The 57,671-nt window shown below is 34.7% G+C and carries 59 protein-coding genes and 5 tRNA genes (2 of these 64 cut by a window edge); 35 read left to right on the forward strand and 29 right to left on the reverse strand.

What is annotated here, in order from left to right; translation table 11 throughout:
• Positions 1-457: the 3' portion of a creatininase family protein gene (locus tag VBZ51_RS16075; protein WP_215996171.1), read on the forward strand. The gene continues 308 nt to the left of window position 1, outside the view; only the last 457 of its 765 coding nucleotides appear in the window; its start codon lies off the left edge, out of view; its stop codon occupies positions 455-457.
• Here the strand turns inward: VBZ51_RS16075 and VBZ51_RS16080 are convergent.
• From VBZ51_RS16080 to rsfS, 7 genes are all read right to left on the reverse strand, one after another.
• The gene (locus VBZ51_RS16080) at positions 451-924 is read right to left on the reverse strand and encodes a doxx family protein (RefSeq protein WP_210706610.1); all 474 of its coding nucleotides are present in this window, start codon (positions 922-924) and stop codon (positions 451-453) included. The genes VBZ51_RS16075 and VBZ51_RS16080 overlap by 7 nt on opposite strands.
• Before the next feature lie 78 nt (positions 925-1,002).
• Entirely contained in the window at positions 1,003-1,269 is a 267-nt protein-coding gene (locus tag VBZ51_RS16085; protein ID WP_058105958.1) for an acyl-CoA-binding protein, read from the reverse strand.
• A complete protein-coding gene (locus tag VBZ51_RS16090) occupies positions 1,244-1,927 on the reverse strand; it encodes a phosphatidylserine decarboxylase family protein (RefSeq protein WP_058105959.1) in 684 nt (227 codons plus the stop codon). The genes VBZ51_RS16085 and VBZ51_RS16090 overlap by 26 nt, the downstream gene beginning before the upstream one ends.
• Entirely contained in the window at positions 1,917-2,720 is an 804-nt protein-coding gene (locus tag VBZ51_RS16095) for a phosphatidate cytidylyltransferase (RefSeq protein WP_058105960.1), read from the reverse strand. The genes VBZ51_RS16090 and VBZ51_RS16095 overlap by 11 nt, the downstream gene beginning before the upstream one ends.
• A gap of 1 nt (position 2,721) precedes the next feature.
• Positions 2,722-3,333, reverse strand: coding sequence for an LUD domain-containing protein (locus VBZ51_RS16100; protein ID WP_058105961.1), 612 nt, complete (start codon positions 3,331-3,333; stop codon positions 2,722-2,724).
• A gap of 41 nt (positions 3,334-3,374) precedes the next feature.
• Positions 3,375-5,378 carry an ATP-dependent zinc metalloprotease FtsH gene (gene ftsH / locus VBZ51_RS16105; protein WP_348359825.1) on the reverse strand — a complete coding sequence of 668 codons (2,004 nt, stop codon included), beginning with the start codon at positions 5,376-5,378 and terminating at the stop codon, positions 3,375-3,377.
• Between the two features lie 9 nt (positions 5,379-5,387).
• Entirely contained in the window at positions 5,388-5,765 is a 378-nt protein-coding gene (gene rsfS / locus VBZ51_RS16110; RefSeq protein ID WP_058105963.1) for a ribosome silencing factor, read from the reverse strand.
• 93 nt (positions 5,766-5,858) lie between these two features.
• Between rsfS and VBZ51_RS16115 the strand changes: the two genes are divergently transcribed.
• The gene (locus tag VBZ51_RS16115) at positions 5,859-6,590 is read left to right on the forward strand and encodes a biotin--[acetyl-CoA-carboxylase] ligase (RefSeq protein WP_416577586.1); all 732 of its coding nucleotides are present in this window, start codon (positions 5,859-5,861) and stop codon (positions 6,588-6,590) included.
• Here the strand turns inward: VBZ51_RS16115 and VBZ51_RS16120 are convergent.
• Together VBZ51_RS16120 and pyrE are read right to left on the reverse strand one after the other, a co-directional pair.
• A complete protein-coding gene (locus tag VBZ51_RS16120) occupies positions 6,587-6,979 on the reverse strand; it encodes a hypothetical protein (RefSeq protein ID WP_058105965.1) in 393 nt (130 codons plus the stop codon). The genes VBZ51_RS16115 and VBZ51_RS16120 overlap by 4 nt on opposite strands.
• A 3-nt stretch (positions 6,980-6,982) precedes the next feature.
• Complete coding sequence (gene pyrE / locus VBZ51_RS16125) at positions 6,983-7,627, reverse strand: orotate phosphoribosyltransferase (protein WP_058105966.1); 645 nt, start codon at positions 7,625-7,627, stop codon at positions 6,983-6,985.
• A 7-nt stretch (positions 7,628-7,634) separates the two neighbouring features.
• Here pyrE and VBZ51_RS16130 point away from each other — a divergent pair, with 7 nt between their 5' ends.
• Positions 7,635-8,225 (forward strand): NUDIX hydrolase, encoded by a 591-nt coding sequence (locus VBZ51_RS16130; RefSeq protein ID WP_058106014.1) that lies wholly within the window; start codon positions 7,635-7,637, stop codon positions 8,223-8,225.
• A gap of 2 nt (positions 8,226-8,227) precedes the next feature.
• Here the strand turns inward: VBZ51_RS16130 and VBZ51_RS16135 are convergent, their stop codons facing one another.
• The 6 genes from VBZ51_RS16135 to VBZ51_RS16160 all read right to left on the reverse strand — a co-directional run bounded on the left by VBZ51_RS16135 (position 8,228) and on the right by VBZ51_RS16160 (position 15,825).
• The gene (locus tag VBZ51_RS16135; RefSeq protein WP_416577587.1) at positions 8,228-9,970 is read right to left on the reverse strand and encodes a M14 family metallopeptidase; all 1,743 of its coding nucleotides are present in this window, start codon (positions 9,968-9,970) and stop codon (positions 8,228-8,230) included.
• 66 nt (positions 9,971-10,036) lie between these two features.
• Complete coding sequence (locus VBZ51_RS16140; protein ID WP_074669774.1) at positions 10,037-10,441, reverse strand: response regulator; 405 nt, start codon at positions 10,439-10,441, stop codon at positions 10,037-10,039.
• Positions 10,428-12,281: a PAS domain S-box protein gene (locus tag VBZ51_RS16145; protein WP_416577588.1), complete on the reverse strand. Its 1,854-nt coding sequence runs from the start codon at positions 12,279-12,281 to the stop codon at positions 10,428-10,430. Before VBZ51_RS16145 ends, VBZ51_RS16140 begins: the two co-directional genes overlap by 14 nt.
• Positions 12,282-12,395: 114 nt before the next feature.
• The gene (locus tag VBZ51_RS16150; protein WP_416577589.1) at positions 12,396-14,243 is read right to left on the reverse strand and encodes an ATP-binding protein; all 1,848 of its coding nucleotides are present in this window, start codon (positions 14,241-14,243) and stop codon (positions 12,396-12,398) included.
• Positions 14,244-14,366: 123 nt separating this feature from the next.
• Complete coding sequence (gene coaD / locus VBZ51_RS16155; protein ID WP_416577590.1) at positions 14,367-14,819, reverse strand: pantetheine-phosphate adenylyltransferase; 453 nt, start codon at positions 14,817-14,819, stop codon at positions 14,367-14,369.
• 31 nt (positions 14,820-14,850) lie between these two features.
• Entirely contained in the window at positions 14,851-15,825 is a 975-nt protein-coding gene (locus VBZ51_RS16160) for a D-alanine--D-alanine ligase (protein ID WP_058105972.1), read from the reverse strand.
• A 176-nt stretch (positions 15,826-16,001) separates the two neighbouring features.
• On the opposite strand from VBZ51_RS16160, the gene VBZ51_RS16165 reads away from it, so the two are divergent.
• The 4 genes from VBZ51_RS16165 to VBZ51_RS16180 all read left to right on the forward strand — a co-directional run bounded on the left by VBZ51_RS16165 (position 16,002) and on the right by VBZ51_RS16180 (position 18,887).
• The gene (locus VBZ51_RS16165) at positions 16,002-16,592 is read left to right on the forward strand and encodes a PASTA domain-containing protein (protein ID WP_058105973.1); all 591 of its coding nucleotides are present in this window, start codon (positions 16,002-16,004) and stop codon (positions 16,590-16,592) included.
• Positions 16,593-17,624, forward strand: a complete 1,032-nt coding sequence (locus VBZ51_RS16170) for an RluA family pseudouridine synthase (RefSeq protein WP_058105974.1) — start codon at positions 16,593-16,595, stop codon at positions 17,622-17,624.
• 90 nt (positions 17,625-17,714) lie between these two features.
• Positions 17,715-18,476: a peroxide stress protein YaaA gene (yaaA, locus tag VBZ51_RS16175; protein ID WP_416577591.1), complete on the forward strand. Its 762-nt coding sequence runs from the start codon at positions 17,715-17,717 to the stop codon at positions 18,474-18,476.
• 45 nt (positions 18,477-18,521) lie between these two features.
• Positions 18,522-18,887, forward strand: a complete 366-nt coding sequence (locus VBZ51_RS16180) for a hypothetical protein (RefSeq protein ID WP_058105976.1) — start codon at positions 18,522-18,524, stop codon at positions 18,885-18,887.
• Positions 18,888-18,889: 2 nt separating this feature from the next.
• On the opposite strand, the gene VBZ51_RS16185 is transcribed toward VBZ51_RS16180, so the two are convergent.
• Complete coding sequence (locus VBZ51_RS16185) at positions 18,890-19,018, reverse strand: 30S ribosomal protein THX (protein ID WP_071340068.1); 129 nt, start codon at positions 19,016-19,018, stop codon at positions 18,890-18,892.
• A gap of 77 nt (positions 19,019-19,095) precedes the next feature.
• On the opposite strand from VBZ51_RS16185, the gene VBZ51_RS16190 reads away from it, so the two are divergent.
• The gene (locus VBZ51_RS16190; RefSeq protein ID WP_074669769.1) at positions 19,096-19,764 is read left to right on the forward strand and encodes a uracil-DNA glycosylase family protein; all 669 of its coding nucleotides are present in this window, start codon (positions 19,096-19,098) and stop codon (positions 19,762-19,764) included.
• Between the two features lie 296 nt (positions 19,765-20,060).
• Entirely contained in the window at positions 20,061-22,607 is a 2,547-nt protein-coding gene (locus VBZ51_RS16195) for a phosphoenolpyruvate carboxylase (RefSeq protein WP_058105978.1), read from the forward strand.
• Between the two features lie 80 nt (positions 22,608-22,687).
• On the opposite strand, the gene VBZ51_RS16200 is transcribed toward VBZ51_RS16195, so the two are convergent.
• The 12 genes from VBZ51_RS16200 to VBZ51_RS16255 form a co-directional block, all read right to left on the reverse strand.
• Entirely contained in the window at positions 22,688-22,831 is a 144-nt protein-coding gene (locus VBZ51_RS16200; RefSeq protein ID WP_416577592.1) for a hypothetical protein, read from the reverse strand.
• A gap of 97 nt (positions 22,832-22,928) precedes the next feature.
• Entirely contained in the window at positions 22,929-24,428 is a 1,500-nt protein-coding gene (locus tag VBZ51_RS16205; RefSeq protein ID WP_416577593.1) for a M20/M25/M40 family metallo-hydrolase, read from the reverse strand.
• A 255-nt stretch (positions 24,429-24,683) separates the two neighbouring features.
• Positions 24,684-25,448 carry a tryptophan synthase subunit alpha gene (trpA, locus tag VBZ51_RS16210; RefSeq protein WP_416577594.1) on the reverse strand — a complete coding sequence of 255 codons (765 nt, stop codon included), beginning with the start codon at positions 25,446-25,448 and terminating at the stop codon, positions 24,684-24,686.
• A 7-nt stretch (positions 25,449-25,455) separates the two neighbouring features.
• Complete coding sequence (trpB, locus tag VBZ51_RS16215; protein WP_416577595.1) at positions 25,456-26,640, reverse strand: tryptophan synthase subunit beta; 1,185 nt, start codon at positions 26,638-26,640, stop codon at positions 25,456-25,458.
• Positions 26,637-27,263: a phosphoribosylanthranilate isomerase gene (locus tag VBZ51_RS16220; RefSeq protein WP_416577596.1), complete on the reverse strand. Its 627-nt coding sequence runs from the start codon at positions 27,261-27,263 to the stop codon at positions 26,637-26,639. The genes trpB and VBZ51_RS16220 overlap by 4 nt, the downstream gene beginning before the upstream one ends.
• On the reverse strand, positions 27,260-28,051 hold the full coding sequence (gene trpC / locus VBZ51_RS16225; protein WP_416577597.1) for an indole-3-glycerol phosphate synthase TrpC: 792 nt from the start codon (positions 28,049-28,051) through the stop codon (positions 27,260-27,262). Before trpC ends, VBZ51_RS16220 begins: the two co-directional genes overlap by 4 nt.
• Positions 28,052-28,101: 50 nt before the next feature.
• A complete protein-coding gene (gene trpD, locus VBZ51_RS16230; protein WP_074669762.1) occupies positions 28,102-29,097 on the reverse strand; it encodes an anthranilate phosphoribosyltransferase in 996 nt (331 codons plus the stop codon).
• Positions 29,098-29,149: 52 nt separating this feature from the next.
• Positions 29,150-29,713, reverse strand: a complete 564-nt coding sequence (locus VBZ51_RS16235; RefSeq protein ID WP_416577598.1) for an anthranilate synthase component II — start codon at positions 29,711-29,713, stop codon at positions 29,150-29,152.
• Between the two features lies 1 nt (position 29,714).
• Positions 29,715-31,112 (reverse strand): anthranilate synthase component I family protein, encoded by a 1,398-nt coding sequence (locus VBZ51_RS16240; RefSeq protein WP_348100098.1) that lies wholly within the window; start codon positions 31,110-31,112, stop codon positions 29,715-29,717.
• Positions 31,113-31,374: 262 nt separating this feature from the next.
• On the reverse strand, positions 31,375-31,956 hold the full coding sequence (locus VBZ51_RS16245; protein ID WP_172822514.1) for a YceI family protein: 582 nt from the start codon (positions 31,954-31,956) through the stop codon (positions 31,375-31,377).
• Between the two features lie 29 nt (positions 31,957-31,985).
• Positions 31,986-32,618, reverse strand: a complete 633-nt coding sequence (locus tag VBZ51_RS16250; protein WP_416577599.1) for an NAD(P)H-dependent oxidoreductase — start codon at positions 32,616-32,618, stop codon at positions 31,986-31,988.
• A gap of 8 nt (positions 32,619-32,626) precedes the next feature.
• The gene (locus tag VBZ51_RS16255) at positions 32,627-33,073 is read right to left on the reverse strand and encodes a MarR family winged helix-turn-helix transcriptional regulator (protein WP_058105990.1); all 447 of its coding nucleotides are present in this window, start codon (positions 33,071-33,073) and stop codon (positions 32,627-32,629) included.
• 139 nt (positions 33,074-33,212) lie between these two features.
• Here VBZ51_RS16255 and VBZ51_RS16260 point away from each other — a divergent pair, with 139 nt between their 5' ends.
• The 25 genes from VBZ51_RS16260 to VBZ51_RS16380 all read left to right on the forward strand — a co-directional run bounded on the left by VBZ51_RS16260 (position 33,213) and on the right by VBZ51_RS16380 (position 55,141).
• Entirely contained in the window at positions 33,213-33,521 is a 309-nt protein-coding gene (locus VBZ51_RS16260) for a rhodanese-like domain-containing protein (protein WP_058105991.1), read from the forward strand.
• A gap of 56 nt (positions 33,522-33,577) precedes the next feature.
• Positions 33,578-34,855: a DUF2851 family protein gene (locus tag VBZ51_RS16265; RefSeq protein WP_416577600.1), complete on the forward strand. Its 1,278-nt coding sequence runs from the start codon at positions 33,578-33,580 to the stop codon at positions 34,853-34,855.
• A gap of 11 nt (positions 34,856-34,866) precedes the next feature.
• Positions 34,867-35,094 carry a PspC domain-containing protein gene (locus tag VBZ51_RS16270; RefSeq protein ID WP_058105992.1) on the forward strand — a complete coding sequence of 76 codons (228 nt, stop codon included), beginning with the start codon at positions 34,867-34,869 and terminating at the stop codon, positions 35,092-35,094.
• Between the two features lie 3 nt (positions 35,095-35,097).
• On the forward strand, positions 35,098-36,105 hold the full coding sequence (locus VBZ51_RS16275) for a potassium channel family protein (RefSeq protein WP_058105993.1): 1,008 nt from the start codon (positions 35,098-35,100) through the stop codon (positions 36,103-36,105).
• 88 nt (positions 36,106-36,193) lie between these two features.
• Positions 36,194-37,804: an alanine/glycine:cation symporter family protein gene (locus VBZ51_RS16280; protein WP_210706587.1), complete on the forward strand. Its 1,611-nt coding sequence runs from the start codon at positions 36,194-36,196 to the stop codon at positions 37,802-37,804.
• A 137-nt stretch (positions 37,805-37,941) separates the two neighbouring features.
• Entirely contained in the window at positions 37,942-38,694 is a 753-nt protein-coding gene (locus VBZ51_RS16285) for a ComEA family DNA-binding protein (protein ID WP_416577601.1), read from the forward strand.
• A 10-nt stretch (positions 38,695-38,704) separates the two neighbouring features.
• Positions 38,705-39,874: an acyl-CoA dehydrogenase family protein gene (locus VBZ51_RS16290; protein ID WP_416577602.1), complete on the forward strand. Its 1,170-nt coding sequence runs from the start codon at positions 38,705-38,707 to the stop codon at positions 39,872-39,874.
• A 101-nt stretch (positions 39,875-39,975) separates the two neighbouring features.
• Positions 39,976-40,170, forward strand: a complete 195-nt coding sequence (gene rpsU / locus VBZ51_RS16295) for a 30S ribosomal protein S21 (RefSeq protein ID WP_058105996.1) — start codon at positions 39,976-39,978, stop codon at positions 40,168-40,170.
• Between the two features lie 89 nt (positions 40,171-40,259).
• Entirely contained in the window at positions 40,260-41,153 is an 894-nt protein-coding gene (locus tag VBZ51_RS16300) for a tyrosine-type recombinase/integrase (RefSeq protein WP_416577603.1), read from the forward strand.
• Between the two features lie 45 nt (positions 41,154-41,198).
• Complete coding sequence (gene hpf, locus VBZ51_RS16305) at positions 41,199-41,501, forward strand: ribosome hibernation-promoting factor, HPF/YfiA family (protein ID WP_058105998.1); 303 nt, start codon at positions 41,199-41,201, stop codon at positions 41,499-41,501.
• Positions 41,502-41,604: 103 nt separating this feature from the next.
• Positions 41,605-41,678: transfer RNA gene (locus VBZ51_RS16310), tRNA-Thr, on the forward strand.
• 27 nt (positions 41,679-41,705) lie between these two features.
• Positions 41,706-41,787 (forward strand) — tRNA-Tyr (locus VBZ51_RS16315).
• Between the two features lie 48 nt (positions 41,788-41,835).
• Positions 41,836-41,908 (forward strand) — tRNA-Gly (locus tag VBZ51_RS16320).
• Between the two features lie 71 nt (positions 41,909-41,979).
• Positions 41,980-42,051 (forward strand) — tRNA-Thr (locus VBZ51_RS16325).
• A gap of 55 nt (positions 42,052-42,106) precedes the next feature.
• On the forward strand, positions 42,107-43,294 hold the full coding sequence (gene tuf / locus VBZ51_RS16330) for an elongation factor Tu (protein ID WP_058105999.1): 1,188 nt from the start codon (positions 42,107-42,109) through the stop codon (positions 43,292-43,294).
• Between the two features lie 97 nt (positions 43,295-43,391).
• A tRNA-Trp gene (locus VBZ51_RS16335) sits at positions 43,392-43,464 on the forward strand.
• A 56-nt stretch (positions 43,465-43,520) separates the two neighbouring features.
• Positions 43,521-43,709, forward strand: coding sequence for a preprotein translocase subunit SecE (gene secE / locus VBZ51_RS16340; protein WP_058106000.1), 189 nt, complete (start codon positions 43,521-43,523; stop codon positions 43,707-43,709).
• A 7-nt stretch (positions 43,710-43,716) separates the two neighbouring features.
• Positions 43,717-44,268 (forward strand): transcription termination/antitermination protein NusG, encoded by a 552-nt coding sequence (nusG, locus tag VBZ51_RS16345; RefSeq protein ID WP_058106001.1) that lies wholly within the window; start codon positions 43,717-43,719, stop codon positions 44,266-44,268.
• 79 nt (positions 44,269-44,347) lie between these two features.
• The gene (gene rplK, locus VBZ51_RS16350; protein ID WP_058106002.1) at positions 44,348-44,785 is read left to right on the forward strand and encodes a 50S ribosomal protein L11; all 438 of its coding nucleotides are present in this window, start codon (positions 44,348-44,350) and stop codon (positions 44,783-44,785) included.
• Positions 44,786-44,803: 18 nt separating this feature from the next.
• Positions 44,804-45,493, forward strand: coding sequence for a 50S ribosomal protein L1 (gene rplA / locus VBZ51_RS16355; protein ID WP_416577604.1), 690 nt, complete (start codon positions 44,804-44,806; stop codon positions 45,491-45,493).
• Between the two features lie 25 nt (positions 45,494-45,518).
• Entirely contained in the window at positions 45,519-46,034 is a 516-nt protein-coding gene (rplJ, locus tag VBZ51_RS16360) for a 50S ribosomal protein L10 (RefSeq protein ID WP_058106004.1), read from the forward strand.
• Positions 46,035-46,085: 51 nt separating this feature from the next.
• Positions 46,086-46,463: a 50S ribosomal protein L7/L12 gene (rplL, locus tag VBZ51_RS16365; protein ID WP_058106005.1), complete on the forward strand. Its 378-nt coding sequence runs from the start codon at positions 46,086-46,088 to the stop codon at positions 46,461-46,463.
• 134 nt (positions 46,464-46,597) lie between these two features.
• Entirely contained in the window at positions 46,598-50,407 is a 3,810-nt protein-coding gene (rpoB, locus tag VBZ51_RS16370) for a DNA-directed RNA polymerase subunit beta (protein ID WP_058106006.1), read from the forward strand.
• A gap of 62 nt (positions 50,408-50,469) precedes the next feature.
• Positions 50,470-54,768, forward strand: a complete 4,299-nt coding sequence (gene rpoC / locus VBZ51_RS16375; protein WP_416577605.1) for a DNA-directed RNA polymerase subunit beta' — start codon at positions 50,470-50,472, stop codon at positions 54,766-54,768.
• 58 nt (positions 54,769-54,826) lie between these two features.
• Positions 54,827-55,141, forward strand: a complete 315-nt coding sequence (locus VBZ51_RS16380) for a DUF3467 domain-containing protein (protein WP_058106008.1) — start codon at positions 54,827-54,829, stop codon at positions 55,139-55,141.
• A gap of 30 nt (positions 55,142-55,171) precedes the next feature.
• Here the strand turns inward: VBZ51_RS16380 and VBZ51_RS16385 are convergent, their stop codons facing one another.
• Positions 55,172-56,761, reverse strand: coding sequence for a peptide chain release factor 3 (locus tag VBZ51_RS16385; protein WP_058106009.1), 1,590 nt, complete (start codon positions 56,759-56,761; stop codon positions 55,172-55,174).
• 496 nt (positions 56,762-57,257) lie between these two features.
• Here VBZ51_RS16385 and VBZ51_RS16390 point away from each other — a divergent pair.
• Positions 57,258-57,671, forward strand: part of the annotated coding region (locus VBZ51_RS16390; RefSeq protein WP_416577606.1) for an Ig-like domain-containing protein (this coding region is incomplete at its 3' end). Its footprint extends 2,182 nt past the window's final position; 414 of its 2,596 annotated nt are in view.

Below are 57,671 nucleotides of genomic sequence, written 5' to 3' on the forward strand. Positions count from 1 at the left end.
AGATAGACAGGGAATTAGAAAACTATTATTATTTAATGGGCATGGTGGTAATAACTTTAAACCAATTGTTAGGGAGCTGGGTTTAATGTTTCCAAAGATGTTCATCAGCTTCTGCTTTTTTCCACCAATGTTAGATAAATCTAAATATTTCAAGGAAAAAGGTGATCATGCAGATGAGATGGAGACTAGCCTAATGCTTTATTTAAGACCAGAACTGGTATTGGCGAAAGAATCATGGGGTAGTGGTAGTGCTAAAAAATTTAAGATCAAAGCTTATAATGAGGGTTGGGCTTGGGCAGAACGCCAATGGTCTAAAGTTAGTAGTGACACAGGGATAGGTAATCCAGAGTATGCAACTGCTGAAAAAGGGCAACGTTTTTTTAATGATGTATGTGAAAAATTAGAAGATCTTATCTGTTCTCTTTGTGATGCGGATTTAGAAGATTTATATCATTGATTTTTAATGGCAATCAATTGTTCTGACGATGGTTCCGTACTGGCAGTTTTTTCAAGATTGTTGTTTAAATCTATTTTTAAGGATAAAAGGGCACTCAAAATGATTATATTCTTAACTATATATTGCCCTGCCAAGGTAAAAACCAATTCACCTTTGCCAAAAATTTCTTCTGGTAATAAAAATAAAGGAGTAAACGTAAAAAGTATGTGAACTATAGCTATACTGATAAAAATCCTGGGTTTCCAGTTTGCAATGAGAAAGACGCCTATTAAGGTTTCAACAACTGCTAATACAATTAAGCTTAAGGAGGAAGGCAAAATTCCAAAAGTCAAAATTCCGATTGTATTGGTGGCTAAATCTTCGGCCGGACTTAGATTGGGTATAAATTTTATAAAGCCAAAAAATAGATAAACAAGTCCTATGGAGATTCTGAGAATGTTGAGTTTTAATTTTTCTAGTTGTTTCATTTGGCACGGGTCATATGTTTAAATAAATTTTAAACTCTACTGCAACAACTATAAATTTAAATTAAATTTTACAAAAGGTCATTGTCCTGCCTTCAATTCTTTCGTAGCCAATTCAATATAAGCTTGCATAGCCTTTTTTTTGCTCATATTCTTGGCTTGAAAAAGGGCGTTTGCCTTAAATGCATTTATCAAGGGAGTTTTACTGCCTGGGTTTTCAAAATTAGCATTCGCTATTTTGTAATAGGCATAAAGTTTTAAAAGAACATCTGCAGGTATAGGTTCAGTATAGTTATTTACCAAATCAACCGTCTTCTCAAATTCAGTATGTAAGTTCGTCTTTTTCATTTGGGTCAATAAAAGTAGCAATACACGTGCCGGCGCCTTTAACTTTTTGGTTAAGTTTTACATTAATTTGGCAGTCTAGTGGTAAAAACAAATCTACTCTTGAGCCAAACTTGATAAAACCGGCATCGTCACCTTGCTGCACACTTTCACCTTCTTCAGCATAATTTACAATTCGTCTGGCCAATGCACCCGCAATTTGTCGGTAAAGAATTTCTCCGAATTTGGGTGTTTTAATGACTACCGTTGTTCTTTCGTTTTCTTCGCTTGATTTTGGGTGCCATGCTACTAGGTACTTACCTGGGTGATATTTTGAGAAAGTAATACTACCGCTTGCAGGGTATCTGGTAACATGTACGTTAACGGGAGACATGAAGATAGATACTTGTCTTCTCTTATCCTTAAAATATTCTTTCTCTTCTACTTCTTCAATAACTACAACCTTGCCATCTACAGGAGACAAAATTTCATTAAAATCTTTTTTGGCCAGTCTTTTAGGGTTTCTAAAAAACTGTAGTATGATTATCAAGATAATTAAGCCAAGTATTTGTACCGTTAGCTTCAGCCATGCTATATCAATAAAGAAATGGGCCAATAGTATACTAACCCCAACAAGTAAAAAAGAAAACAATATTATTTTTTGTCCCTCTCTATGAAACATAACTAAAAATATTTAAAGTTAAATATGCAAACGGTGCTGCAAAAACCAAACTATCCAAACGATCAAGCATACCACCATGACCTGGTAATATGGCTCCACTATCCTTAACGCCAGCTGTTCGTTTGAATTTAGATTCTATTAAATCTCCTAAACTACCCGCAACAACTATAACAGTAGCAAGTATCATCCATTGAATAGGACTAATTAGCTCCTCAAAAGTTGCCATAAGATAAGCTGCTGCCAGTGCAAATATAAAACCTCCTAAAGTACCTTCAATAGTTTTTTTAGGAGAAACTGATGGAAAAAGTTTAGTACGCCCAATACTTTTGCCAACTAAATATGCAAATGAATCATTTACCCATATCAATATAAAAATGCCCATGATCAATAATTTGGCAAATGCATCATTTTTATAAGGTATCATAGTAAGAAAAATACATCCTCCACCAATGTAAAACAATCCTACTATAAATTTTAATGGAGTGTTGAGTACTAAAGGTTTTTTTGTAAAAAGGTTGATCAATAGAAATATATCTACTACTATAGTAATTAGCATAAGTATATTAATAACCTGCTGGTCTTTTACCAAATATATAAATGCCCACCAAAGCGCTAAGTATGCTGCAAATATGTGATATCCTTTAAGACGAACCAATTTTTTATACTCGTAAAGACATGCTAGTCCAAAGGTCATAAATAGAAAATCGAACGCATCGGAGCTTAAAAATACTGCTGACAGCAATAAAATGATATATACAGCCCCAGTTAATGACCTTCGTAAAATTTCTTTCATACTATAAATCTTCCAGTAGTAAAAGATAAAGATTTTTAGTACTACTACCATACGTTAGAAAATCATCTGAATTTTCTGCGGTAGCTTTAAAGTGTTTTAAAGTGGTTATGTTGGCCGGTATTTTTTGGCCATACTTCTTTTTTATGGTCTTAAGACCTTCTCCAATAGATTCTACCAATTGACTTGTAGTCGCAAAAACAACTACGTTACTTGGTAGTTCATTAACCTTTTTTTCCAGTAATTGGTTAGAGCAAACTAAAATACTACCATTTTGCGCAATTAAATGTTCGCAGGTAGTAAAGAATACTTCGCTTTGTCTAGCATTGTCGGTAAAGGTAATAGGTTCTTTAGAAAATTTTTGGGCTAGCCTTTCATTGAGAACAAAGAAAGGCTCATTCTCCCAATTATTTTCAGTAACTATGTTCTGTATGGCTCGTGAAACCTCATTGTCAGAATCGCAATAGATAAATTTACCTCCATTCTGTTTAAAATGAATAGTAAATTTTTCATCAACAGGTATATTTAAATCGGGCATATGGTCACCACGCGTTTCTGCTGTTTCTTTCGAAACTTTCTTCTTGCCGCCACCAAATAAAATATCTAAAAACCCCATTTATACTATTGAACTAATTGCTTATCTAAAGTACTGCAATTTTACTTATTTTCAGTAATTTCTTTCTGCTCTGTAGAATTATTATCCTCTTCTTCTTTAAGTTTCTTTTCGTTTTCTAACGCTAAAATATCTTTTTCAAAATTTCGCTTACCAAAGATTTTTTCCAAATCTTCCTTAAAGATAACCTCTTTCTCCAACAATCGTTCTGCTAAAGTGGTTAGTTTATCTTTATTGTCCGTTAAAACTTTAATGGCACGTTGATACTGTTCTTCAATAATTTTTGAAATTTCGGCATCTATTTTACGAGCGGTGTCTTCGCTGTATGGTTTTGAGAATCCATAAGAATCTTGACCTGATGAATCATAATAAGTAATGTTTCCTATTTCATCATTAAGTCCGTAAATAGTAACCATTGCCCTAGCTTGTTTGGTTACTTTCTCCAGGTCACTCAAAGCGCCTGTGGAAATTTTGTTGAAAATCACCTTTTCAGCAGCTCTACCGCCCATAGTTGCACACATTTCATCAAGCATTTGTTCAGGCCTAACGATCAAGCGCTCTTCAGGTAAATACCAAGCTGCTCCTAAAGATTGTCCTCTTGGTACAATAGTAACTTTTACCAACGGTGCAGCGTGTTCTAGCATCCAACTTGTGGTTGCGTGACCAGCTTCGTGGTAAGCAATGGTTTCTTTTTCACCAGGTGTTATAATCTTATTTTTCTTTTCAAGGCCACCAACAATTCTATCTACAGCGTCTAGGAAATCTTGTTTGGTTACCGCTTTCTTTTCATTACGAGCAGCTATTAAAGCAGCTTCATTACATACATTGGCGATATCAGCACCTGAGAAACCAGGTGTTTGTCTTGCCAAGAAATCTAAATCTAAAGTCTCGGCAGTTTTAATAGGTCTTAAATGAACTTCAAAAATTTCCTTACGCTCACGAATATCCGGTAGGTCAACATAAATCTGTCTATCAAATCTACCGGCACGCATTAATGCTTTATCCAAAACATCTGCACGGTTGGTAGCAGCAAGTACTATTACATTGGTGTTAGTGCCAAAACCATCCATTTCGGTCAATAACTGGTTCAATGTATTTTCACGTTCATCATTAGATCCCGTGAAGTTATTTTTTCCTCTGGCTCTACCTATAGCATCAATTTCATCAATAAATATAATTGCTGGAGATTTGTCTTTAGCTTGCTTAAACAGGTCACGTACTCTAGATGCACCTACACCTACGAACATTTCAACGAAATCTGAACCGGATAAAGAGAAGAAAGGTACCTTAGCTTCACCTGCAACGGCTTTGGCCAAAAGTGTTTTACCTGTTCCTGGAGGTCCTACAAGTAATGCACCTTTTGGTATTTTACCACCTAATGATGTATACTTATCCGGATTTCTTAAGAATTCTACAATCTCTTCAACTTCTTCTTTTGCACCTTCTAAACCGGCAACGTCTTTAAAAGAAGTTCTTGTATCTGTCTTTTCGTCAAACAACTTCGCTTTAGATTTTCCGATATTGAAGATCTGTCCACCGGCACCGCCTCCGCCTCCGCCAGACATTCTACGCATTAGATAGATCCAAATACCAATAATCAATACAAATGGTAATAAGGATAAAAGGAAATCTAAAATGGCTGTAGATTCTTTTCCAAATTCAATAATGGTATCTAAGTTGTTCTCTTTTTTGATTTCAGTTATTTCATTTTGAAATATTTGAAGATCACCATAGTCTAATGTATACTGAGGTACATTGCCAGATGATGGAAGAAAAGACTTCTCGTTTACATCTTTATGTACTTCTTTTGCGATAGCCTCATCGGTTAAAAAAACCTTAGCTTGATTGGTATTGGTGATGATCAATATCTTTTTTACATCACCATTTCTCAAATACTGCTGTAATTCTGAAGTAGTCGTTTTTTGTGTGCTAGCTAGGTCATCACTATTGAACAGTTGAAATCCAATAAGTAATACTGCTACCAATCCGTAAATCCACCAAGAACTAAATTTTGGTTTTTTCGGATTTGTTTTGTTTTCTTTTGCCATTTTAATTTTTTATTGATTAACGCTACTTTCTATGGTCGTGAATTTTGCATCACCCCATAAACCTTCTATGTCATAAAATTCTCGAACTTGCTTTTGGAATACGTGGACTACTACGTTTACATAGTCCATCAATACCCATTCGGCATTGTCCTCGCCTTCTACGTGCCAGGGTTTATCTTGAATCGCTTTACTTACTGTTTTTTGGATAGAACCTACGATCGCATTTACATGCGTATTGGACGTACCGTTACAAACTATGAAGTAATCACAAACGGTGTTTTCAATTTCTCTTAAATCTAATAGATTTACATTTTGTCCTTTTACTTCGTCAACTCCTTGTATAATTAATGCAATTAACTCATCTGCGCTAGTTTTATTTTCCTGCATTCAAAAATTTTAATTTTTACAAAGTTATTATTTTTTTGTTCTTTTAGGTCTAGTTTTTAACAATACATTAAAGATTCACAATAAGAACTGTAAATGCAAATAATCAAACTTGATGCCACGCAATCTACAAATACCTATTTAAAAGATTTGTCATTTAAAAGGGAGTTAGATGATTTTACTGTCGTAACTACCAAAAATCAAACTTCAGGTAGGGGGCAGTTAAATGCGAAATGGGAATCTGAGCCTGGTAAGAATCTAGCATTCAGTATATTGAAAAAGAATTTGGATATTCCTATTCAACGAGTTTTTCTTGTAAGTGTTTGTGTTTCATTGGCTATAATAGAGAGCTTAAAAGATTTTGATATACCTGATTTAAGTATTAAATGGCCAAACGACATTCTGTCAGGTAATTACAAAATCGGCGGTATTTTGATCGAAAATATCATAACTGGTTCTAAAATAAAGCGGAGTATAATAGGTTTTGGTTTAAATGTAAACCAAAAATCATTTAAAAGCGCACCACATGCCTCTTCATTAAATGCGATAACGGGTACTGATTTTGATCTTGATGAAATTTTTTATTCTCTGATAGAACATTTACATCAAAACATGATCAAACCTTTGCAATTAATGGAAAGTGAATTGTATGCACAGTATCATGCCCATTTATTTAAAAAAAGGCAAATGAGTACGTTCAAGATTCACGATGACATACAAATTACAGGTACAATTGAAAAAGTTTCTATTGACGGTAAATTGGTAGTGAAACTAGTAAATGGTGATTTTCAAGAATTTGGCTTAAAAGAAATACAGTTACTGTATTAGATTTTTGACAAATTTGTTGACAGCGTATTTATAAAATTCGTGATTGGTGATTTGATCATCATGGCCATCATGGCATTAAATTCACCTTTAAAGCTTAAAATAACTTCACTTTGCTGACCATCAACTTCTTTGATGTCTGCCGTTAAGGTGAATGGTAGTTTATCACTGGCCGCACCTAAAATTATTTGTTCAAAAGGAGTTTGCTCTTTTTTTTCCAATACAATTTCGGGCATGCCTTTTAAGGCAAAAAGAAATCTATTTTCATTAAGTACTTCGAACTTATCAATGTTTTCTGGCATTAACTGTCTAAAATTAGATAGTTCGTTTAAAAAGTTAAAAGTATCTTCTTTGCTTTTTGCTACTTGTGCCTTAGGCGTTTCTATAAACATATATTATTTATTTGTCCATTTAGAAGGGTCTTTCCTCCATTCCATTAAAGTTGCTAATTGCTCTTCTTTTACATAACCAGTGTCAGAAGCTTGTTCAATTAAATGAGCGTAATTGCTTAACGTGTGCAACTCTGTATTTTCTTCTTTAAAATTAGAATCGGCAGTTTCAAAACCATAGGTAAAAATAGCCAACATACCTTTAACTTTGGCATCTATAGCTTTTAGTGCCTTTACGGCATTTAGGCTGCTTTTACCGGTACTGATCAAATCTTCGATCACAACCACCGTTTGGTGTGCTTCTAAATGACCTTCTATTTGATTTTGACGCCCGTGCGATTTAGGCTCAGGACGTACATATACGAATGGTAGGTTAAGTTTGTCCGCTACCAAAGCACCAATGCCAATTGCCCCGGTGGCAACCCCAACAATACAATCTGGCTTGCCATATAATTGTTCAACTTGCTTAGCCATTTCATCACGAATATAGTTTCGGATGATAGGGTAAGAAAGTAAAATCCTATTGTCGCAATATATAGGAGATTTCCAACCCGAAGCCCATGTAAAAGGATTTTCGGGTTTCAATTTTATTGCATTAATTTGCAAGAGAAGCTCTGCCGTTTTTTTTGCAGTGTTTTTGTCTAAAACCATGACGCAAATGTATAAAGTTTTTGTTAATGAATTGCCTTTGATTTTAACAAATAAACTCTCCGATACCACAAAGGGTGAGTATTTTTTGTTAAATAAGGAGTCTATTGAGGAGGCTATAAGTTCATTGAGGAAGGGGAAGTTGGAGGAAGCGTTCATATACCACCCAAACCACGATGAAATTTTAAAAAAGTTTACGCAAGAAATACCACTGGTTATTGCAGGAGGTGGTGTTGTGTACAATAAGGAAAGAAAAGTTCTTTTCATTTATAGAAACGATAAGTGGGATCTGCCAAAAGGAAAACTTGATAAAGGCGAAACAATTGAAGAGTGTGCCATACGTGAAGTAGAGGAAGAAACAGGGGTCAAAGGCCTCCGATTGGATAATTACTTGCGCACTACATATCATGTTTTTAGGCGTAACGGTATTACCAAACTCAAACAAGTATTTTGGTACGAAATGAGTACCGATTATGAGGGTAAATTAAAACCTGAAAAAAAAGAAGGCATTTTTAAAGTTAGATGGAAAGGTCCTGAAAAAATTAAAAAAGCCTTGGAGAATTCTTATGTGAACATAAGAATTCTATTTGAAGAAGATTAAATTCAGTTAGTTATTCTATAGATTGGATATTGCATGTAAGCCTCTTCATAATGTTTACTATGTTTAAATAACCATTTTAGTTGTAGGTACCAGTTGTTCTTAAAATCTAAATCTTCTATCTTCTTATTTTCAAATTCAGATTTTAGTATGGTATCATTTTTTAGCATCTCTAAAGCGGTGTCTTCAAAAACATAAGGAGAAAATCCTTCTTTTTGTTGTAGAATAGTATCAAAAAAGTTCCAGTTAAAAAATGAATCTACGGCACTAGGCTCCAACGTTTCAATAATATACCTAAGACCGGGTTGATCTACTGGTATTACAATATCGCCAGCTTTGAATTCTTTAGTAATATTGGTCACGTTTACAGAAGTATTATAATGAGGATAATGACCTTCGTAAGGTGATGTATACGTACTGTAATCGTCAATTTGATATGATTCGACCAATATCGTGGAATCTTGTTTTAATTCAGTGTACGAAATTTTATTCAAGTCTAATCTTTTAATAACATTGTGCCACTGCTTTCCTAGTACGTATGCTTTTGGTATGCGTATGGAGTCAGATGCCTTAAAATAATCTTGATAAGTTATTTCAGTTTCTATAGGTACTTCTCGGTTATATTTTAGTCTGTTAAAACCAGTAATTTCACTAGTTAATGTATCGGCCTTAAACCCTTTAAATATAAAATTTGAAGCTTTAGTGGTATCTACTTGCCATTGAGTAGGGTAGTAATCATTCTGCTGAAAAGCGTTTTTTGCAGCATTTCTCATTTCTTTTATTTTGCTGCCATCTTTTTCTGCAATGGCAATCATGTTCAACATGAGTTGGTATGTTCCCGCTACACGTTGATCGTAGGGTTTTAGCATATGTGTCTCTACCATCATACCTACGGTATTCCATAGCGTGGTGTACCCCGTAGAGTACCTAGGGTTATCCAGAAATTGCTGAAATCCATTTTCTGGCGGTGAGTTAAATACATTTACATAGGGCGTAATATCCCACCCGTTGTTCAATAAAGAGTCTTGTAGTTGGGGCATTAGATCATCATGAACATATTTACCCAATTTTCCTCCTAATTTATTGTGCTGGGTAAATAAATGGGTAAGGGTGTATTGATAGTCCGCACCGTTGCTAACATGGTTATCTATAAAAACATCTGGATCAATTAGTTGAAAAATCTTGGTAAAGGTTTCTGTGTTTTTGGTATCCGTTTTTATAAAATCCCTATTAAGGTCATAGTTCTTGGCATTACCTCTAAAACCATATTCAACCGGGCCATTTTGGTTGGCACGTGTGGTACTGTTCCTATTAAGGGCGCCACCAACATTATAAACAGGTATGGTAGCAATAATGGTTTCTTTAGGCGTTTTAATTTCATTGCTTGCCAAATCTCTAAAAAGTAACATGGTAGCATCTATACCATCACTCTCCCCAGGATGAATACCGTTATTAATCAATAACATGGTATTGTTCATCGCTAATTTTTTGAAATCGAAATCACCTTTGCTACTAAATGTTACCACATGTAGCGGCTTGCCACTATCAGTAGTGCCAATGGTCTGTATGTTTATAGTTGAAAATTCTTTGGCAAGTTTTATGTAAAAATCTATTACCTGTTCATAGGTTGCCGTTTCGGTTTTATTGGAAGTTTCAAACGGTGTAGGAAAATCTGTTTTGGTATCTTCAATTTTATTCTCGCAAGAAATCAATGAAAAAAATAATAATAGAGGTAGGATCGCTTTCATGAACAATCAATTAAATTGGTTTAAAGGCCATTAATTGATTGTAAAAATAAGGATTACTTTATTGGTTTATGCAACTTGGGTAATTTCTACAATTTTATTTCTATCAATGGGTTTTTGGTTAAAAGTTATGAGATGATGACTTTTACCTTTAAAATATTCCCATTGTTGTTGGTCACGAGGGTCAATTGAAGAGGTGACAATATTAATTCTAATTTTATCGGTAATGGGAAGATTGATGAAAGCTTCTAAAAACTCCCATCCATCCATAATAGGCATATTGATATCTAAAAATATAATTTGCGGAATTTGTTGTTCATTATTAAAAAAATTGATCATAGCGTCTATGGCAATTTTGCCATTTGCATATGATGCAATCGTATTACAATCTACGCTAGAAGAGATTAATTTTCGCAAACCAAAAACGGTAATTGCGTCGTCATCTATAATAGTGATATCACTAATTTTTTTCATTAAAGAAAATTTTAAATTCTGTTCCTTCTCCTTCTACACTACTAACTTCAACTTTACCGTTCATAGCGTCAATTTGGTTTTTGGTTAGGTATAGTCCTATACCTCTGGCATCTTTATGGTCATGAAAGGTTTTATACATACCAAAGAGTTTTTTGCCATATTTCTCCAAATTTATTCCTAAACCATTGTCTTTTATGGTCAATATTGAATAATTATCTTTTTTCTCTGCACTTAATTCAACCTTGGCTTTTCTTTCTGGGTGTTTATATTTTACCGCATTAGAAATAAAGTTGGTTAAAATGCTATCTAAATATGCCGGTACTGAACTTACCGTGAAATCTTCTGGTATGTTATTTTCAATAATGGCATTATTATTTAAAATAAGTGAAGATAAACCTTGCTTAGCATCTGTTATCTTTTCATTTAAATAAAGTTCTTTAATTTCTATATTGGTGTTTGTATTTATTGAAACTACTTCATTTAAATTGTCTAAGGTTTCAAGTAAGCTATTAGAGGCCTTGGTCAACATTTCTACGATCTTTGTCTTTTCATCTTCATCTTTTTCATTTTCTAAAAAGTTCAGCAGCATTGAAAAATTTGCCGAGTGAGAACGTAAATTATGTGAGACTATATGTGCAAAGTTCAGTAGTTTTTTGTTTTGTACCGAGGCAATGTTTATAATGTTTCTTAACTCTTTTTCCTTTTCTTTAAGTTTTGTAATGTCTAAACTAATGCCAACAATGCCATAAGCTATCCCTTTACTGTTTAATAATGGAATTTTAGAACTAAGAAAAGATGTAGACTTGCCGTCTAAAGTTGTTTTTTTTGTTTCCTTGCCAATAATTGGTTCAAGGGTATTCATTACTTTTAAATCCTCTTCTCGTATTTTTTCTGCAGCTTTTAAGGGGTATAGGTCAAAATCATTTTTGCCAATAATTTCTTTAGGGTCTTTTACGCCTAGGTATTCGCATTCCGCTTTATTGATCAATACCTTTCTGGATTCCGTATCTTTAATGTATACGTTAACAGGTAAATTGTCAATTAGCGTTCTTAACAGTTTTTCATTATCTATAGTTTTAATGTTTGCTTCAACCTGCTCATGTATATCTTGAAAAGTACCTATAAGACCAACCATTTCACCTTTATTATAAATAGGTTTCCCCCCGGCCATTACCCATTTTTCTTTTCCGGCAGCTGTTATGATCTGCAATTTTAAATTACTCCAAGCCTTCCCTTTATTTTGTGCTTCGTACAAAGCCATTGATATGGTATTTCTACTATGTCCCTCTTTGTAATAAAATAAGGCATTTTCAATGTTCGGAGAAAAATTTTGCGGTACCTCGTGTATGGCTTTGGTAGTTTCGCACCAAATAAGTTGGTTTTCGGCAATGTTATACTCCCATCTACCAATTTTGCTAATTTCTGCTTGTTGTTGAAGAAATAGTTCTTTCTTGTTCAATTCAAGCTCATTGTTTACTGCATCGGTAATGTTACTTAATTGAATGATGGCCCCAACGATATTTTCATCAACATCATACCAAGGCGCATTGCTCCACTCGAACCAAAGCTCTTGTCCGTCGCAATCAGTGGCTTTATGAATGCCCATTGGCTGAGGATTACCGTTAAAACAATTTTCTATTACCATTTTCCATTTATGGCTTAAATCGGGAAAAACGTCAAATAAGCTATCAGATTTACAGCACTCATTATTTTTATTAAAAAGACTCGTCCATTTGTCAGAAGTCTGAACAATATTAAAATTAGTATCAATGAAGGCTGTTGGTGCCGGCAATTGTCTAATTAAGTACGAGGCATTTGATGTTAGGGGAACTTTTATCATACCGATGAAATTTCTTACGAATTTAACGGGAATGACATATTTAACTATATAATTGTTGTGAATGCTGCCATTTACGTTGTAAAAGATTTAAAAAACTACTTTTTAATTATATTTTTACTTTTTGTTAAAATGAAACCTAAAAATAGAACCTTGCCCAGGTGTGCTTTCTACAGTGATTTTACCGTTCATGGCTTCCATTTGGTTTTTTGTGATGTAAAGACCAATACCTCTAGATTCTTTGTTTCTATGAAAGGTCTTATAAAAACCAAAAAGTTGGTCTCCATACTTTTCCAAATCTATCCCCAATCCGTTATCCTCAACGCTTAAAGTGGTATAGTTTTTATCTTCCTGTACGCTTAAAATTATGATAGGTTTTTTTTCTTCACACCTATATTTAATAGAATTGGTAATGCAGTTGGTCAAAATACTATTTAAATAGGCGGGTAATGCCTTAATGGTCGTATCATCTGAAATTTCATTAATGATTTTGCCGTTGGTCTGTTTAAGTAACCCAGCTACATTTTGCTCTACAACAAAAACACTTTCGTTAAGGTTTAGTGATTTTTTTTCATTGTTTACATTTGATTTTACCGCTACAATTTCCCTAAGACCTTTAATTGTTTCAGATAAATTGTCAGATGCGTTAAAAAGCATGGTCATATACTTATTTCGCTGGGTTAGGCCTTTCTCGTCATTAAGAAAGTTTAATAGCAACGAAAAGTTAGTGGCATGTGTTTTAAGGTTGTGAGAAACCATGTGGGCAAAATTAAGAAGTTGGTCATTTTTTTCTCTTGATGCCGAAATGGTATTCTTTAATTTTTTTTCTAATTTGGTTTGTGTGGTAATATTTTCTACAGTGCAGAGAATACTCTTTTTATTGTTTTTACCCACCACTAAATTACCTGTAACCTTTAAATTTAAATGATGTTTTAGTTTATTGGTGAAGGTGAATTTAACAGGCTTAAATGCGCCATTTTCTTCTAATTGATCTGCTAAACTTTCTAATTTTCCGGTGACTGAAGAATTAACGAATTTTTTAAAGCTCTTGTTTAAGAAAGTGGGCTTCTCAAATCCAGATAATTTTAAAAATTGATGATTGACATTTATAAATCTCCCAGTTTCAAAATCAACAATGGCAAGACCTTGAGGAATTTTTTCAAATAATGGGTATTCATTAAGTTCGTCTTCTAATTTTGAAAGTTGAACATCTATTTGATTTTCTTTATCAACCTCTTGAATGGTTCCTATGACTCTAATGCATTTACCATCTTTAAACTTTGGTCTACCAATGGTGTTTACCCAAATAATATTCCCATTCTGTTGTTTAAGTTGAGCTTTTACATTCCAAGGCTTTCCTAGGTTGATAGCCTCTTCCACTGCTTTTTGTATTATTTTTTTAGAGTCATCTACATAAAAAGTAATAGCATTTTCTAAAGTTGGTTCAAAGTCGGTTTTTACACCATATATTTTATTTACAATTGGAGTCCAGTGTAAAGAGTTGTTAATAATATCAAGCTCCCAACTGCCTATTTTTGCGACAGAACTTTTATTATTAAGTAACAGTTTTGTTTTATTCAGTTCCAGTTCTAATTCTTCTGTTTTTGAAATGGGCTCAACTTTAATGATCACACCAATTATATTTCCATATCCATCTTTCCAAGGATTTAAGTGCCATATGGAATCTTCAGATGAATAATGACAATCTTTAGCGTTGTATTTGAACTTAATGTCCCGTAAACCGTCTAAACTATATTTTAAACGGGTAGAAAGATCTTGAGACAGTTCAGGAAATAGACTTATAAAGTTTTCACCTTCTATTTGGTCAAGATCCAATTGAAAATTGGCAAGCCATCTAGGTGATGCACTCATTAAATTAAAACCAGTATCTATTATGGCAATAGACGATGGAATTTGGTTGATCCAATCTAAAGAAAATGATGAACTATATTTTGATTTAAGCATAGGTGGAAAGAATTTTCCTACTAAATTATAAGAATATTCTAACCTTGCCTCGTAAATTGTTGTGTTTTTGCGAAAAAGTGTGGTTGAGGTAGCCTTTTATGTTGTCAGGCCGATGAAATGCATCTATTTTCTTACAGAATCGGGTACTAGACCTGTATAATCGCCTCCATTGCGTATTACGTCTCTTACAATAGAAGAACTAATGTACGATTTGCCCGATGAGGTCAATAAAAACACGGTTTCTATCTCAGATAACTTTCTATTTGTATGGGCTATGGCCTTCTCAAATTCAAAATCTCCAGGATTACGTAATCCCCTTAAAATAAAATTAGCATCTACTTTCTTACAAAAATCTACTGTTAGTCCTTCATACGACTTAACGGATATAGATGGTACATCTTTGAAAGCTTCCTCAATAAATTTTATACGTTGTTCTAGACTGAACATGTATTTTTTGTCTGCATTTTTTCCTATAGCAATAATTACTTCATCAAATAAAGTAATACCTCTCATAATAATATCATGATGACCTAGGGTCAATGGGTCAAAAGAACCAGGTAAAATTGCGCGTCTCATAAATTGGTTTTACTTTCTAAATATAGGTAATTTAAGACAATGCCTCTGTTATAGCATGTTCAAATAACATGCCCAGGTCAATACCTGCCTCTTTTGCTTGTTGAGGTAAGATACTTTCAGTGGTTAAACCCGGTGTAGTGTTCATTTCCAATAAATAAGGCTCGTCACCAATAAAGATGAATTCACTTCGGGAAAAACCGGTCATTTTTAAAACATCGTATATTTTCTTGGAGGCTTGAGTAACATTTTTCAATTGTGTATCATTAATTCTAGCAGGGGTAATTTCTTGTGATTTACCTTCATACTTGGCTTCGTAATCAAAGAAATCGTTTTCAGAAACAATTTCGGTAATAGGGAAAACAGTTGTTTCTCCCTTCAGTTTTAAAACACCTACGGATACTTCGGTTCCTTCAAGAAAACCTTCAATAATAATTTCATCGTCTTCTTTGTATGCTGTTTCAATGGCACTTTTTAGGTCTTTGGCTTCATATACTTTGGTGATGCCATAACTACTTCCAGATTTGTTCGCTTTAACAAAACAGGGAAGTTTTACTTTTTCTATGATCTCATTTTCATTGATATCATCGCCTAAGTTTAAGTAATAAGATGGAGCTGCTTTAATGCCGTAAGGTTTAAGAACACTTAATAGATCTCTTTTATTAAAGGTAAGGGCGGCCTGGTAAAAATCACATGAAGTATGTTTTAGTCCTAAGAGTTCAAAATAGGCTTGCATTAAGCCATCTTCACCTGGTGATCCGTGAATAGCATTGAAAATACAATCAAACGTTACCGATGTGCCATTAAGGGGAATGGAAAAATTATTTCGGTCAATGGGGGTTTCCTTTTCATTATCATCGACATGAACCCATTTATCCTTAAAAATATGAATTCTATAAAGGTTGAACTTTTCTTTATCTAGGTAATTATAGACCACATTACCACTTTTAAGCGATATTTTATATTCACTAGAATAGCCGCCCATTATAATTGCAATATTTTTTTTCATCTATTTGGTCAGTTAAGTATGCTTTAGCAAAGATGAAGCATTGAAATAAAATATAAAAGAAAACCTTTAGCATTCATCTAAGGGAATATATTTTTATGGATATGGTCTAACTATAGATCTATGCGCATGAATTGGTACGGGGGCATTTACTATATTTGTCGGGTCAAATAATATCTATGAGGAATTTTTTCAATTTTTTAAAAAGCAAAACCTTTTTAATTCAACTAGGTCTTGCGGTACTGGTATTGATAATCACCATTTTTCTTGTGTTAAGGTACTTGAACAGTACTACTAATCATGGTGAGTTTGTAGAAGTGCCCGATTTTTCTAAGAAGTCTGTCATGGAAATGAGAAAATCTATTGAAGAGGCCGGTTTGCGATATGAAGTGTTGGACTCTGCAAATTACAATCCAGATTATCCTAGATTTTCAATCATAGAACAAAACCCTACGGCAGGATCAAAAGTAAAGGAAAATAGAAAGGTGTATTTTACGGTAAATCCTTCTGGATATAAGAAAGTTACCGTTCCTCAAATAATTCAAGTGACCAAGCGTAATGCCTCTTCAATGTTAAAGGCAGTTGGTTTAGACGTACAAAGGGTTACCTATATAGATGAGTTGGGTAAAGATATGGTGTACCGTATAAAATTTAAGGGTAAGGATATTAAGCCCGGTGATAAGTTGCCAAAAACATCTAAGATAGAATTGATCTGTGGAAATGGTAGTATTACCGAAAGAGCCATTATTAAATCTGAATCAGAAGATTAGATGGAAGAGAACATGGAGCGCCCTGAGAATGAAGATGGCGAACTTTTTGAACATCATAGAGTTGTAGCGTCTAAAGGTCAAGTACCTTTAAGAGTGGATAAGTTTTTAATGAATTTCATTGAAAATGCTACGCGAAATAAAATTCAACAATCTGCGAAAGATGGTCATGTTTGGGTCAACGATCAGATTGTAAAATCTAACTACAAGGTAAAGGCAGGTGATGAGGTAAAGGTTCTTTTTGAGCATCCACCGCATGAGTTTTTATTGGTTCCAGAAGATATACCTTTAGACATTGTTTATGAAGATGATGTATTATTAGTGGTGAATAAACCTGCAGGCATGGTTGTACATCCCGGGCATGGTAACTATTCAGGAACCTTAATTAATGCCTTAATACATCATACAGATAATTTGCCATCTAACAGTAACGAGAGACCCGGTTTGGTGCATCGTATAGATAAAGATACATCGGGCTTACTGGTCGTAGCAAAAACTGAAGCCGCAATGACCCATTTGGCCAAGCAGTTTTTTGACAAGACTTCAGAAAGGGAGTATATAGCTTTAGTTTGGGGTAATATTGAAGAAGATGAAGGCACTGTGGAGGGTCATGTAGGTAGAAACCCTAAAAATAGATTGCAAATGCATGTTTTTCCTGAAGGGGAAGAAGGTAAAGAAGCAGTTACCCATTTTAAGGTTTTGGAAAGATTAGGTTACGTTACTTTAGTATCATGTAAACTAGAAACGGGTAGAACACATCAAATTAGGGTTCATATGAAATATATAGGTCATACCCTTTTTAATGATGAGCGTTATGGTGGTGAAAAAATATTGAAGGGAACAACCTTTACAAAGTATAAACAATTTGTAGAAAATACCTTTAAACTATTGCCTAGACAGGCATTACATGCCAAAACTTTAGGTTTTGTACATCCTGTTACGGGTGAGCATATGAGTTTTGATTCTGAAATACCAGATGATATGGCCAATGCAATTGAAAAATGGCGTAGCTATAGCAAGAACAGTACAGCATAAGATTTTTCAATACCACTATTTAAACTCTTTTATATCTTTTGTAGGTCTTCAAGTTGATCATGTTTATTTTTGGAGAATTAAAATTGCATTATGAAAATTGTTATTTCTCCGGCAAAGTCATTGAACTATGAAAGTGACTTGCCAACAACTAAATATACATCGCCAGAATTTATTGAAGATGCTGAAAAGCTGAATAAAATATTAAAGAAGAAAAAGCCAAAAGCACTTTCTGAATTGATGTCCATTTCAGATAACTTGGCACAATTAAACTGGCAGCGTAATCAAGATTTTACAACACCGTTTACACCTGAAAATGCCAGACCGGCAATTTATGCCTTTAGCGGTGATGTATACCAAGGCTTAGATGCTTATACGTTAACCGAAGAGAAGATTGAAATTTTACAACAATCGCTCAGAATTCTTTCGGGGCAGTATGGTATATTGAAACCTCTAGACCTTATGCAACCTTACCGTTTAGAGATGGGAACATCTTTAAAAATTGGAAGAAAGAAAAACCTATATGAATATTGGGGAGAAAGGCTTACCGATCATTTGAACAATGAAATGGAAGAAGGGGAGCTATTGGTGAACTTAGCCAGTAACGAATATTATAGTGCATTAAAACCGAAAAAAATTAAGGCAGATATTATTACTCCGGTATTTAAAGATTGGAAGAATGATAAGTTAAAGATAATTAGCTTTTTTGCCAAAAAAGCTAGGGGTTCTATGGTGAGGTATATTATTGATACAAATGCAAAAACTCTTGAAGATATAAAAGGTTTTAATTTAGATGGTTATCAGTTTAGTAGAGAGCATACTTTAAAAGAAAATCAACCCGTTTTCATTAGATAAAATATTATTATCTCTTTTTCGTTCTAAAGGTATAACAATACGTCTATGAAAAGGGTTTATTTGCTATCTGTAATTATCGTTGTCCTATTATTCTCGTGTACTGATAGGGATGATGAGGTTAATCTTGTCAATATTCGTATTCACAATAACACAGAACTTTTTTTTAGTGAAGTAAGAATTGCGGATAAAGATACTGTGTATGAGAATATTGCGGCAGATGAGTTTTCAACTTATATGGAGTTTGAAACTGCATTCGCCAATCCTGCAATAGCGATACTTACAGATTCAACAAGTCTTAACTATTTTCCAACAGATGTTTTATCAGATTCCTTACCTATTGGTTTTTATACCTATGAAATATCTTTGGATGAAGATAACCAAGTAGATTTAACCTTTAGAATAGACGATTAGAACTATTTCTTTTTACTGATTTTTATTTTTTCTTCTACGGTAGGTCTCTTTTTAATTTTACGAGGTCTTCTTGCCCCGTAAGAATTATTAGATATTTTTCCTTTTTTAGATTTTCTGTCTCCTTTACCCATAATATTGTTCTTTCTATTAAAGTAAGTAATTTAGTCATGATCGGTCATTTTAATAGGCTCAAGAGAATAAATCACTAATGCAAAAGATTTTTAAGCATATTCACCCATATGAACCATTTATTGACAATTCTACTGAAAAACTTATAGTGGGGACCTTACCGCCACCTCGTTTTACTACCGGTGATTTAAAAGAAGGAGATGTAAACTTTTGTTACGGAAGCAGGGACGGGCAGCTATGGCCTATTTTAAATAAAATCTTTGATCTTAATTTGAAATTTGAAACCACTAGTAAAGCTATTGATCAGCGCAAAATATTTTTGAAGGATAGAAAAATTGGCATATGCGACATAGTAGCTTCTGCAGAAAGAGAGAAAATTGATGCCTCTGATTTAGGTATGCAGAATATAGCATTAAGAAATGTTCTCGGGTATCTAGAAGAATATCAAAAAATACACACGCTTTTATTTACAGGTGGTAATAGTAAAAATGGACCGGAATATTTTTTCCGAAAACATTTAAAGGAAAGTGCGGTAGCATTAAAATTGATTTCTAATGAGGTGCCTAGAATTCATGAGTTTGTACACCCAAGTACTAATAAACTTATAAGAACGGTTTCGTTAACGGCACCTTCTGGTGCAGCAAATAGGGCAGTAGGTAGTTTGGATTTGTATAAAAAAATGAAAAGTGAAAATCCTAAATTCAATACTATAGACTTTAGAGTGTTACAGTATAAAAAATATTTTTAATAGAGGTGATGGTTCTGTAAGTGGATAAACTAAAAAGAGTCTTGCTTTTAAGACAAGACTCTTTTACGAGAACACTATATGAAAATGAAAAAATTTTTTACTTATTTACATTGTAAAGATATATAGGCACTACTGTTTTTTGGAATATTTGTTGTCAATACAGACAATTTTGTGGTATACTTCTATGAATATGATATTTCACAAAAATCATTCTCTAAATTCTCTTGGAATAGCGATATTTATGTTCGAAATTTAAAGAGTTTGTCGTAATGGTACGACTAAAAGTTTTTTAATATATGCAACAAAAAGAAAGATTAGCAGAATTTAAGAAATCTGTTCAAAATAAATTTAATGTTTACAATAGTCTATTCTTAAACCTTCCCTACGAGAATATTGAAAATGTAGGTATGTTGATTCCTTTATTACTGAATCAATCTGAAAAGGGGTTAAGTGACGGACTAAACCCAAAAGAAATTCTTGAGAATTTTTTCGAGAATTTTGTAGAAATAAAATCAGAAAAAGAACAAATAGACTTTATGTTTCGCATCATACAGTATGTAGAAAGACAAGTTGTTCTTTATGATAGTGTAGAAGATGCGGCGTTCCCAAAGTTACACAAGCATTCTAGTTCATTGTCATTAAAAGATTATTTTCAGTTGGTTGAAAAAAATAAATCTTGGGATACTATTTGGGACAAGTTGAGTACGTTCAGTGCACGTATAGTTTTAACGGCGCACCCAACACAATTTTATACTCCGGCAGTTTTAGATATCATTACAAACCTTAGAACTTTAATATTAGAAGATAAAATTGATGAAATAGATGTAGGTCTTCAACAACTAGGTCTTACGTCTTTGATCAATGCAAAAAAACCGACACCTTTAGATGAAGCCAAAAATATAATCTACACGCTAAGACATGTATATTATGATGCAATTGGTGATATGTATGCTTATATCAAGGGTAGTACAGGGTCAAAGAATTTTGAAAATCATGATATTGTCAAGTTAGGTTTTTGGCCTGGCGGCGATAGAGATGGAAATCCGTTTGTAACTGCAGATATCACCAGAGATGTAATGAACGAGCTTCGTTTAACGTTAATGAAGTGCTATTATAATGACCTTAAAGGTTTGGTGCATAAACTTACCTTTAAAGATGTACAAGAACCGTTGCAGAAGCTTAGGGGTAATTTATACACGGCCATGTTCGATAGTTCTAAGGATATTGGTTATGAAGATTTAATTGTTCCTTTGGAAGAAATACAATCCATATTAATAGAAAAATACCAAAGTCTTTATCTAAAAGATTTGGAAAAATTTATTGATAAGGTAAAGATATTCAAGGTGCACTTTGCTACAATAGACATACGTCAAGACCATAGTATGCATACCAAAGTAATGGTAGAAGTATTAAAAAAGAATGGTTTTATAAATGATGAGCTAAGTGAGTTATCTGACGAGGAATTATTGGATATTCTTTTGCATAAGAATTTAAATTTGGTAGCAGATGATTATGAAGAAGATATTGTAAAAGATACTATTAAGAACATACTTCAATTACAGACCATACAGGCTAAAAATGGAGAAGAAGGATGTAATAGATACATTATCAGTAATTCTGAAGATAAGTATTCCATTTTGTTTGTTTACGCACTGTTTAGATGGTGTGGCTGGGCAGACAAAGAAATAACGTTTGATATAGTGCCGTTGTTCGAAACAATGAACGGAATGGATACAGCTCAAGATACCATGAAGTTTTTATTCAGTTTACCTGAGTATATGGCCCATTTAGAAAATAGAAATAAAAAGCAGACTATAATGCTTGGATTTTCCGATGGAACTAAAGATGGGGGCTATTTAAAAGCCAACTGGTCAATTTTAAAGACAAAAGAAGAGCTTTCAGAGGTTTGTGATCAGAATGATATTGCTGCCGTATTTTTTGATGGTAGGGGAGGTCCACCGGCAAGAGGAGGTGGAAAAACGCATCGTTTTTATGCTGCCCAGACCAATAAAGTGGCGAACAATGAAATTCAATTAACTATTCAAGGGCAGACCATAACAAGTACTTATGGTACCAAAGAACAGTTTATTTATAATAGTGAGCAACTATTGACCGCCGGATTGTCTAACACAATTTTAGGAAAAGAAATTGTTATATCTGATGCTGATAGAGAGTTGATTGAAGAGCTGTCAGAACTAAGTTTTAAAAAGTATGATGATCTAAAACACCATGATAAGTTTATGCCGTACTTGGAAAACATGAGTACGCTTAAATATTACACAAAAGCAAATATTGGTAGTAGACCTGGAAAAAGAGGAAATAAGGCTAAACTTGAATTGTCTGATTTAAGGGCAATTTCATTTGTAGGGTCATGGAGTCAATTAAAGCAGAACGTACCAGGTTATTATGGTATTGGTACTGCTCTTGAGAAACTTGAAAAAGATGGAAGATTTGAAGAGGCCAAAAGGTTGTACCAAGAAGTACCGTTCTTTCAAGCTTTGATGATGAACAGTATGATGAGTCTTACCAAATGTTATTTTGAATTGACCAGTTACATGAAAGAAAATAAGGAGTATGGTGCTTTTTGGGAGATTCTTCATGCAGAATATGAATTATCTAAAGCAATGCTTCTAAAACTATCTGGCATGGAAATATTAATGAAGAAAGAAGCAATTTCTAGGGAGTCCATCAAAATTCGTGAGAGTATAGTCTTGCCTTTATTGGTTATTCAACAATATGCGCTTCAAAGGATTGGAGAAGGTACGGAGTATAAAGAATTGTACGAAAAGATTGTTACCAGATCACTATACGGTAATATCAATGCTAGTAGAAACTCAGCATAGTTTTTTATAAAAATAACATCCTAATAAAAGCCCGATTCAATATTTTGAATCGGGCTTTTTACTTTGTTGGATATAGTGTACTATTTTTTATTCTGTTGATTTTTAATAGTCTCCTTATCTATATCAAAATCGTTTGTGTCTATATTGGTATTCCCCGTCGGATTTGTTGGGTTATTCTGTTCTACTTTTCTTTTAAACTTTTTATTATCTTTTATAATTCCCATAATTTCAATTTTTTAGGTTCATATTTAAGATAACAAATTGAAAATGAGAACTCCGTTAATTGGTTGATAAAGCTTTGTTATAGAATGTTAAACTAAATTATTCATTTTCACTTGGGCTAAGTAATGCATAAAACAATTTTATACCATACGCAATTTGTCCAATTTTTAAATTCTCATTGGGGCTATGTTGATTGTTATCTGGGTTTACCATGGGAATTATGAATGCAGGAATTTTTAGTTCATTGATAAATGGTGAAATAGGTACAGTACCGCCCATTATACGGATTTGAACAGGTTTTTCTCCAAATTTGGATTCCATGGTTTTAACTATGTTATTTCCAAAAGGGTTATTTAGATCGGTTCTAAAAGCATCCGTAACTGAGCCTTCCTTAATAGTAACAATTTTATCAAATTTTAGGCGGTCTTCCAGAGTGGGTTCCGTACTCATTACATGAAAACCTTGATTTTTTATGTGTTCTTTTACAAGGTTTTTAAGTTTTGTACCATCACTTTCAGGTACTAACCTTAAATCTAATTCAGCTGTGGCGGTGGCCGGCACAATTGTTCTTGCTTTTTCTCCAACCCAGCCAGAGCCTAGTCCTCTAATATTTAAAGAAGGGTATTGCAATGCTTCTTGATAAAAACCGCCAACCTTTTCTGGGTTAGAGATGGCTAAATTGCTATTGATGACATCGGCATTGTCCGGAACGCTTTTTAAAATAGCTAATGTTGCATCATCTAATGAAATTCCATCATAATATCCTTTTATAAGAACTTTTCCATTGGTATCTTTCATTGTTGCTAGTAGCTGTGCCAATTGAAAACCAGGGTTAGGAGCGTAGTTTCCGTAATGACCACTATGTTGTGGTTTTATAGGTCCGTGAGTTGTTATTGATAATGTTGTGATTCCTCTACAACCATAAACTATTGTTGGTTTCCCGGAAACGTGAACCGGACCATCGTTTATCACCAAAAAATCGGCTTTCAATAAATCTTTATACGTGCGCACCGCTTGTGGTAATGGTGCGCTACTTTTTTCTTCTTCGCTATCTAGAATTACCTTTACATTAAAAGGTATGTCTATAGCATCTTTTTTAAGTGCGTCTATAGCATTTAAGAACATGATAATAGGTCCTTTATCGTCTGAAGTTGATCTTCCAAAAAGGCGCCAGTCATAATTTATATCGTCGTTAAGTTCTGAGAAAGATTCAGTTTTCCAATCGTCTTCGGTTTTGGATTTTAAAACTACTTTATACGGATCTGGTTGATCCCATTTTGAAGCGTCTACAGATTGCCCATCTAAATGCATATAGAACAAAATAGTTGGCTTGTTGTCGTCCATGGGTAAGGCGGCAAAAAACAACGGTAGGCCTTCAGTTTCTAAAATGGTACTATTAAAGCCACGTTCAGTGAATTTTTTTCTCAGCCAATAAAGGTTAGAATCAATATCGTCTGCATTTAATGCATCATTAGGTATTGCCACAAATTCCCTTAATTCGCCAATGGCATTCGCTACTTTAGATTTTATTAAAATGGAGTCTTGAGAATGAGCGGTAAAAAGTAATAAAAGGAATGTAAGTGTAAGAAGTTTTTTCATGGTTGTTCATGTAAATATATTCTTTAAAAGTAAGCAAAAAGCAGTGAAAAGAACATCTAAAACATACCTTACATATGTTAAAGGATACTATTGTTAAAAGATCGTTGATTGAGATTTGATGTTAGAAAGATTAAGGTGTCATCTCTAAATAGGATAGCTGCCTCATTTTCAAACCTATGCTAAGAAAAAAGGTATAAAAGCGAATGAAGACTAGCTACTTTTATACCTTGAAATATTGAAATATTGAGTTGGTTTCTAACGAATAGTATTCACAAATTCTGAAATGGAGTCTACGCCATTAGCCGTTAAATGTTTAATAAAGGCAGAACCAATTATTGCACCTTTAGCGGTTTTGGTTGCTTGCTTAAATGTTTCTTCGTCTTTAATTCCAAAACCGACAATTTGTGGGTTTTTTAAATTCATTTTGGCAATGCGCTCAAAATAACTTTCTTGCTCTTGACCAAAGCCAGATTTTGATCCTGTAACACTTGCAGAACTTACCATATAGATAAATCCGTTAGAGGCATTGTCTATTTGGTGAATACGGTCATCACTGGTCTGCGGCGTAATTAGAAATACGTTTAAGAGTCCGTGTTTTTTAAAAATTTCCTCGTATTCTTCCTGGTAAACATCTAACGGTAAATCTGGTAAAATGAGTCCGTCAATTCCAATTTCTTGACACTTTTTACAAAATGCCTCAACACCGTATTGCAACATGGGGTTAAAGTATCCCATAATAATCAATGGTATAGAAACCGTTTTACGAATATCTTTCAGTTGACTAAAAAGAATTTCGGTGGTCATTCCATTTTTCAAAGCGGCGGTAGAACTTTCTTGAATTGTTGGTCCGTCTGCCAAAGGATCACTGAACGGTAATCCTATTTCAATCATATCAACACCATTGATTTCTAAATCTTCAATGATTTTTACTGTGTTGTTTAATGATGGGTAACCAGCTGTAAAATATATAGATAGAAGCTTTTTATCTTCTTTTAATTTTGATGTTATTCTATTGCTCATAATAAGGTTATGCTAACTTAAAGTAATCAATATAAGTGTTCAGATCTTTATCTCCACGGCCGGAAAGGCTAATAACGACCACATCGTCTTTTTTGAATTTCCTATGTTCAAAAATGGCAAATGCATGCCCTGTTTCTATAGCGGGAATAATACCTTCTAATTTTGATAATTCCAATCCTGCAGCCATGGCTTCATCATCTGTAGCCGAATAAAACTCTGCACGACCAGATTTGTAAAGGTGAGAATGCATAGGACCAACGCCAGGATAATCTAATCCGGCAGAAATGGAGTAAGGCTCGGTAATTTGTCCATCTATGGTTTGCATCAACATGGTTTTACATCCATGAATGATTCCTACTTTACCAAGGGCGGATGTTGCTGCGCTCTCACCAGAATCCACGCCTTTACCTGCAGCTTCAACTGCAATAATGCCAACCTCAGGCTCGTGTAGAAAATGATAATAGGTACCTGCGGCATTACTGCCACCACCAATACAAGCTACCACGTAATCTGGGTTTTCACGACCTTCTTTCTCTTTTAACTGCCATTTTATTTCCTCGGATATTACCGATTGAAAACGAGTGACCATATCTGGGTAAGGGTGCGGGCCAATGGCAGAACCAATGATATAATGGGTGTTTACCGGATTGTTGATCCAATCTCTAATGGCTTCGTTGGTAGCATCTTTAAGTGTTCTGCTTCCAGATTTTGCAGGTCTTACTTCAGCACCCAACATTTTCATACGGGCAACATTTGGCGCTTGGCGTGCAATATCTATTTCCCCCATGTAAACAATACATTCCATACCCATAAGAGCACAAACGGTTGCCGTAGCCACACCGTGTTGTCCAGCACCTGTTTCGGCAATAATTCTTGTTTTGCCCAACTTTTGAGCCATAAGAATTTGACCTATGGTGTTGTTCACTTTATGTGCACCAGTATGATTAAGATCTTCTCTTTTTAAGTATATTTTGCAACCATGTTTTTCAGAAAGGCGTTTAGCAAAATATAGGGGGGAAGGTCTACCCACATAATCTCTTAACAGCTGATGAAACTCTTTTTGAAAAGAATCTTCATGCATCAATTTTAAATAATTTTGGCGTAGTTCCTCTACATTTGGGTACAACATTTCCGGTATATAGGCACCACCAAATTCACCGTAGTATCCTTTTTCGTCAGCATTATAATTCATAGCGCTTCTTTAAACTTTTGTAATTCTTCAATATTTTTTAACCCTGGATTTATTTCAAATTTGCTATTTACATCAATGGCATAGCAGAATTTAGACTCGGGTGATTTCATAAACTCATTAATTTTATCAAGACTGTTCAAACCAATTCCCCCACTTAAAAAAAAAGGCTTGTTAGAAGGATAATTCTTAAGGACAGACCAATTAAAGGTATAGCCATTGCCCCCAGGGAGTTTCCCTTTAGTATCAAAAAGATAAAAATCGCACACATCTTCATAGGACGTTAAACTTTCAAAATCAAACTCATCTTTAATGGAAAATACTTTAATGATCTCAATTTTTTTATTCAACTTCATAAGTTTTTCTGCAACTTGTCTACAATATTCAGGGCTCTCGTGACCATGCAATTGAAGACCCTGTAATTGATGTTTTTTGACCAGTGTAATAATATAGTCTATATCGGCATCAACAAAAACGCCTACTTTGTTGATAGTGTGTGGTAATTCGGGAATTTCCCCATCAAGAAATCTAGCTGAATGTTCCCAAAATATAAAACCAAGATAATCTGGTCGCAATTGTGCAACTTCAGAAGTATTTAGTTTCATACCGCAGATTTTGAGTTTCATTTTATTTCTTTTAGATCTTTAATAAATTGAATGGCACTCTCGCCTGGAGTATCGGTTTTCATAAAATTCTCTCCGATTAAAAATCCTTTATAACCAAACGTTTTTAATTCCTTAATTGCTTCAATAGAACTTATTCCGCTTTCAGATACTTTTACAAAATCATCAGGAATTAGGGATGAAAGCGATTTACTGGTCTCTAAGCTAACTTCAAAAGTCTTTAGATTTCTATTATTGACTCCCAACATATCTATGCTGGGCATGATTGATTTATGAAGTTCGTCTTCATTGTGTACTTCTAATAAGACATCTAAACCTAAACTTTTTGCCAATTCAGAGAATTTTTTTATTTCTTCTCTAGTTAGCACGGCAGCAATAAGAAGAATAACATCTGCGCCATAAGCTTTGGCTTCTATAATTTGGTATTCACTAATTATGAACTCCTTACGTAATAACGGTAACTGTGCCGATGCCCTTGCAATGATCAAGTCTTCTAAAGAACCACCAAAATATTTAATATCGGTAAGCACGCTCATACCACAAACACCTGCTTTTTCATACCCCATGGCAACCTGCCCAACATTTGCATTTTGATTGATGCTTTCTTTGGATGGTGATCTTCTTTTAAATTCAGAAATAATACCGGTGTCACTATCTTTAAGAGCTTGAGCCAGTGAAAAAGTCTCTCTGTTGAATAATACAGAATGTTCATATTGTGAAGAAGGGAAAATCAAATTTTTCAATTCTACTTCCTTTCGTTTATCCGCTACAATTTTGTCTAGAATATTCATTACATGTGTGTTTAGATAATCCCATTTCATTGAGACGCAAAGTGTGCTGTTTAATTTTTGCTCAACTCTTGTATTTTTTTCAATGCGTTCAATCCTTTTCCACTCAACAAAGATTCTTTGGCTTTTTCAAATCCTTGAATAGGAGTTAGGTTGTTTACTGTGGCTATGGCAATACCGGCATTGGCACAAACTACATTATTTTGCGCTTCTGTGCCTTTACCTTGTAATACATTCATAAAAATTTGAGCGGAAGATTCAATGCCGTCACCGCCGACAATATCGGTTTGTTTAATTTCGGGCACCCCAAAATCAGAAGGCTTTAGCATTGTTTCGGTATGGTTAGAAATAGTTTTGGTATTTCCTGTCAATGATATTTCATCATAACCGTCCAAGGCATGTAATACGGTGAAATTTTTATCTGTTTTTTGATAAAGGTATCCGTACATACGAGCTAATTCAAGGTTAAAAACACCTACCATTTGGTTTTTTGGAAATGCAGGATTTACCATAGGCCCTAACATATTAAAGAATGTTTTTACCGCCAGATCTTTACGAATAGGGGCAACGTTTTTCATAGCCGGATGAAATAGGGGCGCATGTAATACACAAATACCAGCCTCATCAATACATTTTTCTAAAAAGCCGGCATTGTTACTGAACTTGATTCCTAAAAACTCCATTACATTACTACTTCCGCATTTAGAGGAAACACCATAGTTGCCATGTTTGGTAACTTTTACACCGGCACCGGCAGTAACAAAAGATGCCAATGTAGAAATATTAAAAGTGTCTTTGCCATCACCACCAGTACCGCAAAGGTCTATGGGGTTGTAAGCAGATAAATCTACTGCCAAGCATAAATCTAGCAATGCATCTCTAAACCCTTCTAATTCTTCAATGGTAATACTTCGCATCATATAAACGGTCAAAAAAGCTGCTATTTGACTTGTGTTGTAGTCGCCTTTAGCAATATTGACTAATATGCGCTTTGCATCTTCTTTGGAAAGTATCTCGTGATTTATGAGCTTATTTAATGTTTCTTTCATTTTTTAAATACTATACAGTTCAACCTTAAGTTTAGTTCGCTTTAATTATGATTTAAGCGTTCAGCCAGTTCTCTAACATTTTTTTTCCTTGAGGAGTAAGTACGGATTCTGGATGAAATTGTACCGCATGTACGTCGTATTTTTTGTGTTGTAAAGACATTATTTGTCCGTTTTCATCTACTGATGTTGCTTCTAGAACATCTGGTAAATTAGTGTCTACGACCCATGAATGATATCTGCCAACTTCTATTTCTTTGGGAATATCTTTAAAAATTACGGCATCTTTGGTAATGTAGATCTTAGTGGCTATGCCGTGGTATACTTCCTTTAGATTGATCAATGATCCTCCAAAAACTTCCGCTATTGCTTGTTGACCTAGGCATACCCCAAAAATACTTTTGGTTGGGGCATACTTTTCTATAATTGGTTTAAGAAGTCCGGCTTCATCTGGAATACCAGGTCCGGGAGATAATACAATTTTATCAAAAGCATCAATCTCTTCAAGTGTAAGTTGGTCATTACGCTTTACAACGACCTCGCATTCCAATTCTTCTAGATAATGAACAAGGTTATAAGTAAAGCTGTCGTAATTGTCTATGACTAATATTTTTTTCATTTTAAATGTCTTCTGCTATTTCTAAAGCCTTGGTTAATGCACCTAGTTTGTTATACGTTTCTTGTAGTTCACTTTCTGGGTCAGAAGCAGCAACAAGACCTGCACCAGCTTGATAATGGAGATTATGATTTTTGCTTAAAAACGTTCTGATCATTATGGCATGGTTAAAGTTTCCAGAGAAATCCATAAAACCTATGGCTCCACCATAATATCCCCTGCTAGTCTTCTCATATTTTTCAATAAGCTGCATGGCCATATGTTTTGGGGCGCCACTCAATGTACCTGCAGGAAAAGTGTCTGCCACCACTTTCATGGTAGGTATATCTGGTTTTTTCATGCCTGTAACTTTAGATACCAAATGGATCACGTGAGAGAAAAACTGTACTTCCCTATAATTCTCGACTTTAACTACATTACCATTTCTGCTCAAGTCGTTCCTAGCTAAATCTACCAGCATAACGTGCTCACTATTCTCTTTGTCATCGGTCTTTAGCTCTTTGGCGAGTTGTGCATCTTGTTCATCATTACCAGTTCTTTTAAAAGTACCGGCTATAGGGTGAATTTCGGCTTTGCCTTCGCTTACAATAAGTTGCGCTTCAGGTGAACTTCCAAAAATTTTAAAATCCCCGAAATCAAAATAAAACAAATAGGGCGAAGGATTTACCGAGCGCAAAGCTCTATAAACATTAAATTCATCACCTTTAAAACCTTGCGAAAAACGTCTACTTAAAACCAACTGAAATACATCGCCACGTTGACAGTGTTTTTTTGCCAAAGCAACATGCTCTCTATATTCCTCATCTTTAAGATTAGACTTTCGGTCACCATCTATTTTAAAGTTGTAAGTGGCAAAATTTCTAATATTTAGTAGTTGTTCTAGTTCTGGAATGTTATTATCGGTATTATAGCAATGCGCAAAAAGGTATGCTTCGTTTTTGTAATGATTGATTGCAATAATGTTTTGGTAAACCGCATAATACACATCTGGTATGCTTACCGAATCTGATTTTTGAGATATTTCCAAATCTTCAAAATACCGAACTGCATCATATGACATATAACCAAATAGTCCATTATTAATGAATTTATAATCATTGCTATCTGCCTTAAAAGCTTTGCTGAAAGAATCAATACTTTCAACAACGTCTATTTCTGGTGTTATTTGAATTTCTTCAACCGCACCATCGGGAAATTGTTTTGTAATGATTTCGTTTTCCACTTTAATTGATGCAATTGGATTGCAGCAGATATATGAGAAACTGTTGTTATTGGCATGATAGTCGCTACTTTCCAAAAGAATACTATTTGGAAAACGGTCTCTAATTTTTAAATAAACACTTACCGGTGTTACCGTATCGGCAAGAATTTTTTTATGGTATGTTTTAAATTGATAGGCCATAGGTACTTTTATAAAATAAAGAAGGCTTGTCGTGATGACAAGCCTTTATATAGTTTTACTACAATGATGCTTTGCTCACGATGTTTTTCGTAAGTTGTTCCACCACCAAGTATTTGCGATTAAATTTTTCATTGAGGTTCAAATATAAAAAGGAAATTTAAACTTACAAACTTTACCTTATCAAAAATAAAAATCCCTTTGAATATATCTCAAAGGGATTTTAAATTGTTGTAATTCCACAAGTTTTATAGCTATCTAAAGCTTATAGTGCTAAATCTACCACTAAATCAAAGTCATCATAAATAGCTTTGTCACCTAAATTATCAAAAAAGCTTCCTGAGCCATATTTAATATCATATTTAGTTCTATCTATTTTAAGCGTAGCTGAAGCCTTATTTTCAAACATAGATACAACTAAAGTAACAGGCTTGGTAATTCCTTTAATTGTAAGGTCACCGGTTACCGTATATGAGTTATCGTTCATGGGTTTAACCGAAGTAAAAACCAATTTGGAAGTAGGGTTACTTTCAACACCAAAGAAATCTGCAGACTTCAAGTGTCCCTCTAATTTTTCTTTTCCTTTTCCTGCTTCTAGGTCGGTAACAACTATAGAAGTCATATCAACTACGAATTCTCCACCAACTAATTTTTTGCCCTTCATTTCTAAGTGACCAGATTTTAGATTAATGTTTCCATCATGTGAACCAGTAACCTTATATCCTTTCCAGGTAACTTTACTTTCGCTGACTTTTACTTCTTTCTTTTCGCCATCAATTGGGGTGGTAGCGGTTGCAGAGAAGCCAAAAACAGCTACGAATACTAAACTTAATAATGATTTTTTCATGTTTCTAATTTTAAATGATTGTGTTTAATTTATATGTGTGTAATTATTTGTTCTTGTGAATGTCTCACCTTTGGGTAGTGTTGCGTATCGTCTTCGGTTGATCTATAACCGACAGCTAAAACTACTGCTGCGTTTAGACCTTTTTTGGTTAAGCCCAAAATTTTATTATACTGTTCTTTATTAAAACCTTCCATTGGGCAAGTATCTATTTCCATTTCTGCAGCAAGGGTCATTAAGTTTCCTAACACAATATATGCTTGGTTAGATGACCATTTATTTTTATCGTCATTAGGTAGGTCTAATAGTGCAGATTTCATACTTTGGGAATACCCCTCAAGATCTTCTTTTGTAACCCCTCTAGTGCTTACAATATTATCTATATAATCGTCAATTAATGCTTCGTCAAAATTAGGTTTGTTAGCAAAAACGAAAAGGTAAGATGAATCGGTAATTTGTGGTTGGTTGTATGAAGCTTTTCTTAACTCTTGTCTAATATTATCATTTTTAATAACATAAATTTCATAAGGTTGTAAACCATAAGAGGAGGCTGTTAGTTTTGCCCCTTCTAGTAAAGTGTCTAGATCAGCCTTACTAACTTGTTTAGAGCTATCGAATTTTTTAGTGGCATAGCGCCAGTTTAATTTATTTAATATCGTATTCATAGTTATGCTTAAAATTTATCTAATAATTCATTGAATTGATGTAACTCTTCTTCTGTAAAATTTTTAAGCATATTTTCTTCTGCTTCAAAAAGTATTCCATCAATTTGTTTTAAGATGTTCAATCCATCTTCGGTAATTACAATTTCTACTTTTCTTCTATTTTTTTCGCATACGGTTCTGTTAACATACCCCTTTAAAATTAGCTTATCTACTAAGCGGGTAGTGTTACTCATTTTAGTAACCATTCGCTCATTAATGGTAGAAAGATTTGCAGGTTTTCCATTTTGACCTCTTAATATTCTTAGTACATTAAACTGCTGAACCGAAATGTCAAATGGCTTCAACACCATAGAAACTTCCTCATTTAGTTTATTGGCTACCAGAGCTACATGAATTAATGTCCGTTTGGCCAACGGCATTTTTTTGTTTGTTTTTAAAATTTCCTCTACATTCATGTGTGTACAATAATTGTATATACAAATGTAAAGTTATTTTGTTAGGATTAGTGATTGTTCAGATTAATTTTTTGTTAAAAATAGTTGTGAGGTATAAATAAATAAAAATCGATTATTTTTACGGTATATAATTTACACTATGGCAGATTTATCACAACAAGAATGGGAAGAGCAATTGGAGAAAGATTCTAATGCAATAATTCTCGATGTAAGAACAGAAGAAGAAGTAGAGGAAGGTATAATTCCTAATTCAATTAATATAGATATCTATAAAGGACAAGAGTTTGTGGCTGAACTTGAGAAGTTAGATAAGACCAAAAATTATTACGTGTATTGTAGGTCTGGTAATAGAAGTGGTCAAGCTTGTGCAATTATGAAGAATTTAGGTTTTGATAAGGCTTTTAATCTTCAAGGCGGATTTATGAATTGGGAAGGTGAAACCGCTTAATTTTATTTCTTTAAGAAAATATGCCCGCTTTACAGCGGGTTTTTTATTTTTATGAAATGAAGGAAGATTTGCTTCATTTTATATGGAAGTACAAAAAATATCCAGTAAATGGATTAGAAACTACATCTAATGAACCCGTTTACATAAAGTCTGCCGGGAGCCATAATCATTTAAGTGGTCCTGATTTTTTTAACGCGCAACTAGAGTTGAATGGTCAATTGTGGGCAGGTAATGTTGAGATACATGTAAAATCATCAGACTGGTATGCGCATAACCATCAAGAAGATCGTAATTATGATAATGTAATTTTACATGTAGTATGGGAAGATGATATAGGTGTATATAGAAAAGATGGAGGTCAAATACCAACACTTTCCCTTAAGAACTATATTCCTGTGCAAGTGCTAGAGAATTATCAAAAATTGTTCAATGTTAAAAACCATAGGTTCATAAACTGTGAAAATGATTTTGACAAGGTAGACGGATTTATAAGGAATAATTGGTTAGATCGCTTGTTTATAGAGCGTCTAGAACAAAAATCGGTCTACATTAATGAACTATTGTGCTATACCAATAATAACTGGGAACAAGTTTTGTTTTTAATGTTATTAAAATCTTTCGGTTCAAAAATTAATCGTGAAATATTTGTTGAAATAGGCAAGTCTATTGATTTTTCGATCATTAGAAAATTGTATAAAAAGCCACTTCAGATGGAAAGCTTGCTTTTAGGGCAGGCAAATTTATTGGAAACTACCATAGATGATGATCAGTACTTAAATGAATTAAAAAAGGAATATACTTTTCTGAGCCATAAGTTTAATTTGATCTCGGTTTTCAAGTCCCCAGAATATTTTAGGCTTAGACCAATGAACTTTCCTACTATAAGATTAGCCCAATTGAGTGCCATTTATGCTGAGAATAATAATTTATTCCATTCATTAATTGAAAATAATGAGTTAGATTTTCAGGAATATTTTAAAGTAGGTACTTCTCAATATTGGGATACCCATTATAATTTTGGTAAGAACTCTAAAAAAGGCAAAAAGAAAATATCAAATTCATTTTTAAATTTATTGATCATTAATACCATAATACCTTTAAAGTTTGCTTACAATAGGTATAAGGGCGCTCAGGATAATGAAGGTTTATTTAAAATGATGGCTAAAATTAAAAAGGAAGAAAACAGTATTATAGCTAACTTTGATAAATTAGAAACATCAATCTTTAGTGCTAAAGATTCTCAAGCCTATCTTCAATTGTACAATAATTACTGTACAAAAGATAAATGTTTAGATTGTGCCATAGGTGCATCTTTATTGAATGTAAAAGTCTAATTTTATACGCAATGAATGTATTCTATAAATTATTGCTTTATTTTCAAAAAAGAGGATTCGAAGTGTGCGGTAGAATTGCCGAGCGCTTAGGTATAAGGGCAAGAGTGGTTAGAACTTCTTTTATTTATCTGACCTTTGTAACGGTAGGTTTTGGTTTTGCTCTTTATCTTTTTCTCGCCTTTTGGTTGAAAATTAAGGATCTTGTTTATACCAAACGAAATTCAGTCTTTGATCTGTAATGTATGATAAACTTATTTCGGTCTAAAATATATTTGGCACTGACATTAATGCTAATGGTTTTGACCTTTGGTGTGTTGGGCTATAGGTTTATTGCAGATTATAGTTGGGTAGATGCTTTTTATATGACTATAATTACGGTCACTACTGTAGGGTTTTCCGAAGTAAGGCCTATGGGACCAGAAGGCAAGATCTTTACAATAATTCTTATAGTTACAAGTGTATTTATAGTTGGTTTTGCGATATCAATAGTCACCGAATACCTACTTTCCAGAAATTCAGTAGAACTGCTTAAAAAGAAGAAAATGAAGAATGCTATCGAAAATTTAAATCAGCATGTGATCGTCTGTGGTTTTGGGCGAAATGGAATGCAAGCGGCAGAAAAATTAAAGGCGTATAGGCGACCTTTTGTGGTAATAGAAAAAGATAAGGAGATAATAGAAAGGTTTGAAGATGACGTATTGTTTATTGAAGGCGATGCAAATGATGATGATGTGCTATTGCAGGCAGGTATAGAGCGAGCAAAATTTTTAATAGCAACATTACCTGATGATGCAGCTAATCTGTTTGTAGTTTTATCGGCAAGGCAAATGAAGAAAAATCTATTCATTATAAGCAGAGCTTCTTTAGTAAATTCTCAGAAAAAATTGTTTTTGGCAGGTGCTAATAAAGTAATTATGCCAGATAAAATAGGTGGAGACCATATGGCATCCTTAGTAGTGATGCCAGATTTAATAACATTTATGGACAAGCTTTCCACAGAAGGAGAAAACACTACTAACCTAGAGGAAGTGGCAATAGAAGATTTTTCGGATCAAATAGAATGTAACTCTTTAAGGGATTTGGATTTAAGAAGAAAAACCGGATGTACCATAATAGGTTACATATCACCTGATGGTAATTATATCATCAACCCAGAAGCGGATATGGAACTGCAACCAAAAAGTAAGGTCATTGTGCTGGGAAGACCGGAACAAATTAAAAAATTAAACGAGATGTTCCATATAGAATAATCATCTTTCTATCATATATATTTGATTGCATCCATTATTTTTAGGATATTGCTAGACTAACTGACTAATTCAAAAAATTTTAAAACTTATGAAGTATAGACTTCTAACTCTATTAACACTGTTAATACCATTTCTTTCAATTGCACAAGAAAAAGGTTTGGATGAAAAAGTAAATGACGCCTTTATGCCTTTTGCAACATGGTGGGAAGCTACAGTATTGACTTCTGTTCCAATTGCCGGGTATAACATACCAATTGTATTGATTCTTTTGATAGCAGGAGCTACCTTTTTTACCATTTATTTCAAATTTCCGGGTATAACTAAATTTCCATTGGCAATTAATGTTGTAAGGGGTAAATATGAGGAAATTGAAAAATACGGGCTGGAAAAAGTCCAGCAGCATATGACCGAAGATGGTGATATACCTGATACTATTAGAGACGAAAGTGAAGAGGGTGAGGTAAGTCACTTTCAAGCTTTGGCAACTGCTGTTTCTGGTACAGTAGGTCTGGGTAATATAGCGGGGGTTGCCGTAGCAATTGCTTTGGGTGGTCCTGGGGCAACATTTTGGATGATCGCTTGCGGACTTATTGGTATGTCAACAAAATTTGTAGAATGTACTTTAGGGGTTAAATATCGTGATGTAGGTCCTGATGGCACTGTTTACGGTGGTCCAATGTACTATTTGTCGCGTGGACTTAGTGAAAGTAACTTTAAGATTTTAGGTAAAATTTTAGCCGGTATCTTCGCAGTGCTATGTGTGGGTGCATCTTTTGGTGGTGGTAACGCTTTTCAATCTAATCAAGCTGCCGTACAATTGACTTCAATGTTAAATTTAGAAGGTGGGGCTACAGGTGTGATTATTGGAGTAATACTTGCAGTATTGGTAGGTATTGTAATCATTGGAGGAATTAAAAAGATTGCCAGTGTTACAGAAAAGATAGTTCCTTTTATGGCAGGTATTTATGTATTGGCTTCTTTGGTAATCATATTTGCAAACATAAAGTATATAGGTGATGCGTTCGGGATGATTTTCGCTGGTGCGTTTTCTCCAGATGCTGCAATTGGTGGTATTATTGGGGTTATCATTGTAGGTTTTCAAAGAGCGGCTTTCTCTAATGAGGCTGGAGCAGGGTCTGCTGCAATAGCACACTCGGCGGTAAAGACAAGATATCCGGCAAGTGAAGGTATAGTAGCGTTATTGGAACCGTTTATTGATACCGTGGTCATTTGTACTATGACCGCGTTAGTGATCATTTTCTTTAATATGGATGCCGGTGCTTTTGATTATGGTAATGGTATTGGTAGTACGGTAATGTTAAATGATACTGGAGCATATGTTGGTGGTGTGGACTTAACTTCAATGGCATATGACTCTGTAATACCTGGGTTTAGATATGTACTTACCATTGCAATTATACTATTTGCCTTTTCAACAATGATATCTTGGTCTTATTACGGACTTCAATCTTGGAAATATTTGTTTGGAAGAGGGAAAACTGCAGATATCGTGTATAAGGTTCTTTTCTTAATGTTCGTGGTTATTGGTGCGGCAGCAACGCTAGACGCTGTAATCAAGTTTTCAGATGCTATGATTTTGGCATTGGTATTTCCAAATATGATAGGTCTGCTTATCCTTTTTCCTAAGGTTAAGAAGAGTTTTGATAGGTATTTGACAGCCATTAAAAAGGTGTACTAATATTTTTATAGATTTTGAAAAATCTCAAATCCCACTTCAAGTTTAATAAACAAGAACGAAGTGGGATTTTCTTTTTGTTGTTATTGCTTATCCTTGTTCAAATAGGTTACTATGTCTACAGATCCTATTCTTCAAAAGTGTCAGGTCCTTTAATTTTAGAAAATTCCCTTCAGGTCCAGGTAGATTCTCTAAAAACCATAGCAGCAAAGAATAATAAGGAGCGTGTCTACCCATTTAATCCTAATTTTATTACTGATTTTAAAGGATATTCTTTGGGTATGACAATAGAAGAGATTGATAGGCTACATGAATATAGAAAGCGAAATAAGTTTGTGAATTCAGCGGAAGAGTTTCAGGAGGTTACCAAGGTTTCAGATTCCTTATTAAATGTAATCTCTAAGGATTTCAAGTTTCCGGAATGGACACAAAATGCTAAACCTAAATCTACCCATGAGTCTAGGTCTATTAAATCTGAAAAGGTCAATAAAGTAGTTTTGAAGGATTTGAACGCTGTTACTGCGCAAGACTTGCAGAAAATAAGTGGAATTGGTGAGAAATTGTCTGCTAGGATTATAAAATTTAGAGATAGGTTGGGTGGTTTTTTAATCGATGAGCAATTGTATGATGTTTATGGTCTTGAAAAAGATGTGGTAAAAAGAACTTTGAATGAGTTCAGGGTGATCAGTAAACCAAAAATCGTGAAAATTAACGTAAATATTGCAACTGCTTCAGAATTGTCAAAATTGATATATCTTCAAAAACACGTATCAGAAAGCATAGTAAATTATCGTAATCTCAACGGAAGTATCAATTCTTTGAACGAATTATCAAAAATAGAAAATTTTCCTATAGAGCGTATTGATAGAATTGCCTTATATTTGTCATTATAAAAATAACGCTATGCAAAGTATGTACTTCACCGAAGAACATCAATTATTTAGGGCCAGCCTTAAAGATTTTTTACAAAAAGAAGTAGTTTCCCATATAGACAAGTGGGAAGAAACAGGGACTATAGAAAGGTTTATTTGGAAGAAGTTTGGGGATATGGGCTATTTTGGTTTGGCAACTCCTGAAGAAGATGGTGGACTTGGACTTGATCTCTTTTATACTATTATACTGTTAGAGGAACTTCAGAAAATTAATTCTGGAGGATTTGCGGCGGCAATATGGGCACATGCATATTTGGCAATGACCCACTTGAACAAAGAGGCAGATTCTTTTTTAAAGGAAAAATATCTGCGTCCAAGTGTAGATGGTGATAAAATTGGCTGTTTATGTATATCTGAACCTTTTGGTGGTAGTGATGTAGCTGCAATGAGAACAACTGCAATTAAAAAAGGTGATCATTATGTTTTAAATGGTTCTAAGACCTTTATTACTAATGGGGTTTATGCGGATTATATGATTGTTGCGGCTAAAACAAATCCTGAATTAGGGAATAAAGGAATAAGCATATTTGCAGTAGATAGAAACAGTGAAGGTGTAACGGCTAATAAGTTGAATAAACTGGGTTGGCGAGCATCCGATACTGCAGAATTGGCTTTTGATAATGTTAAAATACCTGTTGAGAATTTAATGGGTGTTGAAAATATGGGCTTTTCTTATATAATGGAGCACTTTTCATTAGAAAGGTTGATCATGGGGGTAAATGCCCATGCCCGTTCTGAGCATGTTTTGGAGTATGCATTGAATTATATGTCAGAAAGAGAGGCGTTTGGTAAATCTATCAATCAATTTCAAGCGTTAAGGCATAGGGTTGTTGATCTTTATGCGGATATAGATATGTGTAAAGAGTATAATTACTCTGTAGCCTATAAATTGGATAAGGGGCAATATGTGGTGAAAGAAGCCACTATTTCAAAATTGAAATCCACAAAGGTTGCAGATGAGGTTGCTTATGAGTGTTTACAATTTTTAGGTGGTTACGGGTATATTGAGGACTACCCCATGGCACGAAATTTTAGAGACAGCAGGTTAGGACCTATTGGTGGTGGAACATCTGAAATATTAAGGGAAATAATTTCTAAGATTATCATTGATAAAAAAGAATATAAGCCGGCTACGGTTTAGTTCTAGAAATTTTATAGTTTAAAAAATAGATTAAAGGTTGCCCATTTAAATATAGTTAGTATATTTGCAGCCTTAATCATAAAGAAAGGAGGTTGTAGCCCATGTTAATAATACCAGTAAAAGAAGGAGAAAACATCGATAGAGCTTTAAAGCGTTTCAAGCGTAAGTTTGATAAGACAGGTACAATGAGACAGTTGCGTAAGCGTCAACAGTTCACAAAACCTTCAGTTGAGCGTAGAGCACAGATACAAAAAGCAGAATATATTCAAGGTCTAAGAGATCAAGAAGAAGTTTAGGCTTTGTTTTAGAAAATAAAAATCCCGCAATTTGCGGGATTTTTTTTGCTCCATAATCAAGTAATTTAAAACTTTGATACCTTTAGGTAATGTATTTATCAGAATTTATATCATACCTCACATTAGAGAAAAAATACTCTGCACATACGGTTAAGGCGTACCAAAATGATGTTCTGGAGTTTAAGAATTTTTGTGGGGCCAATTATGAGATTGAAGATATTGATACGGTAGAATATGTTTTAATTCGTCATTGGATAGTAGAATTGTCTGAAAAGCAGATTGATAATAGGACAATAAATAGGAAAATTTCATCATTGAAGGCGTATTTCAAATTCCTTCAAAAAATTGATGTGATTACTGTTAGTCCTTTGAGTATGCACAGAGCATTAAAGACAGCAAAAAAGATAGAGATTCCTTTTTCTGAGCTTGAGATGGAGAAAGTATTATCTGAAATTGAATATGCTGATGATTTTGAAGGGGTGCGGGATGAATTATTAATACATGTTCTTTATGTTACTGGTATGCGTAGGGCAGAGGTTATTTCTTTAAAAGTGTCAGATGTAGATTTTGCGAATATGACCATAAAGGTGCTGGGGAAAAGAAATAAAGAGCGACTTGTGCCAATGCTTTTGGAAACAAAGGAAAAGTTTAAGATTTATTTGGATAACAGAAAGGATTTAAAGGAAATTAATGACGGTTCATATATGTTTTTGACTTTGTCAGGTAATAAATTATATGAAACACTTGTTTATAGATTAATAAAAAAGTATTTTAGAGAGGTTTCCTCAAAGGTGAAAACGAGTCCGCATATTCTTAGGCATACGTTTGCAACACATCTTTTGAACAAAGGTGCAGATTTAAATGCGGTCAAAGAATTATTGGGTCATTCTAGTCTGGCATCAACCCAGGTATATACGCATAATAGTATTGCTGAATTAAAGAAAGTGCATGCTAAAGCTCATCCAAGGGGAAATAAAAAATAAGTGTTTAATCTGGCTATATTCTTAAGGCCTATAAATTTCCTGACTATGAAAGTAAATACGCAATCGGTAAATTTTAATGCAGACAGAAAATTGATAAATTTTCTTCAAAACAGACTTGATAAGGTGGAAACCTTTTATTCTAAGGTAATTAGCTCTGATGTTTATATGAAAGTGGAAAATACGAGTGCAAAGGAGAATAAGATAGTTGAGATTAAAATTTCTGTACCTAAAGATAAATTTGTGGTAAAAAAGCAATGTAAGTCATTTGAGGAGGCTGTGGATTCAGCTTGTAGTTCGCTGGAACGCAGGCTAATAAAACAAAAGCAGAAATTAAGATTACAAGTTTGAGAAAAATTTTTCAAAATTTGTTTTGAATAAATAAAAAATACTATACATTTGCAGTCCGTTAGAAATAGCGGGCTTTTTTATGACAGAAAAAGTTGTGAAATAAGCCGATGTAGCTCAGCTGGCTAGAGCAGCTGATTTGTAATCAGCAGGTCGTGGGTTCGAGTCCCTCCATCGGCTCTGAAGTTCTTTAAAATAATAGTTTGAGGGGAGATACTCAAGCGGCCAACGAGGGCAGACTGTAAATCTGCTGACTACGTCTTCGCAGGTTCGAATCCTGCTCTCCCCACAAAACTTTTTTCTTGAAGGATTTTATTGAAATATTGTAATATTATAAGCGGGAGTAGCTCAGTTGGTAGAGCGTCAGCCTTCCAAGCTGAATGTCGCCGGTTCGAACCCGGTCTCCCGCTCTATAAATTTTGACAGAAATGTCATTCCTGCGAAGGCAGGAATCTGCTATTTGGTAGATTCAACACTTTACGCCGGTGTAGCTCAGGGGTAGAGCGTTTCCTTGGTAAGGAAGAGGTCACGAGTTCAAATCTCGTCATTGGCTCAATTAAGGTATAAATTTGTACACTAATATAAACTAAGATTAAAATACATTAAACATGGCAAAGGAAACTTTCGATCGTTCCAAACCGCACTTAAATATAGGTACTATTGGACACGTGGATCACGGTAAAACTACATTGACTGCTGCTATTACTACTGTTTTGGCAAATGCAGGTCTTTCTGAATTGAGAAGTTTCGATTCTATCGATAACGCTCCTGAGGAAAAAGAAAGAGGTATTACAATTAACACTTCTCACGTAGAGTATTCTACAGCTAACCGTCACTATGCACACGTTGACTGTCCTGGTCACGCGGATTATGTAAAGAACATGGTTACTGGTGCTGCTCAGATGGACGGTGCTATTTTGGTTGTTGCTGCTACAGATGGTCCTATGCCTCAAACTCGTGAGCACATCCTTTTAGGTCGTCAGGTAGGTATTCCAAGAATCGTTGTATTCATGAACAAAGTGGATATGGTGGATGATGCTGAGTTGATCGAATTGGTAGAGATGGAAGTAAGAGAATTACTTTCTTTCTATGAGTATGATGGTGATAATGGTCCTGTAATCGCTGGTTCTGCATTAGGTGCATTGAACGGTGAGCAAAAGTGGGTTGATACGGTTATGGAGTTGATGGAAGCTGTTGATAACTGGATCGAACTTCCTGCTAGAGATGTTGATAAGGATTTCTTAATGCCGGTTGAAGATGTATTTACTATTACTGGTCGTGGTACTGTTGCTACTGGTCGTATAGAAACTGGTATTGCAAACACTGGTGATCCTGTTGAGATTATTGGTATGGGTGCTGAGAAATTGAACTCTACTATTACTGGGGTTGAAATGTTCCGTAAAATATTAGATAGAGGTGAAGCTGGTGATAACGTAGGTATCTTGTTAAGAGGTATTGAAAAATCTCAAATTAGCCGTGGAATGGTAATCTGTAAGCCAGGTTCTGTAAAGCCACATGCTAAATTTGAAGCTGAGGTTTACGTATTGAAAAAAGAAGAAGGTGGTCGTCACACACCATTCCATAATAACTATCGTCCACAGTTCTACGTAAGAACTACTGACGTAACAGGTAACATTTCTTTACCTTCTGGAGTTGAAATGGTAATGCCAGGTGATAACCTTACGATTACAGTTGAGTTGATTCAGCCAATCGCATTAAGCGTAGGTTTACGTTTCGCTATCCGTGAAGGTGGTAGAACAGTAGGTGCTGGTCAGGTTACTAAGATTATAGATTAATTTAGTCTTAAAAGAGTATTGTGTATAAGGGTGTTCTGCTCAAGCGGGACACCTTTACATGCAAATAATAGAATTGGTGATTTGGTTCACCGTTCATACGGGTGTAGCTCAGTTGGTAGAGCACTGGTCTCCAAAACCAGGTGTCGGGAGTTCGAGTCTCTCCTCCCGTGCACAATAGAATTTGGATGAATAATCCTATTTGTTGAAATTGTAAAACAGTATTTAAATGTTCACATATATAAAAGAATCCGTTGAAGAGTTAAGGAATAATGTTACTCTTCCTTCACGTGCAGAATCATCTAATTTGATGGTTGTTGTAGCTGTGTTTTCTATCCTTTTTGCTTTGGCTACTTGGGGTGTGGATACGGTCTTTAGTAAAGTGATAAAAGCATATTTCAACTACGTTTTAAACTAATAGGACTATGTCAGAGGTTTTAGAGAAAAAATGGTACGTTGTACGAGCTGTAAGTGGTCAAGAGAATAAAATCAAAGGATACATTGAAAGCGAAGTAGAGCGTCATGGTTTTTCAGACTATTTAGAGGATGTTCTTGTTCCTACTGAAAAGGTAGTTCAGATTAGAAACGGCAAGAAAATTAATAAAGAAAGGGTTTATTTTCCTGGGTATATCATGATCAAAGCCAATTTAGGTGGGGAGATGGTGCATATCATCCGTTCAATAACCAATGTTATTGGGTTTTTAGGAGAAACTAAGGGAGGAGATCCTGTTCCTTTGAGAAAAAATGAGGTTAACCGTATGCTTGGTAAGGTAGATGAGTTAGCTGTGAATACGGATAGTGTTGCAATTCCATTTGTTTTTGGTGAAACAGTTAAGGTAATTGATGGTCCTTTTAATGGCTTCAATGGAACTGTCGAGAAAATTAATGAAGAAAAACGCAAGCTAGAGGTTATGGTTAAGATTTTTGGTAGAAAAACGCCATTAGAGCTTAGCTATATGCAAGTAGAGAAGATTTAAGTATTTAGATTAAGTGTTACATACATATAATTAAAGTAGTGTTGCTTCCGTAAACACGCTTTTAATTTAATTTTAAACAATGGCAAAAGAAGTAGGTAAAGTAGTTAAACTACAAGTTAGGGGAGGTGCAGCGAATCCATCGCCACCGGTTGGACCCGCCTTAGGTGCTGCTGGTGTTAACATTATGGAATTCTGTAAGCAGTTCAACGCTCGTACGCAGGATAAACCAGGTAAAGTATTACCAGTTGTTATCACCGTTTACAAAGATAAGTCTTTCGACTTCGTTGTAAAAACACCACCGGCGGCAATTCAGCTATTGGAAGCGGCTAAGATTAAAAAAGGATCTGGCGAACCTAACAGGGTGAAATTAGGTAGTGTTACCTGGGACCAAATCAAGGCGATTGCCGAAGATAAAATGGTTGACCTTAATGCGTTTACAGTTGAATCTGCAATGAGTATGATTGCTGGTACTGCACGTTCAATGGGTATGAAGGTAGCTGGTAAAAGACCTTTTTAAAATCTTAAAAGTAATTAAATGGCAAAGTTAACGAAGAAGCAAAAGGAGGCGCATTCTAAAATAGAGAAAGATAAACTATACTCTGTTGCAGAAGCTTCTGCTTTAATAAAAGAAATTACCAATACAAAGTTTGATGCATCAGTAGATTTAGCGGTTCGTTTGGGTGTAGATCCAAGAAAAGCTAATCAAATGGTTCGTGGTGTGGTAACATTACCTCATGGAACTGGTAAAGATGTAAAAGTTTTGGCTTTGGTAACCCCAGATAAAGAAGCGGAGGCTCAAGAGGCAGGTGCTGATTATGTTGGGTTAGATGAGTATTTGGAAAAAATTAAAGGCGGTTGGACAGATGTTGATGTTATTATCACAATGCCAAGCGTAATGGGTAAATTAGGACCGTTAGGTCGTGTATTAGGACCTAGAGGTTTAATGCCTAATCCAAAAACAGGTACTGTAACTATGGATGTAGCAAAAGCTGTATCTGAAGTTAAAGCAGGTAAAATAGATTTTAAAGTTGATAAAACAGGTATCGTACATGCTGCGATAGGTAAGGCTTCTTTTTCCGCTGATAAAATAGCGGATAATGCTAAGGAGTTGTTGGATACTTTGAATAAGATGAAGCCAACTGCGGCAAAAGGTGTTTACATGAAAACTATTTTCATGTCTAGCACTATGAGTCCTAGTTTGCAATTAGATCCAAAGTCAGTTTAACAGCTGGTAGTTAAAAATTAATAGTATGACAAGAGAAGAAAAAGCAACGGTTATAAAAGATTTGACTACGCAGTTGGCAGATAGTGCCACTATTTATGTGGCTGATATTTCTGGTTTGGATGCAGGTACAACTTCTGATTTAAGAAGAGCTTGTTTCAAAGCTAATATTAGACTGGCTGTAGTTAAAAACACATTGCTTGCTAAAGCAATGGAGGCTTCTGAAAAAGAATTTGGTGAATTACCTGAAACGTTAAAAGGAAATACTTCTTTAATGTTTTCAGATGTAGCCAACGCTCCGGCAAAATTGATAAAGAATTTTAGAAAAAAATCTAATAAACCTTTATTAAAAGGAGCTTTTGTTGAAGAAGCAATTTACATAGGTGATGAGAACTTGGATGCGTTAGTAAGCATTAAGTCTAAAGAAGAGATGATTGGTGAGATTATTGGATTGTTACAATCTCCAGCCAAAAATGTTATTTCTGGACTTAAGTCTGGTGGTGGTAAAATCGCTGGTATCCTTAAAACATTATCTGAAAAATAAGTACGCACAATAAACTAAGTATATTTTAAAAATTTTATTAAACGATAGAAAATGGCAGATTTAAAAGATTTCGCAGAACAATTAGTTAACTTGACAGTAAAAGAAGTAAACGAGTTAGCTGATATATTAAAAGAAGAGTACGGTATTGAGCCTGCAGCAGCAGCAGTAGCAGTAGCTGCCGGTGGTGGTGGTGAAGCTGGTGAAGCAGCAGAGGAAAAAACTGAATTCGATGTTATTTTGAAAGCAGCAGGTGCTTCTAAGTTAGCAGTTGTAAAATTAGTTAAGGAATTAACTGGTTTAGGATTAAAAGATGCTAAAGATATCGTTGATAGCGCACCAAAAGCTGTTAAAGAAGGTGTTACTAAAGACGAAGCTGAAGGTATCAAAAAATCATTGGAAGAAGCTGGAGCAGAAGTTGAGCTTAAATAATAGCAACAACCATATTACTTTTGGTTTAGGTCTTTGCGCTTTTTTTGCGTTTAGACCTAAGCCTTTTTATAGAATTAGGTATATTAAGAAGTATACAACCCAACTAGTACTCACGATCAAAACACTGTCCGTAGATGTTCACAAATAATACTGAAAGAATAAGCTTTGCTTCTGCAAGAAACACACCGGACTATCCGGATTTCTTAGATATTCAGATTAAATCTTTCCAAGACTTTTTTCAACTTGAGACTAAATCAGATGAAAGAGGTAATGAAGGTCTTTATAATACCTTCATGGAAAATTTCCCAATTACTGATACCAGAAATCAGTTTGTATTGGAATTCCTTGATTATTTCATAGACCCACCTAGATATTCTATCCAAGAATGTATAGAGCGTGGTCTTACTTATAGCGTTCCCTTAAAAGCTCGTTTAAAATTATATTGTACAGACCCAGAGCATGAAGACTTTGAAACTATTGTACAAGATGTTTACTTAGGTACAATTCCTTACATGACACCTAGTGGTACTTTTGTTATCAATGGTGCTGAGAGAGTTGTAGTTTCTCAATTGCATAGATCTCCAGGGGTTTTCTTTGGTCAGTCTTTCCATGCAAACGGGACAAAATTATATTCTGCAAGAGTAATTCCTTTTAAAGGATCTTGGATAGAATTTGCTACCGATATCAACGGCGTAATGTATGCTTATATCGATAGAAAGAAAAAATTACCGGTTACTACTTTGTTTAGAGCTATTGGCTTTGAACGTGATAAGGATATATTAGAGATTTTTGACCTTTCTGAAGAGGTGAAGGTTTCTAATGCCGGTCTTAAAAAAGTACTAGGTCGTAAATTAGCGGCAAGAGTATTGAACACTTGGCATGAGGATTTTGTTGATGAGGATACTGGTGAGGTAGTATCTATTGAGCGTAATGAGATTGTTCTTGACCGTGATACTATTTTAGAAAAGGAACACATAGCTGAAATTATTGATGCTGATGTAAAAACTATTCTTTTACATAAAGAGAATAATGCTCAGTCAGATTATGCTATAATTCACAATACACTACAGAAAGATCCAACGAATTCTGAAAAAGAAGCCGTTGAGCATATCTATCGTCAATTACGTAATGCGGAGCCGCCAGATGAGGAAACGGCACGTGGTATTATTGATAAATTATTCTTTTCTGATCAACGTTATAACTTAGGTGAAGTTGGTCGTTATAGAATGAACAAAAAATTACAGTTGGATATTGGAATGGACAAGCAAGTCTTGACTAAAGAAGATATCATAACTATTATAAAATATTTAATTGAGTTAATAAACTCAAAAGCTGAAATTGATGATATTGATCACTTATCTAACCGTCGTGTAAGAACTGTAGGTGAACAATTATCTTCTCAGTTTGGTGTTGGTCTTGCGCGTATGGCAAGAACAATACGTGAGCGTATGAACGTTCGTGATAATGAAGTGTTTACACCAATTGATTTGATTAATGCTAAGACGTTGTCTTCAGTAATTAATTCTTTCTTTGGTACGAACCAATTATCTCAGTTTATGGATCAAACGAATCCTTTGGCAGAGATTACGCACAAAAGAAGATTATCGGCATTAGGTCCAGGTGGTTTATCAAGAGAGCGTGCAGGTTTTGAGGTTCGTGATGTTCACTATACACACTACGGTCGTTTATGTCCTATTGAAACTCCTGAAGGTCCAAACATTGGTTTGATATCTTCATTGTCGGTGTTTGCGAAAGTAAACCCAATGGGCTTCTTGGAAACTCCTTATAGAAAAGTGGAGAATTCAGTAGTAGACTACAAAAACTATACTTATTTAAGTGCTGAGGAAGAAGAAGGAATGAAAATAGCTCAGGCTAACATTCCAATGAAGGAAGATGGTACTATAGATGCGGAAAAAGTAATTGCTAGGGAAGAAGGTGATTTCCCAGTTGTAGATCCATCGGAAATTCAATATACCGATGTTGCTCCTAATCAAATTGCTTCAATTTCTGCTTCCTTGATTCCGTTCTTGGAACATGATGATGCAAACAGGGCTTTGATGGGATCTAACATGATGCGTCAAGCAGTTCCTTTGTTGAAACCACAATCTCCAATTGTTGGTACTGGTCTTGAGCGTCAAGTTGCTTCAGATTCAAGAGTATTGATCAATGCTGAAGGAGATGGGGTTATTGAGTATGTTGATGCTCAAAAAATCACTATCAAATATGATAGAACTGATGAGGAAAGATTAATCAGTTTTGAAGAAGATAGCAAGACTTATTTCTTGGTGAAGTTTAGAAAAACCAACCAAGGTACTAACATTAACTTGAAGCCAATTGTACAAGTAGGTGATAGAGTTAAGAAAGGACAAGTTCTTTGTGAAGGTTATGCAACTGAAAAAGGAGAATTAGCATTAGGTAGAAACTTAACCGTTGCATTTATGCCATGGAAGGGGTATAACTTTGAGGATGCAATTGTAATTTCGGAGAAAGTTGTACGTGAAGATATTTTTACATCTATTCATGTTGATGAGTATTCTCTAGAAGTTAGGGATACTAAATTAGGAGCGGAAGAACTTACACATGATATACCTAACGTTTCTGAAGAGGCTACAAAAGACTTAGATGAAAATGGTATGATTAGAATAGGTGCAGAGGTTAAACCTGGTGATATTTTAATTGGTAAGATTACACCAAAAGGAGAGTCTGATCCAACTCCTGAAGAAAAATTATTACGTGCCATATTTGGTGACAAAGCTGGTGATGTAAAAGATGCTTCATTAAAAGCGTCACCTTCTTTAAGAGGTGTTGTTATTGATAAGAAATTATTCTCTAGATCAGTAAAGGATAAGAGAAAACGTTCTGAAGATAAAGAAGAACTATCTAAATTAGAATTGGAATACGAAGTGAAATTCCAAGAATTAAAAGATATTCTTGTTGAGAAATTATTTACTATAGTAAATGGTAAGACCTCTCAAGGTGTTCTTAATGATTTAGGTGAAGAAGTATTACCTAAGGGTAAGAAGTATTCAATGAAAATGTTGAATTCTGTTGATGATTTTGCTCACTTAGTAGGTGGTAGTTGGACAACGGATGCAGATACAAATGCATTGGTAGCTGATCTTCTTCATAACTATAAGATCAAGCTTAACGATTTACAAGGTAACTTAAGAAGAGATAAGTTTACTATATCTGTTGGTGATGAATTGCCTGCTGGTATTATGAAACTTGCTAAGGTGTATATCGCCAAAAAGCGTAAGCTTAAAGTTGGTGATAAAATGGCAGGTCGTCATGGTAACAAAGGTATTGTTTCAAGAATTGTTCGTCACGAAGACATGCCTTTCTTGGAAGATGGAACACCAGTTGATATTGTATTGAATCCGTTAGGTGTACCTTCTCGTATGAATATTGGTCAAATCTATGAAACAGTTTTAGGTTGGGCTGGTCTTAAGCTTGGAAGAAAATATGCTACACCAATTTTTGATGGGGCAACTTTAGAGGAGATAAACAAGTATACAGATGACGCGGGTATTCCAAGATTTGGACATACTTACTTATTCGATGGTGGAACCGGTCAACGTTTTGATCAACCTGCAACAGTAGGTGTGATCTATATGTTGAAACTTGGTCACATGGTAGATGATAAGATGCACGCACGTTCAATTGGACCATACTCTCTAATTACACAACAACCATTGGGTGGTAAAGCTCAGTTTGGTGGTCAGAGATTTGGTGAAATGGAGGTTTGGGCATTAGAAGCTTATGGTGCATCTGCAACTTTACGTGAGATACTTACAGTTAAGTCCGATGATGTAATTGGAAGGGCTAAGACTTATGAATCTATTGTTAAAGGAGAAACAATGCCAGAGCCTGGTTTACCAGAATCTTTCAACGTTTTAATGCACGAACTTAAGGGATTAGGTTTGGATATTAGACTGGAAGAATAGTTCAATAGTTAGTATTGAAGACTATTAAGTAAAACAAATTAAAACATTATCAGAACGCTATTATGGCTAGAATAAAAGATAATAACCAAGTAAAAAGGTTTGATAAAATTTCCATAGGTTTAGCTTCTCCAGAATCTATTTTGGCAGAATCTAGAGGTGAAGTTTTAAAGCCGGAAACAATTAACTATAGAACTCACAAACCAGAACGTGATGGTTTGTTCTGTGAGCGTATTTTTGGTCCTGTTAAGGATTATGAATGTGCTTGTGGTAAATACAAGCGTATTCGTTACCGTGGTATCGTTTGTGACCGTTGTGGTGTAGAGGTAACGGAAAAGAAAGTTCGTAGAGATCGTGTAGGTCATATTAACTTGGTGGTACCAGTAGCTCATATTTGGTACTTCCGTTCTTTACCTAATAAAATAGGTTACCTTTTAGGTTTACCTTCCAAGAAATTGGATATGATTATTTACTACGAGCGTTACGTAGTAATACAACCGGGTATCGCTAAAGGACCTGAAGGTGAAGAAATCAATAAAATGGATTTCTTGACAGAAGAAGAGTACTTGAATATATTAGATACTATTCCTCAAGAAAATCAATATTTAGAAGATACTGACCCTAATAAGTTTATTGCTAAAATGGGTGCAGAGTGTTTAATCGATTTGTTGGGTAGAATAAATCTTAAAGAACTTTCTTTTGAGTTAAGACACAAAGCAAATACTGAGACTTCAAAGCAGAGAAAAACTGAAGCTTTAAAGCGTTTGCAAGTAGTTGAGGCACTTAGGGAATCTCAAGAAAATAGAGAAAACGAACCAGAATGGATGATTATGAAGGTAATTCCGGTGATTCCACCAGAATTACGTCCATTGGTACCATTAGATGGTGGACGTTTTGCAACATCAGATTTAAATGATCTTTATAGAAGGGTAATTATTCGTAATAACCGTTTAAAAAGATTGGTTGAAATAAAGGCTCCTGAAGTAATTTTACGTAATGAAAAACGTATGCTTCAGGAAGCGGTAGATTCTTTGTTCGATAATACGAGGAAAGCGTCTGCAGTAAAAACGGAATCTAATAGACCTTTAAAATCTCTTTCAGATTCATTAAAAGGTAAACAAGGTCGTTTCCGTCAAAACTTACTTGGTAAGCGTGTAGATTATTCTGCTCGTTCGGTAATTGTTGTAGGACCAGAGTTGAACTTATATGAATGTGGTCTTCCAAAAGACATGGCTGCTGAACTTTACAAGCCTTTTGTAATCAGAAAATTGATTGAAAGAGGTATCGTAAAAACAGTTAAGTCCGCTAAGAAAATTATAGATAAAAAAGAGCCTGTAGTTTGGGATATTTTGGAAAATGTATTGAAAGGTCATCCTGTATTATTGAACAGGGCTCCTACTTTGCACCGTTTGGGTATCCAAGCTTTCCAACCTAAATTAATAGAAGGTAAAGCAATTCGTCTACACCCATTGGCATGTACTGCATTTAATGCGGATTTTGATGGGGATCAAATGGCGGTTCACTTACCATTAGGGCCAGAGGCTATTCTAGAAGCACAGTTGTTGATGCTTGCTTCTCAGAACATATTAAACCCTGCTAATGGTTCGCCGATTACTGTACCATCACAGGATATGGTCTTGGGTCTGTATTACATGACCAAAGAGCGTAAATCAACTCCAGAAGTTCCAATTATCGGTGAAGGTTTAACATTTTATTCTGCAGAAGAAGTAGAGATAGCTTTTAATGAAGGTAAAGTAAATCTTAATGCTGGTATAAAGGTTAGAGCTAAGGATTTTAATGAGGAGGGTGAATTGGTTAATCAAATTATACCTACAACTGTTGGGCGTGTTTTATTTAATAAAAACGTACCAGAGGAAGCGGGTTATATTAACCAAGTATTGAACAAGAAGGCATTAAGAAATATCATTGGTGATATTTTAGCCGTAACAAGTGTTCCTGCAACTGCAGCTTTCTTGGATAAGATTAAGACTATGGGGTATGAATTTGCCTTCAAAGGTGGATTGTCCTTTAGTTTAGGTGATATTATTATCCCGGCTGAAAAAATGGATATGATCGGTGAGGCCAATGGTCAGGTTGATGGCATTATGGCTAACTATAACATGGGTCTTATTACTAATAACGAGAGATACAATCAGGTTATTGATGTATGGACATCAACAAATGCTATGTTGACTGAGTTGGCTATGAAACGTATCCGTGAGGATCAGCAAGGTTTCAACTCGGTGTATATGATGCTTGATTCTGGTGCAAGGGGTTCTAAGGAACAAATTCGTCAGTTAACAGGTATGCGTGGTTTGATGGCCAAGCCTAAAAAATCAACAGCTGGTGGTGGAGAAATTATTGAAAACCCTATTCTTTCTAACTTTAAGGAAGGTCTTTCAATTTTGGAATACTTTATTTCTACACACGGTGCACGTAAAGGACTTGCGGATACGGCATTGAAAACTGCGGATGCTGGTTACTTAACGAGAAGACTTGTTGATGTTTCTCAGGATGTTATTATTAACACCGAAGATTGTGAAACATTAAGAGGGGTGGAAGTTCAGGCACTTAAGAAGAATGAAGAAGTTGTTGAAAGCTTAGGTGAAAGAATTTTAGGTCGTGTTTCTCTACATGATGTATATAACCCAATGACAGAAGAATTGGTTCTTCAAGCGGGTCAACAGATTATGGAAGCCGATGTTAAGAGAGTGGAAGCATCTCCTATTGAAAAAATAGAAGTACGTTCAGCACTTACATGTGAAGCTGAGAAAGGTATTTGTGCTAAATGTTACGGTAGAAACCTTTCAACCAATAAAATGGTACAAAGAGGTGAAGCTGTTGGTGTTGTGGCCGCACAATCAATTGGTGAGCCGGGTACACAACTTACACTTAGAACATTCCACGTAGGTGGTATTGCAGGTAACATTTCTGAGGATAATAAATTAGAAGTAAGATTCTCGGGTATTGCTGAAATTGAAGATTTAAGAACGGTTACAGGTGAAGGTTCTGATGGTAAACCAGCAGAGATCGTAATTTCTAGAACAACTGAGATTAAAGTTGTTGATGCCAAAACCGGTATTACTTTGAGTACAAGCAATATTCCTTATGGGTCTCAGTTGTTTGTGGAAAATGGAGCTAAAGTTGTAAAGGGCGATGTAATTTGTTCTTGGGATCCATATAACGGGGTAATCGTTTCTGAATTCCCAGGTAAAATTGCTTATGAGAATATTGAGCAAGGTGTTACTTATCAAGTTGAAATAGATGAGCAAACAGGTTTCCAAGAGAAAGTAATTTCAGAATCTAGAAACAAGAAGTTGATACCAACTTTATTGATTCAAGATGCTAAAGGTGAAACATTACGTTCTTACAACCTACCGGTAGGTTCTCATATAATGGTTGATGATGGCGATAAGATTAAAGAAGGTAAGACTTTGGTTAAGATTCCACGTAAATCTGCAAAAGCGGGTGATATTACAGGAGGTCTTCCAAGAGTAACCGAATTGTTTGAAGCTAGAAATCCATCTAACCCTGCAGTTGTATCTGAGATTGACGGTGTTGTTTCTTTCGGTAAAATAAAGCGTGGTAATAGAGAGATAATCATTGAATCTAAATTAGGTGAGGTTAAGAAATATCTTGTGAAATTATCTAATCAGATCCTGGTACAGGAGAATGATTATGTAAGAGCAGGTATGCCATTGTCAGATGGATCAATTACACCAGAGGATATTTTAGCAATAAAAGGTCCTTCCGCTGTACAACAGTACTTGGTAAATGAAGTTCAGGAAGTTTATAGACTGCAAGGGGTGAAGATTAATGATAAGCACTTTGAAGTAGTTGTTAGACAGATGATGCGTAAAGTAAGAATTCAAGATCCAGGTGATACTATCTTCTTAGAGAATCAATTGATTCATAAAGATGATTTCATTAAAGAAAATGATGAAATCTTTGGTAAGAAAGTAGTAATGGAAGCTGGTGATTCTGACAATCTTAAACCGGGTCAAATTGTAACTCCAAGAGAGTTAAGAGATGAAAACTCGTTGTTAAGACGTGGAGATAAGGCATTGGTTGAGGCAAGAGATGCAGTTTCTGCAACGGCAACTCCAATCCTTCAAGGTATCACTAGAGCATCGTTGCAGACGAAATCATTTATTTCTGCTGCATCGTTTCAAGAAACGACTAAGGTATTAAATGAAGCCGCTGTAAGTGGAAAAGTAGATACTTTAGAAGGTCTTAAGGAGAATGTTATCGTTGGTCATAAGATTCCTGCTGGTACAGGTATGCGAGACTATGATAGTATTATCGTTGGGTCCAAAGAAGAATATGATGAGATAATGGCCAGAAAAGAGGCATTAAGATTCTAATTATAATAATGACCCTCAAATTTTATTTGAGGGTCATTTTTTTTAATATGATATAAACATGAGTGAACATAAGAACCCAAATCAAAAGCAGATAAATATTGAATTGGACGAAAAAATGGCAGAAGGTATATACTCTAATCTAGCTATTATTAATCATTCAGTTTCTGAATTTGTGGTTGATTTTATTAGTATGATGCCAGGAGCTCCAAAGGCAAAAGTTAAAAGTAGGATTATTTTGACTCCTCAACATGCTAAAAAGTTTTTAAAAGCTTTAAACGATAATGTACAACGTTTTGAGAAAGCACACGGAACAATAAAGGATTATGAGCAACCTTCAATACCAATTAATTTTGGTCCTACAGGAGAAGCATAAAAAAAGCCCAATTTTTAAATTGGGCTTTTTTTATTCAAATTCAGAAGTAAAATGTAGTTTAACTGATGGATATTTTTGCTGGGTCATTTGAAGGGAGAATTGAGAATCTGCTAAAAATACCAATTGACCTCTCTTGTCCTTTGCAAGGAACTTTTGCTTAACTCGTTCAAATTCCTTGAATTCATCTGATTTTCTGTTTTCGGTACCTACCCAACATGCCTTATATACGTTGAAATTTTCATAGCTACATTTGGCGCCATATTCATGTTCCAGCCGGTATTGGATAACTTCAAACTGTAATGCACCCACGGTACCTATAACTTTTCTGCCATTCATTTCTAAAGTAAATAATTGTGCAACACCCTCATCCATTAATTGGTCTATTCCTTTATTTAGCTGTTTGGATTTTAATGGGTCTGCGTTATTAATATATCTAAAATGTTCTGGTGAAAAACTAGGTATGCCTTTATAATGTAAGGTTTCGCCTTCCGTTAACGTATCACCAATTTTAAAATTACCCGTATCATGAAGACCTACAATATCACCGGGATAAGAAATATCAACTATTTCCTTTTTTTCTGCAAAAAAGGCATTAGGACTTGAAAATTTTAAATTTTTACCATGTCTTACATGTAAGTAAGGTTTATTTCTTTCAAATGTACCAGATACAATTTTAATAAAAGCAAGTCGGTCTCTATGTTTAGGATCCATGTTTGCATGTATTTTAAATACGAACCCGGTCATAGCTTTTTCGTTTGCTTCTACCAAACGTTCTTCAGCATTTTTAGAACGTGGTGTAGGGGCAATTTGGATAAAACAATCTAATAATTCCCGAACTCCAAAATTATTAAGGGCGGATCCAAAGAAAACTGGCTGTTGATCACCTTTTAAGTATAGTTCTTTGTTGAATTTTGGATACACGCCCCATACCAATTCAAGGTTATCCCTTAATTCCGATGCGGCGTTGCTTCCTATAATTTTGTCCAGTTCAGGATTTGTAACGTCATCAAAAGCAATCGTTTCTTCAATATTCTTTTTACTATCTCCACTAAAAAGATTAATATTTTTTTCAAAAATGTTGTAAATACCTTTAAAATCATAGCCCATTCCAATAGGAAAACTTAACGGAGTAACGGAAAGTCCAAGCTTTTGTTCTAATTCATCCAATAAATCAAAAGCATCTTGACCTTCTCTGTCCAATTTATTAATGAATACGAGCATTGGAATTTTCCGCATTCGACAAACTTCTACTAGTTTGACTGTTTGTTCCTCTACACCTTTAGCAACATCAATTACAACTATGACACTATCTACAGCGGTAAGGGTTCTAAAAGTATCTTCGGCAAAATCTTTGTGTCCTGGGGTATCTAAAATGTTAATTTTCTTGTTCTTGTAGTTAAAGGCAAGAACAGAGGTTGCGACGGAAATACCTCTTTGTCTTTCAATTTCCATGAAATCACTGGTCGCGGATTTTTTTATTTTATTGTTTTTTACGGCACCCGCTTCTTGAATGGCACCTCCAAAAAGTAATAGTTTTTCAGTAAGTGTAGTTTTACCAGCATCGGGGTGTGAAATGATACCAAAGGTTCTTCTTCGTTCTATTTCTTGTTTGAAGGTCATATAAAAAATTTGTGCAAAAATAAGATAAAATAGATTCTTACCATTTAAGAAAGCTCAGTGATAATTTAAGTAAGATGTATTCAATGTAGACTATATACATGATATTTGAATATTATTTACAATTGTTTTAATGAATATGATCTATATTGCTAGATTGATCGTATTTAAAAGAAATGTTAATATATTGACAACTGTTTGTCCATTTTTTATGCAGATTGCCTATTGAATTTGAGGGTTAATCGAAAAAGAATTTGAGTTAAATTCATTTTAATATATCTTAGCAACGTTTTAATAAGACTGCCCCACTTTCTTATCGAAAACATTAAAAACACTACCATTTGCCATGGTGATTAGTAAAACACTAACACTTATGGGTAAAATTACTTTTTTAAAAATTAATAGGTTTTTCTTAAATAGTACTAACTATTTATATTCTACTTTCCTTACAGTTTTCTGCGTCATTAATTTGTTTGGTAGTCAAGCTAAATTACCTAGTATGTTATCCACAAACGCTATAGAAAGTGAGGTAGAATGCACGGTACATGATTCCAAGGAAATCAGTTCTCAGGATTTAGGTGTTCAAAATGGTATTGATAATGGGACTTTAGCTGTAAATAACGTTGATGTTAGTTATAAATGGGGTTTGCCAGAAGGTAGTATTTTGATTAGTATGACCGGTGGTAGTACGTTTAATTCTGGGTTGTTCATGGTTCAGAATGGTAAGAAAATAAATTTTTCTATAACGGGGTCTGTACCTGTTAAAATTACGGCTAAACACTCTGAGTTAGTTGCAGGGAATAGTACTGATGGTATTATTGCTTTAGATGGAGTTGTTTATGAATTTACAAATACCATACTCGCAGATGGTCTTACTTCAGGTATGAATGGTAATAATTATTTTGTACATAAC

It is taken from the genome of Maribacter sp. HS (genome assembly GCF_048059195.1).
GTDB classification, from domain to species: domain Bacteria; phylum Bacteroidota; class Bacteroidia; order Flavobacteriales; family Flavobacteriaceae; genus Maribacter; species Maribacter dokdonensis.

Excerpts from the sequence above, each read along its gene's own strand:
- trpB (WP_416577595.1), bottom strand. The coding sequence starts at position 26,640 with ATGAATTATAATGCTGACGAAAAAGGATACTACGGTGAATTTGGTGGT.
- VBZ51_RS16095 (WP_058105960.1), bottom strand. The coding sequence starts at position 2,720 with ATGAAAGAAATTTTACGAAGGTCATTAACTGGGGCTGTATATATCATT.
- VBZ51_RS16300 (WP_416577603.1), top strand. The coding sequence starts at position 40,260 with ATGTATTTATCAGAATTTATATCATACCTCACATTAGAGAAAAAATAC.
- VBZ51_RS16290 (WP_416577602.1), top strand. The coding sequence starts at position 38,705 with ATGCAAAGTATGTACTTCACCGAAGAACATCAATTATTTAGGGCCAGC.
- yaaA (WP_416577591.1), top strand. The coding sequence starts at position 17,715 with ATGAAAATTGTTATTTCTCCGGCAAAGTCATTGAACTATGAAAGTGAC.
- VBZ51_RS16090 (WP_058105959.1), bottom strand. The coding sequence starts at position 1,927 with ATGTTTCATAGAGAGGGACAAAAAATAATATTGTTTTCTTTTTTACTT.
- VBZ51_RS16205 (WP_416577593.1), bottom strand. The coding sequence starts at position 24,428 with ATGAAAAAACTTCTTACACTTACATTCCTTTTATTACTTTTTACCGCT.
- VBZ51_RS16380 (WP_058106008.1), top strand. The coding sequence starts at position 54,827 with ATGAGTGAACATAAGAACCCAAATCAAAAGCAGATAAATATTGAATTG.
- VBZ51_RS16265 (WP_416577600.1), top strand. The coding sequence starts at position 33,578 with ATGAAGGAAGATTTGCTTCATTTTATATGGAAGTACAAAAAATATCCA.
- VBZ51_RS16245 (WP_172822514.1), bottom strand. The coding sequence starts at position 31,956 with ATGAAAAAATCATTATTAAGTTTAGTATTCGTAGCTGTTTTTGGCTTC.
- VBZ51_RS16120 (WP_058105965.1), bottom strand. The coding sequence starts at position 6,979 with ATGTTTATAGAAACGCCTAAGGCACAAGTAGCAAAAAGCAAAGAAGAT.
- VBZ51_RS16130 (WP_058106014.1), top strand. The coding sequence starts at position 7,635 with ATGTATAAAGTTTTTGTTAATGAATTGCCTTTGATTTTAACAAATAAA.
- rplK (WP_058106002.1), top strand. The coding sequence starts at position 44,348 with ATGGCAAAAGAAGTAGGTAAAGTAGTTAAACTACAAGTTAGGGGAGGT.
- VBZ51_RS16240 (WP_348100098.1), bottom strand. The coding sequence starts at position 31,112 with ATGGCCTATCAATTTAAAACATACCATAAAAAAATTCTTGCCGATACG.
- VBZ51_RS16085 (WP_058105958.1), bottom strand. The coding sequence starts at position 1,269 with ATGAAAAAGACGAACTTACATACTGAATTTGAGAAGACGGTTGATTTG.
- ftsH (WP_348359825.1), bottom strand. The coding sequence starts at position 5,378 with ATGGCAAAAGAAAACAAAACAAATCCGAAAAAACCAAAATTTAGTTCT.
- VBZ51_RS16220 (WP_416577596.1), bottom strand. The coding sequence starts at position 27,263 with ATGAAACTCAAAATCTGCGGTATGAAACTAAATACTTCTGAAGTTGCA.
- tuf (WP_058105999.1), top strand. The coding sequence starts at position 42,107 with ATGGCAAAGGAAACTTTCGATCGTTCCAAACCGCACTTAAATATAGGT.
- VBZ51_RS16170 (WP_058105974.1), top strand. The coding sequence starts at position 16,593 with ATGGAAGAGAACATGGAGCGCCCTGAGAATGAAGATGGCGAACTTTTT.
- VBZ51_RS16235 (WP_416577598.1), bottom strand. The coding sequence starts at position 29,713 with ATGAAAAAAATATTAGTCATAGACAATTACGACAGCTTTACTTATAAC.
- coaD (WP_416577590.1), bottom strand. The coding sequence starts at position 14,819 with ATGAGACGCGCAATTTTACCTGGTTCTTTTGACCCATTGACCCTAGGT.
- VBZ51_RS16180 (WP_058105976.1), top strand. The coding sequence starts at position 18,522 with ATGAAAAGGGTTTATTTGCTATCTGTAATTATCGTTGTCCTATTATTC.
- VBZ51_RS16150 (WP_416577589.1), bottom strand. The coding sequence starts at position 14,243 with ATGCTTAAATCAAAATATAGTTCATCATTTTCTTTAGATTGGATCAAC.
- VBZ51_RS16145 (WP_416577588.1), bottom strand. The coding sequence starts at position 12,281 with ATGATAAAAGTTCCCCTAACATCAAATGCCTCGTACTTAATTAGACAA.
- rplL (WP_058106005.1), top strand. The coding sequence starts at position 46,086 with ATGGCAGATTTAAAAGATTTCGCAGAACAATTAGTTAACTTGACAGTA.
- VBZ51_RS16280 (WP_210706587.1), top strand. The coding sequence starts at position 36,194 with ATGAAGTATAGACTTCTAACTCTATTAACACTGTTAATACCATTTCTT.
- secE (WP_058106000.1), top strand. The coding sequence starts at position 43,521 with ATGTTCACATATATAAAAGAATCCGTTGAAGAGTTAAGGAATAATGTT.
- VBZ51_RS16275 (WP_058105993.1), top strand. The coding sequence starts at position 35,098 with ATGATAAACTTATTTCGGTCTAAAATATATTTGGCACTGACATTAATG.
- VBZ51_RS16135 (WP_416577587.1), bottom strand. The coding sequence starts at position 9,970 with ATGAAAGCGATCCTACCTCTATTATTATTTTTTTCATTGATTTCTTGC.
- VBZ51_RS16250 (WP_416577599.1), bottom strand. The coding sequence starts at position 32,618 with ATGAATACGATATTAAATAAATTAAACTGGCGCTATGCCACTAAAAAA.
- trpC (WP_416577597.1), bottom strand. The coding sequence starts at position 28,051 with ATGAATATTCTAGACAAAATTGTAGCGGATAAACGAAAGGAAGTAGAA.
- rplJ (WP_058106004.1), top strand. The coding sequence starts at position 45,519 with ATGACAAGAGAAGAAAAAGCAACGGTTATAAAAGATTTGACTACGCAG.
- hpf (WP_058105998.1), top strand. The coding sequence starts at position 41,199 with ATGAAAGTAAATACGCAATCGGTAAATTTTAATGCAGACAGAAAATTG.
- VBZ51_RS16270 (WP_058105992.1), top strand. The coding sequence starts at position 34,867 with ATGAATGTATTCTATAAATTATTGCTTTATTTTCAAAAAAGAGGATTC.
- VBZ51_RS16185 (WP_071340068.1), bottom strand. The coding sequence starts at position 19,018 with ATGGGTAAAGGAGACAGAAAATCTAAAAAAGGAAAAATATCTAATAAT.
- rplA (WP_416577604.1), top strand. The coding sequence starts at position 44,804 with ATGGCAAAGTTAACGAAGAAGCAAAAGGAGGCGCATTCTAAAATAGAG.
- VBZ51_RS16115 (WP_416577586.1), top strand. The coding sequence starts at position 5,859 with ATGCAAATAATCAAACTTGATGCCACGCAATCTACAAATACCTATTTA.
- pyrE (WP_058105966.1), bottom strand. The coding sequence starts at position 7,627 with ATGGTTTTAGACAAAAACACTGCAAAAAAAACGGCAGAGCTTCTCTTG.
- VBZ51_RS16100 (WP_058105961.1), bottom strand. The coding sequence starts at position 3,333 with ATGGGGTTTTTAGATATTTTATTTGGTGGCGGCAAGAAGAAAGTTTCG.
- rpoB (WP_058106006.1), top strand. The coding sequence starts at position 46,598 with ATGTTCACAAATAATACTGAAAGAATAAGCTTTGCTTCTGCAAGAAAC.
- VBZ51_RS16080 (WP_210706610.1), bottom strand. The coding sequence starts at position 924 with ATGAAACAACTAGAAAAATTAAAACTCAACATTCTCAGAATCTCCATA.
- VBZ51_RS16190 (WP_074669769.1), top strand. The coding sequence starts at position 19,096 with ATGCAAAAGATTTTTAAGCATATTCACCCATATGAACCATTTATTGAC.
- VBZ51_RS16260 (WP_058105991.1), top strand. The coding sequence starts at position 33,213 with ATGGCAGATTTATCACAACAAGAATGGGAAGAGCAATTGGAGAAAGAT.
- trpA (WP_416577594.1), bottom strand. The coding sequence starts at position 25,448 with ATGAGCAATAGAATAACATCAAAATTAAAAGAAGATAAAAAGCTTCTA.
- VBZ51_RS16165 (WP_058105973.1), top strand. The coding sequence starts at position 16,002 with ATGAGGAATTTTTTCAATTTTTTAAAAAGCAAAACCTTTTTAATTCAA.
- VBZ51_RS16160 (WP_058105972.1), bottom strand. The coding sequence starts at position 15,825 with ATGAAAAAAAATATTGCAATTATAATGGGCGGCTATTCTAGTGAATAT.
- VBZ51_RS16195 (WP_058105978.1), top strand. The coding sequence starts at position 20,061 with ATGCAACAAAAAGAAAGATTAGCAGAATTTAAGAAATCTGTTCAAAAT.
- rpoC (WP_416577605.1), top strand. The coding sequence starts at position 50,470 with ATGGCTAGAATAAAAGATAATAACCAAGTAAAAAGGTTTGATAAAATT.
- VBZ51_RS16140 (WP_074669774.1), bottom strand. The coding sequence starts at position 10,441 with ATGAAAAAAATTAGTGATATCACTATTATAGATGACGACGCAATTACC.
- rsfS (WP_058105963.1), bottom strand. The coding sequence starts at position 5,765 with ATGCAGGAAAATAAAACTAGCGCAGATGAGTTAATTGCATTAATTATA.
- trpD (WP_074669762.1), bottom strand. The coding sequence starts at position 29,097 with ATGAAAGAAACATTAAATAAGCTCATAAATCACGAGATACTTTCCAAA.
- nusG (WP_058106001.1), top strand. The coding sequence starts at position 43,717 with ATGTCAGAGGTTTTAGAGAAAAAATGGTACGTTGTACGAGCTGTAAGT.
- VBZ51_RS16255 (WP_058105990.1), bottom strand. The coding sequence starts at position 33,073 with ATGAATGTAGAGGAAATTTTAAAAACAAACAAAAAAATGCCGTTGGCC.
- VBZ51_RS16200 (WP_416577592.1), bottom strand. The coding sequence starts at position 22,831 with ATGGGAATTATAAAAGATAATAAAAAGTTTAAAAGAAAAGTAGAACAG.
- VBZ51_RS16385 (WP_058106009.1), bottom strand. The coding sequence starts at position 56,761 with ATGACCTTCAAACAAGAAATAGAACGAAGAAGAACCTTTGGTATCATT.
- rpsU (WP_058105996.1), top strand. The coding sequence starts at position 39,976 with ATGTTAATAATACCAGTAAAAGAAGGAGAAAACATCGATAGAGCTTTA.